The organism is Halomonas sp. 328 (genome assembly GCF_015645095.1).
GTDB lineage: Bacteria > Pseudomonadota > Gammaproteobacteria > Pseudomonadales > Halomonadaceae > Bisbaumannia.
The window spans coordinates 54,070-104,318 of sequence record NZ_JADOTW010000015.1 but is presented as its reverse complement, the minus strand read 5'-3'; the positions used below and the strand labels follow the sequence as shown (position 1 = coordinate 104,318).

Genomic DNA, 50,249 nt, shown 5'->3' with positions numbered 1-50,249 from the left:
GCACCTTTGCCTTTCCCTCGGCAGTACGACCCACGTAGCGTCTTGCCATCAATGGCCACTACCGCGCCTTCCGTCACGTCATGGCAGGCCTTCATCCATTCGGCAAACGCGCTTTGCAGTTGCTCAGCGTTCACCAGGGCCATGACCCTGGCCAAGGTGTCATGGCTGGGCACGCCAGCCTCAAAATCACCGTACTGGCGGAGAAAGTCGAGCTTCGCATGGCCAAAGTCCTCGATCTCGTCCCAACCCTCTGCACCACAGATCACCGCACAGACCGTCAGGAACAGGATATCCGACAGCTGATGCTGCACTTTCCAAGCCTGGCGGAAGTCGGGAACGATCGATAAATGGTGCATAAGGGACGGTGTCAGCATCGGGTCATCCATGAGAAAAAGGCGTTAGATGACCACATTAGATCCTACTGGTAAAGCGCTACGACGCCCGTCGTAGCGCGGTTTTTCATGCGTTTTCCCTGTCCGGGCACGCTACCGCCCCTACCCTGCGTCTTGGGATGGCGGCCGCCATCCATGCGGTAGTCCCCGAGTACCTTGTCGTTATTCTTCTGACCCTCTCAGCGGCCTTAAGTATTGAGAGTAAGCAAGGGGGGCGGGAGATGCAAAGGTGGGGTGTTGGGGGCAGTTCTTCTAGGGCGCCTGGCGGCGCCAATCGCCGAGACGTCGGACCGCGGCTAAAGCCGGCTCCTACAGCGCTGGTGGTTAATGCGAGAAACGGGGGATTGAACAGGGGCGCCTACGGCGCCGATCGCCGGCTGAAGCCGGCTCCTACAACACCAGTGGCTCCTGCGAGGCAGGCAAAGAAAAACCCCGGGCGGCGGGGGCCGTCCGGGGTAGGTGGGGCGTGGCGAGCTTGGCTTAGAAGAACAGCTCTTTGAGGGCGGCGCCGGGGCTGGGTTGGCGCATAAAGGCTTCGCCGACCAGGAAGCCGTGGACGGCCTTCTCGCGCATGCGGGTCACGTCGTCGCGGGTGTGGATGCCGGACTCGGTGATCACGGTGACCTCGTCGGGGATCTGCGCCAGCAGCTCGAAGGTGGTCTCGAGGCGGGTGTCGAAGGTGTGCAGGTCGCGGTTGTTGATGCCGACCATGGGCAGGTCGAGGCGCAGGGCGCGCTCCAGCTCCTTGGCGTCGTGCACTTCCACCAGCACGTCCATGCCGAGGGCCTGGGCCTGCTGGTAGAGGTCGGCCATGCGGGCATCGTCCAGGGCGGCGACGATCAGCAGGATGCAATCGGCGCCGATGGCGCGGGCCTCGCTCACCTGGTAGCCGTGGGTGATGAAGTCCTTGCGGATCACCGGCAGCTCGCAGGCATCCCGGGCGTCGACCAGGAAGTCTTCGTGGCCCTGGAAGAAGTCGGCGTCGGTGAGCACCGAGAGGCAGGCGGCGCCGCCGGCGGCGTAGTCGATGGCGATCTCGGCGGGGTGGAAGTCTTCACGCATCACGCCCTTGGAGGGCGAGGCCTTCTTGATCTCGGCGATCACCCCGGGCTCGCCCCGGGCGATGCGCGTCTGCAGGGCCTGTACGAAGCCCCGCGGGGCACTCTGGCGCTCGGCCAGGGCCAGCAGGTCGCGTTCGGCCACGGCGCGGCTGCGCTCCTGCACTTCCTCGTCCTTGCGGGCGAGGATACGGGCGAGGATGGTGGGCAGTTGAGTGGTCATCGGTGGGTATCCTTTAGCCCGCGAAGACGCGGGAGAAATCGGCCAGTTCCTTGAGCTTCTCCAGCGGCAGCTTGGAGTCCTGGGCATCCTGGGCCATGGCCACGCCCTCCTTGAGGGTGTCGGCCACGCCGGAGGCATAGAGGGCGGCGCCGGCATTCAGGGCGACGATATCCGCCGCCGGGCCTTCGCCCACCAGGGCCTCCTTGACCAGGCGCAGGCTGTCTTCGGCGGTCAGCACCTTGAGGGGCTCCAGGGACTGGCGCTCGATGCCGAAATCCTCGGGGGTGATGGTGTACTCGCGGATCTCGCCGTCCTTGAGCTCGGCGATGCGGGTCGGCGCGGCCAGGGAGATCTCGTCCAGGCCATCCTCGGCGTGGGCCACCAGCACATGGCGGCTGCCCAGGCGCTTGAGCACCTCGGCCATCACCGGCACCAGGGCGGGCTCGTAGACGCCCAGCACCTGGTTGGGGGCCCCGGCGGGGTTGGTCAGCGGGCCGAGGATATTGAACAGGGTGCGCACGCCCATTTCCCGGCGCGGGCCGATGGCGTGGCGCATCGCCTTGTGGTGCATGGGCGCGAACATGAAGCCCACCCCCACCTGGTCGATGCAGCGGGCCACCTGCTCGGCGTTGAGCTCGAGGGTGATGCCGGCCACGGCGAAGAGGTCGGCGCTGCCGGAGGAGGAGGAGACGCTGCGGTTGCCATGCTTGGCCACATGGGCGCCGCCGGCCGCCGCCACGAAGCTGGAGGCGGTGGAGACATTGAAGAGGTTGGCGCCATCGCCGCCGGTGCCGACGATATCGACGATATTGTCGCCATGCACCTCCACCGGGATCATCAGCTCGCGCATCACCTGGGCGGCGGCGCTGATCTCCTCCGGGGTCTCGCCCTTCATGGAGAGGCCGATCAGCAGGCCGCCGATCTGGGCGTCGGTGGCCTCGCCGGTCATGATGGTGCGCATCACCGCATAGGTCTCGTCGAAGCTCAGGTGACGGCCCCGCATCACCGCATCGATCGCTTCTCGCATCTGCATGGTTGGGTCTCCTTGCGATCCGCGGCGCTTAGCCACGCTTGAGGAAGTTGGCCAAAAGCTCGTGGCCCTGGCGGGTGAGGATCGACTCGGGGTGGAACTGCACCCCTTCCACGTCCAGGGTCTTGTGACGCAGGCCCATGATCAGCCCCGGGGTCACGTCATCGTCGTCGACCCAGGCGGTCACTTCCAGGCACTCGGGCAGGGTCTCGGCGGCCACCACCAGGGAGTGGTAGCGGGTCACCTCCAGGGGATCCGCCAGGCCCTCGAAGACGCCATGGCCATGATGGCGCACCAGGGAGGTCTTGCCATGCATCACCTGGGGGGCGCGCACCACCTCGCCGCCATAGACCTGGCCGATGGCCTGGTGGCCCAGGCAGATGCCGAGGATCGGCAGCTTGCCGGCGAAGTGCCGAATCACCTCCAGGGAGATGCCCGCCTCGTTGGGGGTGCAGGGCCCGGGGGAGATGACGATATGGCTCGGCGCCAGGGCCTCGATCTCCTCGAGGGTGATGGCGTCGTTGCGGTGGGTGATCACCTCGGCCCCCAGCTCGGCCAGGTACTGCACCACGTTGTAGGTAAAGCTATCGAAGTTGTCGATCATCAGCACGGACATGGCGTTATGTTCCTGTTTCTTCACTTGTGTCCAGTAGGCTTGGGTGAGGCGAGCCGGGGATGCCCCCGTGCGACCTCGCTATTGTTGCGCCGACCGTGCAGGAAGCCCAGACACAAAAATGCCGCCCTGCAGGCGGCATCGTCATTCAAGACACGAGGGAGCCGCCCCACCTTAGGAGCGCCACCACTGGCTGGAATGCATGTGTTCTGAAATCTTCATGCCGGTATGGTGCGGCCGGCGCGGCGAGCTGTCAAGGCACCCGGCGTTAGTGCCGCGCCCGGCTTCGTGGCAGAATTCGCCCATGACCGATTCCCCTCCCTGTTGCGGCCCCCTGGCCCACCATTGGCCCTGGCCCCTTGCCCTGCCGGGCGCCCAGCTGGTCAGCGCCCCCTTCGTGGCGGAGCGCCTCGATAACGCCGCCTTCGCCACGGCGGGCATCGCCCTGCCCGAGGGGCTCGAGGCCGCCGCCCCCAAGCGTCGGGCGGAGTTTCTCGCCGGGCGGTTGTGCGCCCGCCAGGCCCTCTGGCACCTGGATGGCCGCTGGCAGGCCCCCGCCATGGGTGAAGACAAGGCGCCCCTCTGGCCCACGGGCTGCGTAGGCAGCATCACCCATAGCCACGGCTGGGCGGCGGCCCTGGTGGGGCCGCGGGCAAGCTATCAGGGCCTGGGGCTGGACGCCGAGCGGTGGCTTGACGACGAGACGGCCGCACGCCTGGCCCGCCGGGTGCTGACCGAAGCGGAGCGCGAGCGCCTCCCCGCCGACGAGGCATCGCTCGCGGTCACCCTCACCTTCTCCCTCAAGGAGAGCCTGTTCAAGGCGCTCTACCCGCTGGTGGGCCGGCGCTTCTATTTCCCCGATGCGGAGCTGATCGACTGGCACCCCCAGGGGTCGGCGCGGCTGCGCCTGCTGAGCGACCTTAGCCCGGCCTGGCCCGCCGGCCGCGAGCTCGATGGCGGCTTCTGCCGCTGGCAGGGCCGGCTACTGAGCCTGGTGGCAATTCCCGCCGACTGAGCCCCAGCCTCTTCTGCCGGCAGGCGTTATTCCAGGTTATCGAGGCCGCGTTCGGCCATGGCCAAGCGAGCCGCCCCCTGCCCTCGGCTGGCCCGATCAAGGCTCCATCCCCCCTCCTTCGTTCGCTGCCCGCCATCCTTGCCACTCGCCACTCTTCATGCATATGATAATGCTTATCAAATGCAAAAGAAGTGAACAATCAATGCCTTCCGACACCTCGTACCGGCCACACCTCCTGGTGATCGAGGACGACCCTAGCCTCAATGACCAGATCGCTCGTCTGCTCGAGAGCAAAGGCTATCGCGTCGCGCAGAGCCTCGAGGGAGAAGGCGGCCTGATAGCGGCATTGAGCCAGGCCTTCGATCTGATCCTGCTCGATGCACGGCTCCCCAGGCTGAGCGGTTTCGAGGTGCTCGAGCGGCTACGCCACACCCACCAGACACCGGTGATGCTGACCGCCTGCGGTGCCGAGGAGGAGCGGATTCGCGGTTACCGACGCGGTGCCGACGACTGCCTTCCCAAGCCCTTCGATTTCACCGAGTTGCACTTACGCATCGAGGCCCTGTTGCGCCGAACCCTGGGATCTCCCACCCAACCTAGCCCTCCGAACGAACTCCGCCTCGGCCCCCTGAGGCTGGATCGCAGCCGCCTGGCGGCGCACTACGGCGACACCGCCATCCCCCTGACACCCATACAGTTCCGCCTGCTCTGGGTGTTGTTGCTCCACCGGGGCGAGGTACTCAGCAAGCCCTACCTCTATCAGCGAGTCCTGGAGCGGGAGTTCTGCCGCTACGACCGCAGCCTGGACATGCACCTGAGCCGGGTGCGCCGCAAGCTGGTGGACGCCGGCATGGCGGCGGATCGCCTGCAGACCGTCCACGGCAAAGGCTACGGTTTCCTGTGAATCCCCCGGGACACCCAAGGCTGGCCAGGGTTCCGCCGGCGAGGCGTAACAAATGTAAAAGCAATTCCCAACCACAGCGGGGTAAACAAGAATGCGCTCCAAATGAGAATTCATATCACACAAAGGAGCCCCGATGTCCCCCGCCCCCCGCTTTCCCCGCCACCCCTTGTGCCTGGCCATCGCCCTGCTCGGCGCCAGCCCCCTGGCCCTGGCCGAGTCGGCCCAGAGCCTCGATACCCTGGAGATCACCGCCGAGCGCCTGGCCGCCGACCAGGTGATCGACGCCGAGGCGATGGAGCGTCGCCAGGCCAGCGACCTGAGGGACATTTTCGCCGACCAGCCGAACGTCTCGGTCGGCGGCGCCGCCCCGGCCGCCCAGAAGATCTATGTGCGCGGCCTGGAGGACACCCAGCTCAATGTCTCCGTGGATGGCGCCACCCAGTCCGGCTACCTGTTTCACCACCAGGGACGCCTGCTCGTGGATCCCGAGCTGCTGCAGCGGGTCGAGGTGGTCGCCGGTGCCGGTGAAGCCACCAACGGGCCGGGGGCCCTGGGCGGGGCGATCCGCTTCGTCACCAAGGATCCGGAGGACCTGCTGCGCCCCGGCCAGGATGTCGGCGCGCGCCTGAGCGCCGGCTACTTCAGCAACACCGAGGGGTACCGCACCTCCGCCTCCCTGTATGGCCGCCTGACCGATCAATGGAGCGCCCTGGCGAGCCTGTCGCACACGGATCATGACGACTACGAGGATGCCGACGGCAACACCCAGCCCTTCACCGGCACCCGCCGGCAGAGTGGGCTCGTCAAGCTGGTCGGTCAGTTGACCGACGAACAGCGGATCGCGCTGAGCTATGATCGCAGCGAGGATCAGGCCTTTCGCCTGCATCGCCCCCACTGGCGCCCCAGCGTCCGCAACGCCCCCATCGACCAGGAAATGGTGCGCGAGACCCTGACCGGCCAGTACGGCTTCGACTCCCTCACCAACGACTGGCTGGATCTGGACCTGACGCTATACCGCACGGAAGCCTCCCTGGAGCATGTCGACGGTCCCTTCGGAGACTATATCGGCAGCATGGAGAGCCAGGGCGGGGACCTGCGCAATCGCAGCCGCCTCGGCGACCACACCCTGACCTTCGGCATCGACTACCGCCGGGACGAGGCCAGCCTGGCCAGCCCCCTCTATGGCACCAACCGGGAAGAGGGCCGCGTGGTGGGTCTCTACCTGCAGGATCGCTACCAGTTGACCGACCGCCTGCAGCTCAGCGCCGGGGCGCGTTACGACTGGTTCGAGCTGGACGAGGAACTGACCGGCAATCGCTTCGAGGAATCCGGCCTGAGCCCCAACCTCGGCGTGAGCTTCGATGCCACCGACAACCTCAACCTCTATGGCGGCTGGGCACGGGCCATCCGCGGCACCCAGGTCAAGGAGCTGTTCGTCCTCGACTACTACCGCAACGCCGAGGATCGCAGCGAGGAAACCGCCGACAACTACGAGGTGGGGGCCCGCTACCAGCACGGCAACCTCTACCTGAGCGCGGAAGCCTTCGTGACGCGCATCGACGACGTGGTGGGCATCGTCGACCGTGCCACCCTCGGCAACCTTGGCGACCTGAAGAGCCGGGGCTTCAGCACCAGCATCGGCTACGACTGGGATCGCCTGAACGCCTCGCTCTCCTTTAGCCGGGCCCGGCCCGAGATCGACGGCGAGCCGCTGAGCGACGACGACATGGCCATCGGCACCAGCGTCGGCGACACCTGGGTGGCCAACCTGAACTACCAGGCGACCGACAGCCTGGAGCTCGGTTGGACGGGCCGCTTCGCCGAGCGGCTGACCCGGGTGGCCAGCGACTCCCCGGAGAAGGCCGGCTATGGGGTCAATGACGTCTATGCCCGCTGGCGTCCGCTGGACGACGATCAGCTCACCCTGGCCCTGAGGGTCAACAACCTCTTCAACAAGCAGTACTTCGATCATGCCAGTTACGGGGATGCCGGCGATGTTGCCCACGGCCTGCCCGACCCCGGTCGCGATATCCGCCTGAGTGCCAGCTATCGATTCTGACCCTCACGGGGGCGCCTATGGCGCCCCTGCTGTTTTGGCGCCCCGGCAGCACGCACCCCTGGCTCGGCGTCCGCCGACCCCTTCGCCGCCCCATCCGAGCCACTTCCAATATCCCCCACCCAAGGAGCCCGCCATGCCCACCATGAATGCCCAGGTACCCACCGCCGAGGCCAGCCGCTTGATCCAGCGGCTATGCAAGCACTTCCGCCACAAGATCGATGCCGAGTGGGACACCCACCAGGGCCGGCTGCACTTCTCCATCGGCGAGTGCCGGCTCGACGCCGAGCCCGACGCCCTGCGCCTGCGCTGCGACGCGGCCTCGGCGGACGAGCTGGCGGAGCTCGGCGAGGTGGTGGCCTCCCACCTGGTACGCTTCGCCGGCGATGGCGTCGCCTCGGTCGAGTGGCAGACGGTGACCTAAGCCGATACCACACCCGGCCGCGAGCCACGAAAACGCCCCCCGGGCATGGCCTGGGGGGCGTTTTCGTGGCGCGTCGTCAGCCTAGGCCAGGGCAGCTAGAGCAGGCGAGGAAGCCGAGAGGCGCTGGCGCACCCGCGTCAGATCCTCGGCGAGGACCCGGTAGCCATCGGGGCCGAACCACTCCAGGGAGACGTCCATGGGCTCGCGGCGCCGCGCCAGCCAGTCGAGCACCGGGCCATAGTCGCAGGCCCCTTCCAACACCGGCACCATGCCGTCCCGGCTGCCCGCCGGCGAGTAGACATTGGCCGGGGCGAAGACCGACAGCCGCTCGTGGCGATCGATGTTCTTGAGGTGGAAGTGGCGTACCCAGGGGGCCAGCTCACGCAGCGCCGCCAGCGGTTCGACGCCCGCCTCCCAGACGTGCAGCACATCGAAGTTCAGCCCCAGGCCGGGATGATCCACATCATCGAGCAGCGCCCGGGTCGCCTCCGGGTGATCCGCCAAGGTATTGGGGTGGGTCTCCACCACCAGGGTCTGGCCCGCCTCGGCCACACACTCGGTGAGCCGGCGCAGGCGCTGCGCCAGCGCACGCCGTTCGCTCCTGTCCAGGGCGGCACTGGGACGGTGACCGGCGAAGGTGCGCAGCTTGTCGGCCCCCCAGTAGCGAGCCAGTCGACAGAGGCGACGGGTATGCGCCAGGGCCGCCGCCTCGTCGCCCTCCAGGGGCAGGTAGTCGCTGAGCATGGGAATCACCAGGCCATGGTGGCGCAGGGCCGCGGCCTCATTCCCGGGGGCATCGCCCAAGTGGCGAGCGTGGACGCCCCACAGTTCGATGCCGTCGAAGCCGGTGTCGGCCGCCCAGGCGGCGAGCTCCGGCAGGGAGACCAGGTGGTGGCGAAACGAGATGGTGCACAGATGCAGCCGGATCATGATGGGAGCTCCTCGGCGGGGGTGGGTCGGGACGCGGCAGGGTCACTGGTCTGGTCGCAGGCCTGCCACCAGGCCTCGAAGAGTCGCTGCAGCTCGGTCTTGAGGCGAAACTCCCGGGCGTCCTGTTCGTCCAGCAGCGCCTCGATGCCGGCGGCCAGCGCCGTGTCGCCGCTCATCACCAGCTTCATGGCGCGGTACTGGATGCGGGTGTAGGTCTTGACCAGGGCCTCGATCTCCTCGCACCAGGCCTCGAAGGCCTCATCGCCCTCCGCCTGGCGACCCTGTTCCTCCAGCAGCCAGGCGAAGGCGTGCTCGTAGGCGTACTTGCGGATCGCCATCACCGGGATCTCGCGGAAGGCCAGGGTCAGGTGGGCCAGCGGCTGGCTGGCCTGGGGCCCCAGGTGGGCGCGGAAGATGCCGCGCAGGGCGTCGGTGAAGGGGTTCTCGTGGCGCTTCATACACTGGCGGAAGTAGGCCGCCACCGCCTCCCGGGGGGTATGGCGCACCTCCAGGCCGTCGAAGTGGAAGCCCCCGGCGGCGGCCGGCGAGCGCACCGCCTCGAGGATCCGCGCCTTGGGCAGCTCGCCTTCCCAGCGGAAATCCGGGTCGCACATGAACCAGGTCTCGGGGTCGGCGGTGGCCTCCAGCATCACATAGTGGGGAAAGGGGTTCTGGTGGAACTTGTTGTCCCGCTCCGGCAGCCGGTACATGTCGAGCATCACCATCACCTGGCGGTCCGCCGGGCGGGTCTCCACCAGCTCCACCAGGCGGGCGACATTGGCCTCCTTGTCCCGGTCGTGGTCATACCACTCGTCGATACGGATGCCGTAGAGCAGCCGGTACCAGTCCCGGAAGCCCTCGTGGCGGGTGTGCGGCGAATGGTAGGAGAGCACCTGGTCGGCATCCACCGAGAAGTCGGCGTCCCAGACCCCGAAGTAGAAGGGGCGGTGATCCACCCCCGGGGTGCGCTTGATCAGCTCGCAGACGCAGCTGACGAAACAGTGCACCTTGATCATAAGGCCGCCTCCCGCTGCCACTGGCCGAGCCGGGCCACCAGGTCATCGACCCGGCGCAGCTCCTCGCCGATCACCGCCTCCTCGGGAATCGCCAGGCCGTGCTCCAGCTCCAAGTGCACCAGCAGCTGCAGCAGCATGATGGAGTCCAGGGCCAGGTCCTCGTTGAGCCGTGCCTCGGGCGCGAAGCGCGACAGGTCGGCCTGGGGCAGGTGGCGTGCCAGGGTGTCGGCGATGGCCTGCCGCAGCCGCGCCGCGTCGCTATCGGTAGCGGGGGTCATGCCGCGATTCATGCCACCTCCTCGGCCAGCCGGCGCCGGCTGATCTTGCCGTTGGCCAGGATTGAGGCGATGGCCTGCCGCAAGCGTGGTTCGCTAATACTCATGCCACTATTCACACAACCTCCTCGGCCAGGCGGCGCCGGCTGATCTTGCCGTTGGGCAGCTTGGCGATCTCCGTCACCTGCTCCAGCAGCATGGGCACCTGATGGGGGGCGAGCCGCTCGCGGCACCAGCGTCGCAGGGCCTCGCCGTCCAGCGGCTCGTCGGCCACGAAATGCAGGCAGACCCGCTCGCCGGCATAGGCGTCGGGGCGCTTGAAGGCCACCGCCTCGGTGATCCGCGGATGGCGCAGGAAAACATCCTCCACGTCGCCGGGGTAGACGTTGATGCCCGCCACATTGATGGTGTCGTCGAGGCGCGCCAGGAAGTGCAGCCGCCCCTGGGCATCCAGATAGCCCAGGTCGCGGGTGGCGATCGCGCCCTCCCCCGGCACGCGGACGCGGATCTCCGCCGGCGCCTCGGGGGAGAACCCCGCGCTGACCTCCAAGTGAGCCAGGGGGCGCCCCATCAGCCCCGGCGTCTCGGCCCGGGCGGCGATGGCGATGCAGCCCGCCTCGGAGCAGCCGTACTGCTGGCAGACCCGCTCGACCCGGGCGCTCAGGGTCTCGAGCAGCGGCGCCGGCAGGGCCGCCCCGGAGAGCATCAGGGTGTGCAGACGCTGCTCCGGGGGCAGCATGCGCACCAGCAGGCTGACCAGGGTGGGGGCGGCATAGAGCAGGTGCCGGGGATGCTCGCGCAGGGTGGCGAGGATGGCGCGCGGGTTGAGGTTGGTGACGAGACGCGGCACCACCTGGCGACGCAGCCCGGCCAGGACCCCGCAGATCAGCCCGTAAGAGTGGGTGACCGGGCAAGCGACGATGGGGGTCAGTCCCTCGGCCTCGGGGAAGCCGGCGACATAGCTTTCCAGCTCCCGGTCGATGGCGGCCCAGGCACGGGCGATCGGCTTGGGGCGTCCGGTGGTGCCGGAGCTGAGCTGGATCAGCTCGCCGCCCGGGGCGGGCGCGCGACGAGGCGCCACGTCGTCCAGGGCCTCCAGTACGCCCTCGCCGTGCAGCAGGTGCTGGCAGCCGGTCTCCCGGGCCAGGGCCCGGGCCGCCTCCAGCGGCGTGGCCGGGTGGATGGGCAGCACGCTGCCGCCCTCGGCCTTGAGGTACAGGCACAGGGCCAGCCACTGGCCGCTGTCCTTGAGGCAGACGGCCAGGCGCCGGCCCCGGGGCTCGGCGATGGCCGGATAGTGACGCAGGGCCGCGACGGCGCGGTCGACGTCGTCGCGGCCATAGGGGGTGGCATCCACCACGTAGAGGGGATCGGAGAGTGTCACGCTAACCTCGATGATCGGTGGGCTGATGAGGGGGGTTCGGCATCCGCCAGGGCATTGGCGATGCGGTGATGGCACTCCGGGGCCTCGGGGCCCCGCAGCTTGCGGGTGATCAGGGCCTCGGCGGCGATCCACGGGCGACGGTGACCCAGCTGGGCCAGGCGTTCCGCCAGCTCGGGGTGGCGCCGGGCATAGGCGGCGAGGCAGTCGCTCACCGCTTGCCAGAAGCGCGCCTCGGGGAAGCCGTAATGGGTCTCCAGGGCCAGGGCCAGCTCGCTGAGGTGGTAGACGAAGAGGGTGTCCATCACCAGCTCGCGCAGCGCCTCCACCGCCCCCATGCGGTAGTAGCGGTCATCGGGGGCCGCGTCGTAGTCCGCCTGGCGGTCACCGAGACGGGGCCCCCTGGCCCCATCGGGCAGGAAGGCCTCGACGTACTCCACGCTGTCGTGGAAGTCGCGCAGCAGCAGCGCCACCGGCCAGCCGTCGCGAACCACCAGCAGGGCGTTCTGGGCATGGGCCTCCACGGCGATGCCATGGGCCGCCAGCAGGTGCCAGACCGGCAGCACCAGGGCGCGAATCAGCGCCGCCAGCCAGGCCTCGAGGCCGTAACGCTCGATCCAGGGGGCGATAAAGGGCCGCCCGTCCGCCTCCACGGCGAAGAGCGCATTGCCGGGCACCGCCCGCTCCCCCGCCGCCAGGCGCGGCGCGATGCCGTCGCGCCAGATGGCCCCCAGCTCGCCGGCCAGGGCGGCCTGCTCCGCGGGGTGCTCGGGGTGGCCGGTGTAGAGCACCCCGGCGTACTCCTCCAGCAGGCGCAGGGGGTAGTCCGTGGCGAAGCGTGGGTCGCCGTCGAGGGTGTCGCGCAGCCAGCGGGAGATCGCCGGCGCCGAGGGCACCGAGTGGGGCTCCAGGTGGCGCCGGGCGGAAGTGTTGCCGATGCCCAGGGGCAGCTTGACGCAGGCCTGCCCCGGGCGACTGGCGTTGAACAGCGAGCGCAGCGACTGGCTGGGGCGATAGGCATCGCCCAGCGTGCCCAGGGAGCGCACCTCGCCCCGGGCCAGGGCCGGCCCCAGGGCGCCCTCGCGCAGCTGGCGCCACTGCCAGGGATGCACCGGCAGGACGGCGTGGCAACGCGAATCGCCGCCGCTCGCTTCCAGGGCGGCCCACAGCGCCCGGCTCGTCTCGGCGCCCAGTTCGCGATCCCAGAAGGCCGCCTCCGCTTCGGGCAATTGGCTCAGGCAGTGATCGCGGGGCACGGCGAGCCAATGCAGGGCGAAGGCGTGCCCCGACTCGGGGCCGAAACGCGCCTGATCCTCGGCATCGAAGCCGAGCCGCGCCTTGAAACAGGGGTGATAGGGGTGACCCTCGTGGAGGGCGCTGTCCAGGGCCTCGGCGGCCAGGTCGCGGCGCTCTGCCACGACCGGACAGGCGGCGGCATGGCGCAGGGTCGCCTCCAGCTCGGCGAGCAGCACGCAGCGGCACGCCAGGCTCGCCGGCAGCTGGCCGACCAGGCCCTCGAGGCTCACCGCCACCGCCCGCCCCTGTCGGCTCAGCCCGAGGCTCTTCACCGCCAACTGGACCCGCCCGAAGCCGCGAACCCGCCCCCGGCAGCGCCCTTCCCACTGCCCCAGGGAGAAACTCAGCCAGCCCCAGTCGCCTCGCGCCGAGGCCTCCTGCCGATAGGTCAGTACCCCCTCGAAGAGCAGCGCCTCCAGCAGTTGACGGATGACCCGCCAGCGCAGCGCCTCAGGCGACCGCATGGCGCACCTCCGCGGCGAGGGGCTGCCGGGTCGCCCGCAGGGGGTTGGCAATGCAGGTGTAGACCGCCATCTCCAGGTCCGCCTCCAGCTCGTCCAGGTCCTGCACCCGGGTCAGCAGGTTGCCCTTGTAGGGCAGCCGCGCCTCCTCCAGCAACCGGCTCACCAGCGGCCGCGCCGGACCGTCGAGCCGGGCCCGCCAGCGCTCGAGGGCCTCGCGCAGCAATGCCAGGGCCTCCTCCTCGGCCAGCAGGCCGTCCTCGCCGAAGCGGGCGATCACCGCGAACAGCTGGTTGACCACCAGGTAATAACAGAAGCGGTCGCGGATCATGTCATCGGCGTAGAAGAGCTCCGGGGTGCGGGCCAGCGCCGGGCAGAGCGCCGTCAGCGCCTCGCGGCGGCTCGCCGAGAGGTAGTAGCCCTGGTTGTCGCGGTAGTAGAAGGCGGTGGGATAGCCGGCCCCGAGGTCGAGCAGGCCATTCTGCTGGTGGGCCTCCAGGGCGATGCCGTGGGTATCGTAGAGGCGCAGGGCCGGGGCGATGGCGCAGCTCAGGTAGTGACGGAACCAGTCGCGGCTCACCGCGGCCAGGCCGCGCCCCTCGTTGAGGGCCAGGCCCTCGATCAGCGTCTGCAGCCGCGAGGGCCGCCCCTCCAGGGGCGCCTGGGTCAGGGCCGCCACGGCGATCGCGCCGCCATCCCGTCCCGGGAGGAAGGGGTTCTCGCGCAGGATCGTCTCGAAGCCACTCTCGCGCAGCCCCGGCAGCCGCACGCTGAGGTAGGCGGGATCCTGCAGGAAGCGGAAGCGCGGCTCGGCGTCGGCGAAACCGGTAGCCCGGATCAGTTGCGCCATCACCAGGCCGGCCTCCAGCTCATGGGCCTTGTTGACCCTCAGGGAGTTGGTCACCCGCACCGGAATCGAAAACTTGAGCATCCACGGCAACGCCTCGCAGTAGAGGGTGCGCACCGAGGAGGTGGCGGTGAAGTGCGGCCCCCGCTCGCCCAGGGAGCGGATCTCGCCGCGGACCATGGCCGCCTGTACCGCCGGCTGGGCCAGCAACCACTGGGCCTGGAGGGGATGAGCCGGCACCGGCAGGTGAGCCTCGGGCAGCGGCGGCAGGGCGTCGCCCAGCAGCTCGGCCACCAGGTCGGTGGCGGGGGCGACGCCATGGCTGCCCTGGACGACGAGGTCGCGGTGGACCGAGAAGAGGTGCAGCGGAAAACGTCCGGCCAGCTCCGGCGCATAGCGCTCGTGCTGCCAGTCCGCCAGGCCCTGGCGGCTCTTGGGGGTGGGGTGGGCCACATGGCCGAACAGCAGCGACTGCTCGGCGTCGATGAAACGCTCGGAGACCCGCCGCGGGTCCTGGCGGCGCGCCGCCACGTAGCGGGCCATGACCCGCTGGCTGTCGAGGAGCCGGTAGCGCAGCTCCAGCTCCCGGGTGCGGCGCAGCTCCGGCAGCATGCCGCCGACCCGCTCATAGAGCTCGGTGACCAGCAGGTCGATGGCCGCGGCGGGGGCCAGCCGCGCCCAGCCCTGCCCCGGGCGGCACGCCCAGGCCCGCCCCAGCCGATGCCGCCCGGCCAGGGAGCGGTAGCTCACCTCCACCGCCAGCTCGGCCTCCCGGGTGGTCAGCCGAAGGGTCGCCTCCGGTGGCCCTTCGGCGGCGTCATCGACCCAGCGGCCGCCGTCCACCTCCTGGAGGTAGCAGTGCAGGAAGGCCTGAAAACTGGCCTGTTCGGCGATAGCCCGCGCGGACGGTCCCATAGTGTTGCCCCATGACGAGAGTCTGAGAAAACACTAAATGAGAGTCATACGCACTCGTATTGGTTTTACAACTTTTACACTCCGGCGGGCTCGCCGGGCAGCAGCCGCCGGGGCCGGAAGCGCAGGAAGAGGCTCAGGGCCAGGCCGAAGGTCAGCCACTCCGCCAGGGGCAGGGCCAGCAACAGCGGCCACTCCGGGCGCAGGGTGGCGATCAGCACCAGCAGCGCCGCCGGCAGCACCAGGCTACGGGAGAGGGCCACCACCGCGGAGGGCAGCGGCCGGTGCATGGCGGTCAGGTAGACCGACAGCAGCACATTGAGGCCATTGATCAGGAACAGCGGCCAGAGGATCGCCAGAAACTGGTCGGCGAGGCGTGCCGTGGCCTGGTCGGCGCCATCCAGGAAGAGCCGCACCAGGGCCCCGCCCTGCCACCAGACCGCCACCACCAGCACCAGGCCGAGGCCCAGGATCACGCTGGCCCCGCAGCCCATAAAGGCCCGGATGCGCCGGGCATTGCCGGCCCCCAGGTTATGGCTGAGCAGCACATGCATGGCATCGGAGATGCCGTAGAAGACCATCAGGCTGAGGAAGATCAGGTAGTTGACCACGGTGAAGGCGGCCACCCCGGTGACCCCCTGGCTGCTCATCAGCAGCCAGTTGATCAGCAGCATCACCAGCCCCACCGAGGCCTCGTTGATCCACTCCGAGACGCCGTTGACGCCGGCCTTGAGCACCTCGCCCCAGTGGCGCTGGCGCGGCGAGAAGCGCAGCCGCCGACCGCGGCGCAGGAAGTAGCCCAGCAGTATGGCGAGCTGCAGGCCCTGGGCCAGGCCGGTGGCCAGGGCCGCGCCGCGCAGCCCCTGCCCCAGGTAGCCCACCAGCAGCGCATCGAGCAGGATATTGGCGCCGGCCCCGGCGACCAGGGCCGTGGTGGCCAGCCCCGGGAAGCCGTCGACCCGCACGAAGTAGTAGAGCACCAGGGTCACCAGCTGCACCACCAGCACCCAGAGCATGATCAGGAAGTACTCGGACATCAGCGGGTAGAGCTCGGGGGCGGCGCCGAGCAGCCGGTAGAGCGGCTCGTGGAAGCGCAGGCAGAGCAGCGCCGCCACCAGCGCCAGGCCCAGGGTGGCGATCAGGCACTTGCTGAAGGTCGCCGAGGCCGCCGCCGGGTCCCCCTCCCCCAGCGCCTTGCCGGCGCGCACCGTGCCGCCGATGGCCAGGGCCAGGGCCAGGCCGAAGAGCACGGCGAAGTAGGGAATCAGCAGGTTGAGGGCCGCCAGGGCCTCGGCCCCGGCGAAATTGCCGATAAAGATGCCGTCGACGATATTGGCGGTGGTCAGCGCCAGGAGCCCCGCCACCGAGGGCAGGGCATAACGCCAGAAGACCGGCCAATGGGGGCCGGTCAGGATGGGGTCGTCGTGGCGCGGGGCAGCGGCGTCCATGCGCTCTCCTTGCAGGCGAGGCCCGGCCTCGGGGCGGGAGGCGTCCCGCCCACCAGGGCCTATTCCAGGTTATCGAGGCCGCGTTCGGCCATGGCCACGGCGCGGAACAGGGCGCGGCCCTTGTTGAGGGTCTCCTGCCACTCCAGCTCGGGCACCGAGTCGGCGACGATGCCGGCGCCGGCCTGCACATGCAACTGGCCGTCCTTGATCACCGCGGTGCGGATGGCGATGGCGGTGTCCATGTTGCCGTGCCAGGAGAGGTAGCCCACGGCGCCGGAGTAGACACCGCGCTTGACCGGCTCCAGCTCGTCGATGATCTCCATGGCGCGGATCTTCGGCGCCCCGGAGAGGGTGCCCGCCGGGAAGGTGGCGCGCAGCACGTCCATGGCGGTCAACCCCGGCTTCAACTGGCCGGTGACGTTGGAGACGATATGCATCACATGGGAGTAGCGCTCCACCACCATCTGGTCGGTGACCTTGACCGTGCCGGTACGACTGATGCGCCCCACGTCGTTGCGCCCCAGGTCGATCAGCATCAGGTGCTCGGCCACCTCCTTGGGGTCGGCCAGCAGGTCCTTCTCCAGGGCCAGGTCTTCCGCCTCGGTCTTGCCGCGCACCCGGGTGCCGGCGATGGGCCGCACCGTCACCTCGCCCTCCTCCAGGCGGGTGAGGATCTCCGGGGAGGAGCCCACCACCTGGTGGTCGCCCAGGTCGAGGAAGAACATGTAGGGCGAGGGGTTGAGGCTGCGCAGGGCCCGGTAGAGGTCCAGCGGCGGCGCCTGGTAGCCGATCGACATGCGCTGGGAGGGCACGCACTGCATGACGTCGCCGGCCAGCACGTACTCCTTGATGGTCGCCACCGCGGCCTTGAAGCCGTCCTCGGTGAAGCCGGAGGTGAAGTCCCCCTCCTCCACCGCCGGCGCCCCGGTACCGGGACTCTGGGTATTGACGGTGGCGCTGCGCAGGCGGATCTCGAGGCGCTCGAGGCGCTCCCGGGCCTGCTCATAGGCATCCGCCTCGGCGGGATCGGCATGGGTCCAGAGGGTCAGGCGACCGGAGAGGTTGTCGAAGACCACCAGCTCCTCGCAGACCATCAGCAGGATATCCGGCACCCCCAGGGGGTCGGCCTTGGCGGCGGCCGCGGCGCTGCGCAGCCGCGGCTCCACGTAGCGAATGGTGTCGTAGCCGAAGTAGCCCACCAGGCCACCGTCGAAACGCGGCTGGTCGTCCAGCTGCGGCACCTTGAAGCGGGACTGGAAGGCCTCGATCCAGGCCAGCGGGTCCTCCACCTCGGCCTCCTCGATCACCTGGTCGCCATCCAGGTGGCGCACGGTGAAGCCGCGCACCTCGAGGCGCTCCCGGCACGGCAGGCCGATGATCGAGTAGCGGCCCCACTTCTCGCCCCCCTGCACCGATTCGAGCAGGAAGGTCCAGGGCGCCTGGGCCAGCTTGAGGTAGGTGGAAAGCGGGGTGTCGAGGTCGGCCAGCACCTCCCGGGTCACGGGAATGCGGTTATAGCCGGCCTGGGCCAGCTCCTGAAAGCGGTCGGGGGTCATCATGCCCGTCAGATCCTTTGGTGGTGTCTCGGAAAATGGCTAGCGGCGGCCGCCGGAGCGGCCCGAGGGCATCACCATCGCCAGCGCTTGACCTCGCGCATCAGGGTGGCGAGGCCCTGGCGATTCGAAGGGAAATGACCGGGCATGAGAGTGGTGTCCGTGCGAGAAAGTTATAGCAACTTCTTATCAAATCGGCATTTTTTATAGCACCTTAGCGAAGGAACACTAAACGAGTTCCGCCAGCGATTCAACCATGCCATCCGGGCCGCTGGCCGCTACCGGCTCGCCGTGATTGTAACCGTAGGGCACCGCCAGGGTGCGAAAGCCCGCGGCCCGCCCGGCGGCGATATCGTGGCGGGAATCCCCCACCATCAGGCAGCGCGACGGCGGCACGTCGAAATGCTCGCTCATGGCCAGTAGTGGCGCCGGGTGGGGTTTCTTCTCGGGCAGGGAGTCGCCCCCCAGGCAGCGGGCGAAGCAACCGTCGATGCCCAGCCCCTCGAGGATCGGCGCGATAAAGGCCACCGGCTTGTTGGTCACCAGCGTCAGGATCAGGCCCCGCTCGGCGAGCCCCGTCAGGGCCTCGCGCACCCCGGGGTAGAGCCGGGTGCGAACATTGGGCGCCTGGCCATAGTGATGCAGGAAACGCTGATGGGCCGCTTCCAGGTGCTCGGCCTCGGGGGCGCGGCCCAGCGCTGCCGTCAGTGCCCGCTCCACCAGGACCCGGGCGCCGTTGCCTACCCAGTCGCGCACCTTGACCTCGCCGGCGGCGGGCAGGGCCAGGTCGGCGAGGGTGAGGTCCACCGCCGCGGCCAGGTCGGGAACCGAGTCCACCAGGGTGCCGTCCAGGTCGAAGGTGACCAGGGTGATGCCGTCCAGGCTGGGGTGCATAAGGGGCTCCTTGGCGAGTGTCTGAGAGGGGACGAATCGGCCATGCCGATTATGCATGTAATATTACGAAAAAATCTTCCGCTTTTTGCCCGTCGCCCATAGGCAGACGAACGTCGTAGCGTTATGCTAGGGCCAGCCGTTGCCGACTCCAGGGCATCCCCCCCCCTACTCGGCCGGACGCCTACGACACCCCCGCCGTGACGCCCGACCGCCGTATCGAGGCCAGTGTCCTGACCCCGGGCAACTATTTCAAACCTTGCCTTTTCACACTTTGTCAGGAGTCTCCATGACACTACCACGCATCGTGGTGGTTGGCGGAGGCGCGGGCGGACTCGAGCTGGTCACCCGGCTCGGTCGCAAGCTCGGCAAGCGCCAGCGCGCCGAGATCGTCCTCGTCGATCGCAACCCCACCCATATCTGGAAACCCCTTCTACATGAAGTGGCCACCGGCGCCCTCGACTCGGGCCTCGATGAGGTCTCCTACCAGGGCCACTCCAAGAGCCATGGCTACCAGTTCCAGCGCGGCACCCTGAGCGATATCGATCGCCAGGCCCGCCGCCTGACCCTGGCGCCGATCCTCGACGACGAGGGCCACGTGATACTGCCGGCCCGGCACCTCGACTACGACTACCTGGTGCTGGCACTCGGCAGCGTCTCCAACGATTTCGGCACCCCCGGGGTCGCCGAGCACTGCCACTTCCTCGACTGCCCGCAGCAGGCCGAGGCCTTCCGCCACGACATGCTCAATACCTTCCTGCGCTACAGCGCGCCGGAGCGGCGTACCCATCCCAAACTGACGGTGGGCATCATCGGCGCCGGGGCCACCGGGGTGGAGCTGGCCGCGGAGCTCTATGACGCCTCCAAGATGCTCAAGAGCTATGGCTTCACCTCCATCGAGGCGAGCCAGGTGCAGGTCCACCTGGTGGAGGCCGCCCCCGGCGTGCTGCCCGCCCTGCCGGCGCGCATCGGCAAGGCGGTGCACAAGGAGCTGGAGAAGCTCGGCGTGCATATCCATGCGGATACCCGGGTCACCCAGGTCACCGAGAGGGGCTTTATCACCGCCGAGGGCGAGAAGATCGAGACCGACCTCAGCGTCTGGGCCGCCGGCATCAAGGCGCCGCCCTTCCTCTCCGAGCTGGGGCTTGCCACCGAGCGCAATCACCAGGTCAAGGTGCACCCCACCCTGCAGAGCCTGGACGACGAGCGCATCTTCGCCTTCGGCGACTGCGCCAGCTGCCCCCAACCGGACGGCAAGCGGGTGCCACCCCGGGCCCAGGCCGCCCACCAGCAGGCTGGGGTGCTCTACCGCAACCTGCGCGCGGCCCTGGCCGACAAGCCGCTCAAGGAGTTCACCTTCCGCGACCGCGGCTCGCTGATCTCCCTGGCCCACTTCGATGCGGTGGGCAGCCTGATGCGCGGCGCCTCGGCACGCAGCCTGTTTATCGAGGGGCGCCTGGCGAAGATGTTCTACGCCTCCCTCTACCGCATGCACCAGTTCGCCATTCATGGCGCCATCAAGACCGGCATGACGGTGGTGGTGGATGGGCTGAACCGCTTCCTGCGGCCGAAGATGAAGCTGCACTAAGCCCCGGCAACACTGGCATCAAAAAAGGCCGCCGAGCACTGCTCGGCGGCCTTTTTCGTGGTCGGGCGCTGGCCTTAGGCTTTTGTCTGAAAAATCGGCGAGCGAAGGTCAGACAAGGCAAAAATCGGCGAAAAGACGGACCGGGCTCGCGTGCGAGTTTACGCGGTGTAAATGAGTACTTTAAGCCGATTTTTAACGCCGTATGGCCGAGCGCAGCCAGTTTTCGGACATAGCCTAGTCCACCTTGGCGGGGATCGCCTCGGCCGGTGCCGCTTCGGCCCCGTGGTGGTAGAGGTGCACGTCGCGCTGGGGGAAGGGAATGCTGATGCCCTCGGCATCGAAGCGCCGCTTGATCTGCTCGGTCAGGTCCCAGTAGACGTTCCAGTAGTCCGCCGCCTTGACCCAGGGGCGCACGATCCAGTCGATGCTGGAGTCGGCCATGGCGTTCATGCGGATATTGGGGGCCGGCTCCGGCAGGATACGCTCGTCGGCGGCCAGCACTTCCTGCAGCACCCGGCGCACGGTATCCACGTCGTCCTCGTAACCCACGCTCACCACCAGGTCGACCCGGCGGGTGTCATGGCTGGAATAGTTGGTGATGGCGCCATTGAGCATCTGGCCATTGGGCACGATGATGCGGCGGTTGTCGCCGGTCTTCAGCTCGGTGGTGAAGATCTGCACGTTGTCGACGACGCCCGCCACGCCGCCGGCTTCGACGAAGTCGCCGATCTTGTAGGGTCGGAAGATGATCACCATCACCCCGGCAGCGAAGTTGGCAAGCGCCCCCTGCAGGGCCAGGCCCACCGCCAGGCCGGCGGCACCGAGTACGGCGATCAGCGAGGCGGTCTGGATGCCCACCCGGCTGATGGCCGCCAGCACCACGAAGACCAGCAGTAGCGCATAGAGGATATTGCCCAGGAACTTGACCAGCAGCGGCTCCACCTTGCCCCGCTCCATGGCCTTGGTGGCCAGCTTGTGCAGCAGCTTGGCCGCCCAGCGCCCGATCAGGAAGATGGCGAGAGCCGCCACCAGGTTCACGGCGAAGCTCGCCCCGGAAGTCTGCAGATAGGTCACTACCCCATTCGCATCCATAAGTCGTCCTTTTTCCATTCCATTCAAGTCGAGGTGGTTTGCCCGGCAAACCCTTGCAGCATAGCAAAAGCGCCGGCTAATCCCCGCCGGCGATCTCTTGCCGTGCCAGCCAGGCGCGTTTCTGGGCCGCGGAGAGGCGCTTCAGGGCGGCCTCCTGGCGCAGCGCCTCGCCGTGGCTGGCCATGGGCGCTTGATACCTGAGGGTCAGCGGCCCCTTGCCGCGCAGCGCCTTGGCGCCGCGCCCGGCGCGGTGCTGCTCCAGGCGCCGCGCCACATCGGTGGTGATACCGGTATAGAGGGCGCCGCCGGCGGTCTCCAGCAGGTAGAGGTGCCAGCGGCGCTCGGGGGCAGGCATTCAGGCCTTGGCCAGCTCGTCGCGGAAGGCCTGGATCACGCTGTCATAGCGATGGGGATCCTCGGCGCGGCCGGCATTGAAGACCGCGGACCCCGCCACGAAGGTGTCGGCCCCGGCCCGGGCGATCTCGGCGATGTTGTCCACCTTGACCCCGCCATCGATCTCCAGGCGGATATCGTAGCCGGAGGCATCGATGCGCCGACGCGCCTCGCGCAGCTTGTCCAGGGTGCCGGGCAGGAAGGACTGGCCGCCGAAGCCCGGGTTGACGCTCATCAGCAGGATCATGTCGACCTTGTCCATCACATGATCGAGGAAGGAGAGCGGCGTGGCCGGGTTGAAGACCAGGCCCGACCGGCAGCCGCCGTCGCGAATCAGCTGCAGGGAGCGGTCGATATGATCGGAGGCTTCCGGGTGGAAGGTGATATAGCTGGCCCCGGCCTCGATAAAGTCACCGATCAGGCGATCCACCGGCTTGACCATCAGGTGGGCATCGATGGGCGCGGTGACCCCATGGTTGCGCAGCGCCTTGCAGACCATGGGACCGATGGTCAGGTTGGGCACATAGTGGTTGTCCATCACGTCGAAGTGGACGATATCGGCGCCGGCGGCCAGCACGTTGTCCACTTCCTCGCCCAGGCGGGCGAAGTCGGCGGAAAGGATGGAGGGGGCAAGCTTGAAGTCGCGGTGAGACATGGAGGTCGGAGACTCCTCGGGTCAGGGTAGCCAGATCGGGCGTATTCTAGCAGCCCGACCGGCTTCCCTGCAGGCACAATCGCCTCCCGTCCCCCTGCCCACCACCACGCAAGAGGCCGGCAAAGGCCGGCCTCGGTGGGTGGTAAGCGTTGGGCTCAGCGGGCCAGGTAGCCCTCGGCGCGCAGGCCTTCGGTGACCTCGAGGATGCTCTCCTTGAGGGTCTCGGCGACGAAGTCGACGTCCTCGCGGGTCAGGATCAGGGTCGGCGAGAGGATGTTCATATGCGCCAGGGGGCGCACGATCAGGCCGCGCTTCTGGCAGGCGTCGGCGATGCGGTTGCCCACCTTGGCCTTGGGATCGATCAGCTCCTTGGTCTCTTTATTCGCCACGTTCTCCAGGCAGATCATGAACTTGCGACCACGCACGTCGCCCACCAGGTCGAGTTCGCCGAGCTCGCGGATACGTGCTTCGAAGTAGGCGCCGACCTCCTTCACATGGTCGCAGATGCCCTCGCGCTCGATGATCTCGATGTTCTTCAGTGCCGCGGCGCAGCTCACCGGGTGGCCGGAGTAGGTGAAACCGTGGGTGAAGATGGCGCCCTCCGCCTGGGGCTTGCTGATCACCTCGTAGATGCGATCGGAGAAGATCGTCGCCCCCAGCGGCAGGTAGCCGGAGGTGAGGCCCTTGGCGCAGGTGATGATATCGGGAACGATCTCGAACTCGTCCTCGGAGGCGAACATGTGCCCCAGGCGGCCGAAGGCGGTGACCACCTCGTCGGAAACATAGAGGACGTCGTACTTGCGGCACACCTCCAGGGTCGCCTTGTGGTAGCCCTTGGGCGGCACGATCACGCCGCCGGCGCCCATGATCGGCTCGGCGAAGAAGGCGGCCACGTTATCCGGGCCGATCTCGAGGATCTTGTCCTCCAGTTCCTGGACCTTCTGGCGGCAGAATGCCTCTTCGCTGAGCCCCGGGTCACGGCGATAGGGGTTGGGGCAGGAGATGTGGTGCACCAGTTGCTCGTCGATATCGAAGCCGATGTGGTCGAACTTGACCCCGGTGATCGACATGGCCATGTAGGTGCTGCCGTGGTAGCCGTCGATCCGCGAAATGATCTGCTTCTTGGTGGGCTTGCCCAGCTGGTTGAAGTAGAAGTGGATCAGGCGTACCGCGGTGTCGTTGGCCACCGAGCCGCCGCAGCCATAGAAGACGTGGTTGAGGTCCCCCGGGGCCAGCTCGGCCAGCTTGGCGGCAAGCTTGGCCGCCGGCGGCGTGGTGTGGTGACCGAAGGTGGAGAAGTAGGGAATGGCGCAGATCTGCTCCGCCACCGCCTCGGCGATCTCCTTGCGGCCATAGCCGATATTGACGCACCAGAGGCCGCCGATGCCGTCCAGGTAGCGCTTGCCGTCGGCGTCCTGGATGGAGACCCCATCGGCGCCGGTGAAGACCATGGAGCCGGTCTCCTTGAAGGTGGAGAAGTCGGTCCAGGGGTGCATGAAGTGATCGCGATCGGCTTCCCAGACTTGCTGCTTCTCGGCGGCTTCGACGGCGGTCAATTTGGGGTTGAGGCTGTTCATGGGTCACTCCTGTTCGTTCGGGGTCGTGCAGTGGTTCGTGGCGCCGGGCCGGAGCACCGGCGCCGAATGTCGAGTTCAGTCCTGGGCCTTGCGATTGGCGTCGGGCACCAGCGCCTCCAGCGGCTCGGGGCGGAACAGTGGCTTCTTCATCACGCCCTTGATCCAGACGATGGCCACCAGGCTGACGATGCCCAGCACCACCCCCGCGCTGGTGAAGATCCAGGTGGTCAGCTCGGGGGCCGGCGAGGCGTAGACGATGGCGTAGACCATGCCGGCGATGCCGATCACCTGGGGCAGCGGGTAGAAGGGGGTACGGTACGGGCGCCGGGCGTCGGGGTAGCGGCGACGCAGAGCGATCACATTGACGTGGGCGATGATGTAGGCGAGCAGCCAGGCGATGGCGGCAGCCACCAGCAGCAGGCCCACGGTGCCCGGATCATTGCCCCAGATCAGCAGCGGCAGGCCGGTGACGCCGGCGATGAAGAGCACTGCCACCCAGGGCACCCGGCTCTTCGGCGTCAGGCGACCGAGGATCGGGAAGACCTGGCCCTGCTCGGCCATGCCCTGCAGCATCCGCGGCACCGAGGCCAGGGAGGTATTGAGGGTGCTGCAGGTGGCGGTGACCGCCGCCACGGCGAGCAGGAAGGTGCCGGAGCCGCCGAAGGCCGCGGTGGCATAGGCCAGGTGGGGCAGCTCGGACTCGACCAGGGTCTCGCGGGGAATGTAGAAGAGCGCGCCCAGGCAGTAGAGCAGGAAGACGCCGAAGATCATGGTCAGGCCGATAAACATGGCGCGGGGAATATTGCGCTCGGGGTTGCGGCTCTCGCCCACCAGCGGGCAGACGAACTCCACCCCCACATAGCCCCAGATGGCCAGGGCGATCAGGGTCAGGGCGCCGTCGCCCAGGTTGAAGTCGCCGAAGATCTGCCCCGCGGGAATCTCGTGGGGCGCGAAGCCACCGCTCAGGGCGCTGACGCCGAGCAGGGTCAGGGCCACCACCATCACGAAGGCCAGCAGGTTCTGCAGCTTGGAGAAGATATCGATGCCCAGCAGGTTGAGCGCCGTGAACACCCCCAGGATGCCGAAGGCCAGCCACTGGGTACCGCCCAGGCTCGGATAGAGCACCCCGAGCAGGTAGTTGACCAGAAGCAGCTCCGCGGAGAGGGCGAACATCGCCACCACCACATAACCGGAGAAGACGGCGAGAATCGCCGGGAAGTGGCCGAGGGCCACCTCGGTGTAGGCACTCAAACTGCCGGCCCGGGGAATCATCAGCGCCAGCTCCGAGAAGGAGGCGGCGTAACAGAGCGCCAGCACCCAGGCGATGGCCAGGGGCACGATATAGGCGGCGCCGGCGATGCCCACGCCCTGGAGCATGATCACCATCACGCCCTGGGAGACCACCAGGCCCACCGCCACGGCGAGCAGCGCCTTCATGCCGAGGGCGGCACGGGGTTTGTTGGTGGCCGCGCCGGGCGCGGCGGCAACGGTTGTCTGTGTCTCTTGCATCGGGAATACCCTCATTTTGTAGTCGTTGTAATCGTTGGGGGTCGCCGCCGGGGTACGCGGCGCCCCCTTGCCTCATGGACGGTCCGCTAGAGGCGGATCCAGGTCGTCTTCAGCTGAGTAAACTTGTCCAGTGCATGCAGGGAGAGGTCGCGACCGAAGCCGGACTGCTTGTAGCCGCCGAAGGGCGTGCTGAAATCGATGGCATCCACGGTGTTGACCGAGACGGTACCGGCGCGCAGGCGCCGCGAGACCCGGTGGGCCCGGGAGAGGTTCTCGGTCCACACCGAGGCGGCCAGGCCATAGATGGAGTCGTTGGCGATGGCCACCGCCTCGTCCTCGTCGGCGAATTCGATCAGCGCCGCTACCGGGCCGAAGATCTCTTCCCGGGCGATGGTCATCTGCGGCGTCACCCCCTCGAAGAGGGTCGGCGACACGAAGGCGCCCTCGGCATCCGCCGCTGGCGCCTCGCCCAGGGCGAGGTTCGCGCCCTCCTCCACGCCCAGGCGGATGAAGCCACGCACCCGCTGGGCATGGTCGTTATCGATCAGCGAGCCGACATTGGTCTCCGGGTCGAGGGGATCGCCCACCTTGAGCTTGGCAGCCGCCGCGACGAAGTGGGCCACGAAGGCCTCCTTGATCTCGCGCTGCACCAGGATCCGCGAGTTGGCGGAGCACACCTCGCCCTGGTTGAAGTAGATGCCCTGCACCGCGGCGGCGGCGGCCGCCTCCAGGTCGCAGTCGGCGAAGACCAGGTTGGGGCTCTTGCCCCCGCACTCCAGCCACACCTGCTTCATGTTCGAGCGGGCGGCATAGTCGAGGAAGCGCTTGCCGGTGGCGGTGGAGCCGGTGAAGGTCAGGCAGTCCACGTCCGGGTGCAGGCCCAGCGCCTGGCCGGTGATATGGCCGTGGCCGGGCAGCACGTTGAAGACACCGTCGGGCAGGCCCGCCTCCTTGGCCAGTTCCGCCAGGCGCAGCCCGGTCAGCGGCGACTGCTCCGCCGGCTTGAGGATCACGCTGTTGCCGGCGGCCAGCGCCGGGGCCAGCTTCCAGGCGGTGATATCCAGCGGGAAGTTCCAGGGAATCACCGCCGCCACCACGCCGAGCGCTTCCCGGGTGATGGTGGCCAGGTTGTCGCCGTCGGTGGGCGCTACCTCGCCATACAGCTTGTCGGTGGCCTCGGCATACCAGGCGAAACAGCCGGCGGCACCGGGGATATCGATGCCGTGGGCATCGCTGATCGGCTTACCGGTGTCCAGGGTCTCGAGCAGTGCCAGCTCGTCCTGGTGCTCCATCATCAAGGCCGCCAGACGCTGCAGCACCGCCTTGCGATGGGCCGGGGCGGCCTGGGACCAGGTGCCCGCCTCGAAACTGGCCCGAGCCGCGGCCACCGCCGCCTCGACCTCCGCCTCGCCACAGGCGGCGACCTCGGTGATCGCCTCGCCGGTGGCCGGGTTCCAGGTGGTCAGGGTGGCGCCATCCGCCGCTTCCCGGCGCTGGCCATCGATAAAGGCGCCACCGGGCAGGCTCAGCCGAGTGCGCAGGTCACGCCAGTAGGAAAGATCGTGTGCCGCCATCGGAATCACTCCAGTTGTCGGATTTGTCATTGGGCCTCGAGAGGCGCGAATCACGAGTGGTGAGTTCACGATAGCCCCGGGCCTTGCTTTACTAAAATATTATTATGCTAAGCGCTGACTCAGCTTTTTTGATGCAGTGCCGGGCGAGATCCTGGCCGGGTGGGCCTGATCGTCGCCGACGCAGAGGGCGACCAACGCTGCCGGCGCCGGCCATTCCATGGCAAGAGGGCCATAAGGGCTATCGCGGTGGCGAATAACTGGCAACGCTTATGCAGCGCCAGTCATGCCAATAAGTCCTGACCTCGGAGGGGGCGGCCGTGGCCGGCTCGCCGACGCCCGGGCCCCGGGCGTCGGCGAGCCGGAGGGGCTAGTCGCGCCCCATCAGGTACTCGGCCACCGCCTGATAGGCAGGCAGTGAAGTGGGATCATTGGCGGCGTTGGCGGCCACCGGGTGGGAGGCGAAACGCACGATCACCATCTCGGCGGTGGGATCGATATAGATCGTCTGACCATGCACGCCCCGGGCGGCGAAGGCCCCATGAGCGTTGTGCAGCACCCACCACATGCCGCGATAGCTGCCCCCCGGCAAATGGGCGTAACCGGCCCGGGCGAAGGCAGCCTGGTCTCCGCCTTGGCGAATGCGCTGTACCGCCTCGGCAGGAAAGAGTCGCTGGCCCTGGACCTCGCCCTCGTCGAGGACCAGTTGACCGAAGCGGGCCAGGTCCCGCAGCCCCGCGCTCAGCCCACCCCCGGCGAAGGGGGTGCCGATGGAGTCCACCGTGAAGTAGGCGGCCTGCTCGGCGCCGAGTCGCTGCCAGATCCGTTCGGAGAGCAGGTCGCTGACCGACTGCCCCGTCGTGCGAGCAATGATCCAGCCCAGGGCATCGGTATTGATGGTGCGATAGCCGAAGGCCTCGCCATGGACTCCCTCGGGCCGCACCGTGGCCAGGAATTCGTAATAGGTGCGCGGCCCCTGGTAGTCCGCGGGTTTGGGCAAGGGGCTGGCGGCGGCATTGTAGGCCCAGATTTCCGCGTCGGGATCGGCATAATCCTCGCTGAAGGCGAGCCCCGTGGTCATCTCCATCACCTGGCGAACCGTGGCATCGCCGAAGGCGCTCTCGGCAAGCTCCGGCAGCAGCTCGCCCACCCGGGCATTCTCGTCGAGGGCCCCTTCCGCCACCAGGATCTCCGCCAGCAGCCCGGTCAGCGACTTGGTCACCGACATGGCCCCATGCACGCCCGTCTCGTCCAGGCAGCCGGCGTAGTGCTCGTAGACCAGCCGACCACGATGAAGAATCACCAGCCCATCGGTGTAATTGGCCTCCAGCGCCTGCGCCCAGGTCATCGGCTCATCGCGGTTCAGCGGCGTAAAGGTCACGGCATCGATGCCCGGGTCGAGGTCCGTCAGCAGGGGAGTCGGCGCCCCCAGGCCGCGGCTGACGCGCCGGGTAGGTAGCAGCTCGCGAAAGTGGCAGACCGTCCAGCGCAGCTTGGGAAAGCTGAAGTAGTCGGCATCCGGCTGGCCGATGATCCGCTCCGGCGGCGGGGGAAAACCCTGCATCCAGCCCAGGGCCCGCGGATCGGAGGCCGCCGCGTCGGAGAAATCGTCGGCCGCCAGGGCGCTGGCGCCCAGCAAAGTCCCGCAGGCCAAAAGACCAATGGCCATGGACCGTTGCCACGAATCGCGCGAAGACGCCATGGAGCACTTCCTCTGTGATGAACGGGGTCGCCGATCGTGCACCGCCCCTCGACTCTTTCAGCTTGGCGAGGCGAGAGCGAAATTGCTACTGCCGCGGGCGGCGGTTCAGTCGCTCCCGTCCGAGCCGATCCGGGGACCTGGGCGAGTTCCACAGGAGAGCGCCAGCGCCTTAGTCGCGCTCGTCCAAGCCGATCAACCGCTCGGGGACCTGGGCGAGATAGGGCGCGAGCTGCTCCAGGGTCGGCGACAGGGAGTCGGCGTCGCAGGCCAGCCGGTGCATCGCCTCGGCGGCGGGGCTCAGGCGCAGCCCGCGCAGGCAGGCGATGCCCATGGAGAGTGGCGGCGCCTCGTCGCTCAGGACCAGGGCCTTGAGGCGCCCGCCGTCGAAGGCGTCCAGGGTGGTCAGGGGGGTATTGAACAGCGAGAAGCCGAAGCCGTTGGCCACCAGGCCGCGAATCATGTCCATCGACTTGGCGCGGTGGGCCACCGTCGGCGAAAGCCCCTGATGGGAGAAGATCGACAGGAAGTAGTCCCGGCTCAGCGGCCAGTCGAGCATCACCATGGGGTATTCCACCAGCTCGGCGAGGCGCACGCTGTCGCGGCCGGCCAGGGGGTGGTCGGCGCTGACCACCGCATAGGGGGGAAAGCGGTAGAGGGGCGTGAAATCGACGCCTTCCGGGACCTGGAGGTCGTAGGTAAAGGCCAGCTCGTAGTCCCCCTTGCCGAGGCCGGCGACGATATCCGCCTGGTTCATCTCGTCGCACTGCAGGCTGACCGCCGGGTAGCGATCGGCGTAGCGGCGCAGCAGTTGGGGCAAGAAGACCGGGGCGAAGGTGGGAAAGGCCACCAGGCGCAGTTCGCCGCCGATCTCCTCGCCCAGGGAGACGGCGAAGCGCTCCAGCCCATCGGCGTCGCGCAGTAGCTGCTTGGCGCGCACCAGCAGTTGCTTGCCGGAGGGGGTCAGGGAGAGCCCCTGGGCGTGATGGCGCACGAAGAGCTGCAGGCCGGTGGTCTCCTCGATCTGCTGGATGGCCGCGGAGATGGAGGGCTGGGAGACGTGCAGCTGCCGGGCCGCCTGGGTGACGCTGGAGAGGTCGCCGGCGACGACGAAGTAGCGCAGCTGCTTGAGGGTAAAGTGACGCATCGACGGGGTTCCGGGCTCGGGGACTCGAGGCGGCGACGCCGCCTGCCCCGAGCATACCAAGGCTGGCCCAGGGGCGTTAGCGCCCTCTCTGATCGCGGGCCACCGCAACTAGAATGGCTAAGGGGCGCTGGGGGCAGGGCAGAGCGGGGGTCCTATGCCAGGGATGGCATCGGTAGCGCCCAGGGAGGGGTTCACAGCGCCCCGCGATGACCTGCCCCCAGGGTAGCCCCGGGCCTCAACCTTAAGGCGATCTAAACGGACGACACCTCGGCGCAGGCGCGATCCAGGCGGGCCACCGCCTCGGGGTCGGCCAGGGCCTCGGTCAGCCGTGCCAGGAAGGCCTCGCAGCGACCCAGTTGCTCGCGGGTCACGTACTCGTCGGGCTGGTGGCCCTGGGCCATGCTGCCGGGGCCGCAGACCAGGGTGGGAATCCCCAGCTCGCGCTGGAAGAGCCCCGCCTCGGTGCCAAAGCCGATACGCTCGCGGCCCGGCTCGGCCAGCAGCGACAGGATCAGTTCCACCAGCTCGCCCTCCTCCGCCATGGCCAGGCCCGGGTAGTCGCCGAGCCAGCTCAGGGTGGCGCCCGCCTCGGGATGGCGTGCCTTGAGCTCCGCATCCAGGCGGTCGATCTCCGCCAGCAGCGGTGCCAGCAGTGCCTGCGGCGCCTCGTCCGGGACGTTGCGCACCTCGAAGTCGAGGCGACACTGGGCCGGGACGATATTCAGCGCCGTGCCGCCGGCGACGGTGCCCAATTGCAAGGTGGTATAGGGGATGGCGAAGCGGGTATCGAAGGGCCCGGTCTCGGCCTTGGCGGCCGCGGTGTCGGCGAACCACTGGATCAGCGGCGCCGCCGCCTGGATGGCATTGATGCCCTCCGGGGCCATGCCGGAGTGACAGGCGCGGCCGGTCACCTCGATGCGACCGGCCAGCTTGCCCTTGTGGGCGGTGGCCAGGCGCATGGAAGTGGGCTCGCCCACCACGCAGGCGGCGGGACGCACCCGGAAGCGGCGCATCGCCTCGAGCAGGCTGCGCACTCCCACGCAGCCCACCTCCTCGTCGTGGGAGAAGGCCAGGTGGATGGGGGCGACGAGTTCGGCCCGGGCCATGGCCGGCACGGCCGCCAGCACCGCCGCCAGGAAGCCCTTCATGTCCGCGGTGCCGCGGCCGTAGAGGCGCGGCCCCTTGACGGTCAGCCGATAGGGGTCGCTGCCCCAGGCCTGGCCGGTCACCGGCACGGTATCGGTATGCCCGGAGAGCATCACCCCGGGGCGGTCCTTGGGTCCGATGGTGGCGTAGAGGTTGGCCTTCTCGCCGCAAGCCGAGGGAACCAGGGTCGCCTCGATGCCATGCTCGGCGAGCGTGTCGCGCACGAAGTGGATCAGCGCCAGGTTGCTGCGATCGCTGGTGGTATCGAAGGCGATCAGCCGCGCCAGCAGATCGACACAGGCCGTCGAGGCATCGCTCATCGGTCGTCTCCCGGCACCCCATAGCCGGGTGCCCGATGGGGATCCACGGCACGGCAGAGGTAGGCGGCCCGCTCGGGGAGGTAGGCCTGCCAGACCATGCGCAGCTCCTGGATGGGGGCGATATGCCAGTCCACCCGCAGGTCCACCGCCGGCCAGCTGGCCTGCGCATAGACCTTGAGCCCCGCGGAATGCACCGGCCCCATCTCGCCACCGGCGGCCTGGGCCGCCTCCAGCGCCGCCAGCAGCCGCTCGGCGAGCTCCCCCGGGTGGCCCTCGAAGGTCTCCACCAGGGCATCGATCACCGCGCCGTCGGCGAGCATGTTGCCGCCGGCCACGCAGTCGCGGCCGCGCCGGGTGGCATGGATCCCCAGGGTCTCGGCGCCGCTGTGCACGGCGCTGCGGCCCTCGGCGTCCAGCACCTGCAGCTGGCGCCACTCGGGGAAGCGCTCCTCCTCGACGAGGCGTGCCAGCACGGTCTCGGCGGACAGGCCCTGGGCCAGCAGTTCGGTGCCGCGCTGGCCCAGCTCCGGGTTGGTGACATTCTGGGTCAATACGACCCCGCGTCCGGGGGCGACAAAGGGACAGCGGCTGGCCACGCAGATGCTCGAGGAACTGATGGCGGTGCCGAACTGGCCAGTCTCGCGGCAGAAGCCGGCGATGGAAAAGGTCATTGGGCGCCCTCCTCGTCGTCGGGGATCACGGCGATCACATCGATCTCCATCAGCCACTCCGGCTGGGCCAGGCCCGCCACCACCAGGCCGGTGGAGATGGGGTAGACCCCCTTGAGCCACTGCCCCACCTCCCGGTAGACCGGCTCGCGGAAACGCGGGTCGGTGATATAGGTGGTGGTCTTGACGATATGGCTGAGGTCGCTGCCGGCCTCCTCGAGCAACTGCTTGACGTTCTTCATCGCCTGGTTGGCCTGGGCGGCAGGGTCCCCCAGGCCGACCAGGCGTCCCTCGAAGTCGGTCCCCACCTGGCCGCGCACATAGACGGTATTGCCGGCCCGCACCGCCTGGCAGAGGTCGTTGTCCAGGCTCTGGTTGGGGTAGGTGGCCTTGGTATTGAACATGCGAATTCGGGTATGCGTCGGCATCGACGGCTCCTTGTTGCTGCTGAGGCAATAAAGGCGGGAGGCGGTGCGCCTCCCCGCTGGCTTATTCGACGGTGGCCGCCCGGCGCGGCGTGGCGTCATCGGCGCCTCGACACTGGGCCTCGGCGTGGTAGGCCAGGTACTTGCGCTGGGTGGCGATGTGATCGGCGATATGCTTGGCGTCGTGCCACACCCCCCAGATAAAGCTGGAGCCACGCCGCGACAACCAGGGCAGGCCGACGAAGTAGACGCCGGGCTCGCGGGAGACGCCGCGCTGGTGCTGGGGCTTGCCGTTGTCGTCGAAGGCATCCACCTTCAGCCAGCGGTAGTCCACCGAGAAGCCGGTGGCCCAGACGATGGTGGTGATGCCGGCCTCGGCCAGATCGAGCTCGAGCAGCGGCTCTCGCACGCAGGCCGGGTCGGCGGGGATGCGCCGCGCCTCGGGCTCCTCCGGCAGGTCGAGGCCATTGCGACGGGCATAGTCGTCGGCGGCATCGAGCATCGACAGGTAGTTGGCGTCGCCGGCGGCCAGGTTGTCGACCAGGTCGGATTCGAAGGTGACCTTGCCGTCGGCGAAGGCGCGGGTCCGTCCGACCAGGGTCATGCCCCGGTGGGCCAGCTCGCGGAAGTCGATGGTCTTGCCGCCATCGGCGCCGCTCACCGCGATGGTGACGTGCTCGGTGCCGGGCTTCATCATCTCGGCGTCCCACTCGCCGAGCACCCCCAGCCACCAGCAGAAGTCACGGCCTCGGTAGGCCCGGGGCGGACGATCGTGTGGCCCCACCGAGAGATAGACCTGCCGGCCCGAGCGCTGCAGCTCCTCGGCGATCTGCACGCCGGAGGAGCCGGCACCCACCACCAGCACCGCCCCTGCCGGCAATTGCCCGGGGTTGCGATACTCGGCGGAATGAAGCTGGGTCAGGGAGGCATCGTCAGGGGCGATGGGCGGAATCACCGGCGTCTGGAAGGGGCCGGTGGCGGCCACCACCCGGTTGGCCTCGATCACCCCCTCGGAGGTCTCGATGGTAAAGCCGGGCCGGCTCGTATTGCGCACCACCGACTTGACCTCGACCCCGGTGCGGATGGGCGCCTGGATCTTCTCGGCATAGGCCTCGAAATAGGCGGCCACCCGCTCCTTGTCGGCGAAGGCGTCGGGGTCCAGGTCGTCGAACTCGAGCCCCGGGAAGCGGTCGTGCCAGGCCGGGCCATTGGCCACCAGGGAGTCCCAGCGGCGGGTGCGCCAGGCCTCGGCGATGCGGTGACGTTCCAGTACCAGGTGGGGCACGCCCTGGTTGCTCAGGTGTTCGCTCATGGCCACGCCGGCCTGACCGCCGCCCACCACCAGGGTATCGATCGTTTCTACTGTCATGCTGCGTCCTCCGGGTGAAGTCGTTATGCCCACACCTTAGGCGCGCCCCATGGTTAGATAAAATATAGTTATTCTGGCTTTTGCATTGAAAAAACCGATTCTAAAGAAACGCCGCGGGCGATCGAGAATAGCTATCGGGCATTATTCCCAAAATATATATAAAACAGGATTGTCATTACTTATTGACTGGTTTAGCCTGCACCGCAACATCCTTAATTTCGTGCGGAGCCCATGACCATGTTCAAGCCTTCCTGGATTCGCCGCGGCATCCTGGCCGCCGCCCTCGGCAGCAGCGTCGTCGTCGCCACCCCGGCCCTGGCCCAGGAGCGCGAGCTGCTCAACTCCTCCTACGACATCGCCCGGGAGCTATTCTCCGCCATCAACCCGGACTTTATCGCCTACTGGGAAGCCGAACACGGCGAGAGCGTCGGCGTACAGCAGTCCCATGGCGGCTCCTCCGCCCAGGCCCGGGCCATCATGCAGGGCCTGCGCGCCGACGTGGTGACCTATAACCAGGTCACCGACGTCCAGGTACTGGCCGACGCCGGCCTGGTGGCCGAGGAGTGGCAGCAGGCCCTGCCCAACAATGCCTCCCCCTACTACTCCACCACCGCCTTCCTGGTGCGCAAGGACAACCCCAAGGGCATCGAGAGCTGGGACGACCTGGTGCGCGAGGACGTGCGCATCGTCTTCCCCAACCCCAAGACCTCCGGCAACGGCCGCTACACCTACCTGGCCGCCTGGGGCTTCGCCGAGCAGGCCTTCGACGGCGACGAGGAACAGATCCACGACTTCATGCGCACCTTCCTGCGCAACGTGGCGGTCTTCGACACCGGCGGTCGCGGCGCCACCACCAGCTTTATCGAGCGCGGCCTGGGCGATGTGCTGATCAGCTTCGAGTCCGAGGTCAACAACATCCGCGGCGAGTACGGCAGCGACGACTACGAGGTGATCGTGCCGCCGGTGAGCATCCTCGCCGAGTTCCCGGTGGCGGTGGTGGAGAGCAATGCCCAGCGCAACGGCACCGAGGACCTGGCCCGGGGCTACCTGGACTACCTCTACAGCGAGGAAGGCCAGCGCACCCTGGCCGGCTTCAACTACCGGGTCCACCACGAGGCGGTGGTCGAAGAGTTCGCCGAGCAGTTCCCCGAGACCGAGCTGCTGCGCGTCGAGGAGGTCTTCGGCAGCTGGGAGCAGGCCATGGAAGCGCACTTCGCCGGCGGCGCCCTGCTCGACCAACTGCAGCGTCGCTAAGTCCCCATGAGCCTCGCCCTTCCCCGCCTCACGGGTCGTCGCCGGGTCCTGCCCGGCTTCGGCCTGTCGCTGGGCATCAGCCTGATGTTCGTCTCGCTGGTGCTGTTGCTGCCCATGACCAGCCTGGTAGGGCAGCTCTCCGGCATCAGCCTGGCCGAATACTGGGCCATCATCAGCGATGGCCGGGTCGTCGCCAGCTACACCGTGACCATCGGCGCCGCCGCCCTGGCGGCGCTGGTCAACGGCGCCTTCGGCCTGCTGCTGGCCTGGGTGCTGGTGCGCTACGAGTTTCCCGGCAAGCGCCTGCTCGACGCCCTGATGGACCTGCCCTTCGCCCTGCCCACGGCGGTGGCCGGCATCACCCTGGCCACCCTCTACGCCAGCAACGGCTGGATGGGACGGCTGCTCGAACCGCTGGGCCTGCAGGTGGCCTACACCTGGGTGGGCATCGCCCTGGCCATGGCCTTTACCAGCATCCCCTTCGTGGTGCGTACCGTGCAGCCGGTGCTGGAGGACCTGCCCCAGGAGGTGGACGAGGCGGCCCTGACCCTGGGCGCCAGTGACGCCACCGCCTTCCGCCGGGTGATCCTGCCGCACCTGTGGCCGGCGCTGGTGACCGGCACGGGCCTGGCCTTCGTCCGCTCGCTGGGCGAGTTCGGCGCCATCATCTTTATCGCCGGCAACATGCCTTTTGAAACCGAGATCACCGCCCTGATGATCTTCGTCAAGCTCCAGGAGTACGACTACGTGGGCGCCTCGGCCATCGCCTCGGTGGTGCTGATGGTGTCGCTGGCCCTGCTCCTGGCGATCAATGTCTGGCAGGGGCGCTTTATCAAGCGCCTGCATGGGGGGCGTGGCTGATGCAACGGATCGGTGATGCCCCGGCGGTGCGCCGGGGACTGATTGGCGCCGCCCTGGTTCTCTCGGCGCTCTTCCTGCTGCTGCCCCTGGTGGCCATCTTCGCCCAGGCCTTCACCCAGGGCATGGGCGTCTTCTGGGCCAATGTCAGCGACCACTACACGCTACGCGCCATCGGCCTGACGCTCTTTATCACCGTGCTGACGATTCCCGTCTGCCTGGTGTTCGGCGTGGCCCTGGCCTGGCTGGTGACCCGCTTCAGCTTCCCGGGGCGGCGCCTGCTGCAGACCCTGATCGATATCCCCTTCGCCGTGTCGCCGGTCGTGGCGGGGCTGATCTACCTGCTGCTCTACGGCCGCAACGGCTGGGTCGGTGGCTGGCTGGATGGCCACGACATCCAGCTGATGTTCGCCTGGCCGGGGATCCTGATGGTGACCATCTTCGTCACCTGCCCCTTCGTGGCCCGGGAGCTGATCCCGCTGATGCAGGCCCAGGGTTCCCGGGAAGAGGAAGCGGCGGTGACCCTGGGCGCCTCCGGCGCCACCATCTTCCGCCGGGTGACCCTGCCCAATATCCGCTGGGCGCTGCTCTACGGGGTGATCCTCACCAATGCCCGGGCGGTGGGCGAGTTCGGCGCCGTCTCGGTGGTCTCCGGGGCCATCCGCGGCCAGACCAATACCCTGCCGCTGCACCTGGAGCAGCTCTACCAGGACTACAACACCGTGGGCGCCTTCGCCAGTGCTGCGTTACTGGCCCTGATCGCCCTGTTCACGCTGGCCGCCAAGGCCGGCCTGGAATGGCGCGCCGCGCGCCGGGAGGCTTGATCATGGGCATTCGCCTGAGCCAAATCGCCAAGACCTACGGCCGTCCGGGCACGCCCCGGGCCCTGGAGCCCATCGACCTGGAGATCGCCAGCGGCGAACTGGTGGGCCTGCTGGGTCCCTCCGGCTCCGGCAAGACCACCTTGCTGCGGATCATCGCCGGCCTCGAGCAGGCCGACCGCAACCCGGCCGGCACCATCCACTTCGGCAGCCGCGACGTCACCGACGTGCATGTGCGGGACCGGCGCATCGGCTTCGTCTTCCAGCACTACGCGCTGTTCAAGCACATGACGGTGTTCGACAACGTGGCCTTCGGCCTCACCGTGCAGCCGCGCAAGAGCCGCCCCTCGAGCGGCGAGATCCGCACCCGGGTGCACCAATTGCTGGAGATGGTGCAGTTGGAACGCTTCGCCAAGCGCTACCCGGCGGAGCTCTCCGGCGGCCAGCAGCAGCGGGTCTCCCTGGCCCGGGCCCTGGCCCTGCGCCCCGAGGTACTGCTGCTCGACGAACCCTTCGGTGCCCTGGACGCCAAGGTACGCCAGGACCTGCGCCGCTGGCTGCGCCACCTGCATGACGAGCTGAACTTCACCAGCGTCTTCGTCACCCACGACCAGGAGGAGGCCCTGGAGCTCTCCGACCGGGTGGTGGTGATGAGCGATGGCCGCATCGAGCAGATCGATGCCCCCGCGGACCTCTATCGGGCCCCGGCCAACCGCTTCGTCTTCGAGTTCCTGGGCGACGTCAATCGCCTGGAGGGCGAGGTGCGCGACGGCGTGCTGACCTGCGGCGAGGCCCGCCTGGCGGTCGACCTGCCCGAGGGGCCCCAGGAGCTGCTGCTGCGTCCCCATGAGCTGAGCCTGGACGCCGCCCCCAGTGCCACCGCCCACCTGCCGGTGACGGTCACCGCCGTGGTGCCGGTGGGCGCCGAGGTGCGCGTCGAGCTGGCCGCCGACTGGCTCGCCGAGCCCTGGCTCGCCACCATCGGCCATGGCGATTTCGAGCGCCTCGACGTCAGGCGCGGCCAGCGCCTCCATGCCCGGCCCCAGCGCTGGCACCGCTTCGGCGCCGAGGACCGGCCGGCGGCCAAGCCCAGCCTGGCCTGAGTCGATAACAGCCGGCAGTTGAAGAGGCCCGGGGCTAACCTGGGGGCAGGCCTTCGCGGGGCGCGGTAAACCCCTCCCTGGGCGCTACTTTTGCCCTGCTTCGCTCTCGCATCCTGCTCCGCTCACAGGGCCGGGGCTGGCCATCCATGGCAAGCCCGTTCGGAGCAGTGCTCCTCACCCATGGCAAAAAACCCCCGCTCCGCCCTGCCCCCAGCGCCCCTTAGCCATGCCAGCTACGAAGTCTTATTCGGGGCATCCATCGCTTTCCAGGCGCGGCACCCGCCCCCTATACTCGCCTCGGCATCCCGCCGAGGCGTTGTTATTGGAGACCCGTCCTATGCCCAGCCCTAAGCCCAGCCCGAAGTCCAGTCCTAAGCCCAGCCCCATGCTCCGACTCCAGGCCCTGGCCCTCGGGCTCTTCGCCTTGTTGCTGGCGGGCTGCACCAGCCCCCACTACCTGCAGGTGGACCCCCGGGTCAGCGCCGAGCTGCCGCGCAGCGGCCAGGGCCAGGCGGTGGCGGTGCATGTGGTGGACGGCCGCGACAGCGAGGTGCTGGGTACCCGCAGCGGCGCCGAGATGTCCGCCGCCACCATTACCGTGCATGCCCACGAGCTGGTGCCCAAGCTCCAGGCCCAGGCCGAGGAGGCGGTGCGCCAGATGGGCTTCAGCCCCACGCGCCAGGTCGATGGCACCCCGCGGCTGACCCTCACCCTGATGCGCCTGGACTATGCCCGTGGCGACGGCGTGCCGGTCCTCGGCGAGGCGGTACTGGAGGCGGTCTTCCAGGCCGAGGCGGTCAACGCCGGCACCACCTATACCGGCACCTATACCTCGCGACGTACCCAGAGCTATGCCCTGCGCCCCAGCCGCGAGGCCAATACCCAGATGGTCAACGAACTGCTCAGCGACGGCCTCAACCGCAGCTTCCGGGACCCGGAGCTGGGTGCCCTGCTGGCCCGCTGATCACCTGCGCTAACACCACCATAAAAACGCCAAGGGGCGCCTATGAAGGCGCCCCTTGGCGTTGGTGCATTGAGCAAGGCTCAAGCCTGGCGAAGGGCCTGGAGCTCCTGACGCAGGGCCTCGGCCTCCTCGGTCAGGCGCGCATTGGCGCGCATATCGCCATTTCGGGAAGCCTCCATGGCCTCGGTCAGCTTGCGCTCATAGGCCCGGAGCAAGCGCTTACTGGGGTCTCGCTTGAAGAGTCCGAACATGGTGGTATCTCCCGAGTCATCGATTCTTGTACAAGATAAGGCAAAATCCTGTACAAGAAAAGTCGACTCGGGGATATTTGTACAAGGCTTGTCTCACCAGGGCGGTCAATAAGGCCCTCTGCGCTTCAGCGACCAGACGCTCTCGCGGAAGCCATTGGCCTCCGGCTCGGCATCGTCCAGGTGCCGCAGCTCGAAGTTGGCGCCGAACAGGCGCTCCACCTCCTCGGCCTCGACGCTGAAGGGCGGCCCAGCCCGGTCCGGGCGAGTCAGGCTGACCAGCAGTCCCCGGCTACCCGGCGACATCAGTTGGGCAAGATGGAAGGCATAGCGCTGGCGGGTCGCCTCCGGCAGGGCGATCAGGGCGGCGCGATCATAGAAGGCGCCCACCTCCGCGGCCTGGGGCAGATGAAAGTGGAAGAAGTCGCCACACCAGAGCTCCACGCTGCCCTGGCGAGTGACCTCGAAATCACCCTGGCGATAGCGGGACGCCGGCCCCTCGCCCTCGGCCACGAACTGGCCGATTGCCTCGCTGGCCAGCTCGATGCCCAGCACCGGATGCCCCTGCTCGGCCAGCCAGCGCATGTCCAGGCTCTTGCCACACAGCGGCACCAGCACCTTGGTGGCCGCGGGTACGCCGAGCCTCGGCCAGTAACGCACCAGCGCCGGATGCGCCGCCTCGCGGTGAAAGCCGATCCGACCTTCCCGCCAGCGCGCCAACCATTCGTTTTCCTGAACGCTATCCATTGGTCCTCAACCTCTTTGAATCTCTGGTCAAACTAGCGAAACCAGAGTCACGGAGGGGCGCTGGGAGCAGGCCTTAGCGAAGCGTCTTTTTCCAGGGGTGAGGAGGATTCCTCCGAACGGGTAGGCCATGGATGGCCTACCCCGGCCCTGCAAGCGAAGCAGGATTGCGTAGCTTCGCAGGAAAAAGTCGAGCGCCCAGGGAGGGGTTCACAGCGTCTTCGCGTGGGTCCGGCCTTCCGGGCCTGTCCCAGGGTAGCCCCGGTTCTCTAGTAGCCCAGTACCTGACACTTAGAACCAGCGATCGCGCTTCTTGCGACGCCGCGGCAGATGGGGAACGATCAGCCCCACCAGCAGGCCGGCACCGGCCACCCCACCCCCGTAAAGGAAATAGCGCAGCAGCAGATCCTCCTCCTGGGTATCCAGGCGCGCCTGCAGTTCGCGCACCCGGCGCTGGGCCTCGGTCACCTGGCCATCCAACTGGTGGTTGCGCCCTTCCAGCTCGGCGATCCGCGCCTCGCGCACCTCCAGGGTCTCGGTCATCCCGGAGACTCGCCGCTCCCACTGCTCGTTGATGCCATCGAGCTCCGCGGTCAGCTCGTCCACGCGGCTCTCCAGCGCCGGCAGGCGAACCCGGTCGCTGGGCGACTCCTGCAGCTCGCTGGTCAACACCCAGACCGCATTGCCATTGGCGTTGATCACCCGGGTGTAATTGCCGCTGCTCTCCAGGGCACGCACCGGTTCACCGGCGGTGAGGGTGCCGACGATGCGGTAGCCATCGGTGGGCCCGCTGCGCACGAAGGTGCTGAGTTCATCGGTGACCCAGTGGGTCGGATCTTCTACGGCCTGCACCTGACTGGAGAGGCTCAGGCCTCCCAGCACCAGGCCCATGATCAAGGGGTTGAATTGTTTCATAGCTCTGCCGTCGTGATGGGCTCGGGTAGCACAGCGGCCCCGCCCCAGGCGATCTTCGACAGGCTCGGCGACTCCCTCGCCGAGCCTGTCCCACTCGGATTGCCATCCACAGCTTCTGTGGATAAGTCTTGGGAAAACCCTTCGCGAAGAGTTCGTATCCGGCATCGGCGCTGCGATCCCTACAAATCGATCACTTTTTGACCGAAGGCGGGGCCTTACTCCTCACCGCGGGGTGGCCAGCTCATGGGGCGCGGAAACTCCGCCACCTTGCCTTCGGCCTTGACCGCCTTGGCCACGCCCCCGCGCTCCACTTCATCGATACGTACGATGGAATTCAAGGGGATATAGCTACGATTGACTCCCTCGAAGGTGCGCCGCAGCTTGTCGCTGGAGGGATCCACCACCAGCTTGGAGGCATCCTCGAAGACCAGCTCCTCCACCTCGATAAAGCCCCACAGCTCGCTCTGGAAGATCTCCCGTGCGTAGAGCTCCCAGACCTCACCCTGATTATGGAATACCACGCGATAGATCGGCTTTGACGCCATAGTGACTCTGTTCGACCTCAGTTGACCGCCTCGCCGGTGGACAGACACGCCCGCCGGACCGTGACCGGCAAGAATATCATAGCCACGCCCGCATCGAACCCGGCACGAACGGGGCTGACCTCGTCGCCATGCCGAGGGGCGCTGGCTCCTGCCCGAACGGGTGCGTATAATCGGCGCCCAGACAATCACGCTAGGCCGCAAGGCCCCTCCTGTTATAGACCCCAAACCGGTGACGGAAACGTCGGGCCACGTGCCGCGACCCTGATTCTTATGGCGAAGAAACTCTTCATCAAGACCCACGGCTGCCAGATGAACGAGTATGACTCCGCGCGCATGGCGGATCTGCTCGGCGAGTCGCACGACCTGGAACTGACCGACGACGAGACCCAGGCAGACGTGATCCTGCTCAACACCTGCTCGATCCGCGAAAAGGCCCAGGAGAAGGTCTTCCATCAACTGGGGCGCTGGAAGAAGCTCAAGGAGAGCAACCCGGAGCTGGTGATCGGCGTCGGTGGCTGTGTGGCCAGCCAGGAGGGCGAGGCGCTGCGCAAGCGGGCCCCCCATGTGGACATGGTCTTCGGCCCCCAGACCCTGCACCGGGTCCCGGCGATGCTCGACTCCCGCCGACAGAACCAGATCTCGGTGGTGGACGTCACCTTCCCGGAGATCGAGAAATTCGATCACCTGCCCAAGCCCAGCTCCGACGGCGCCACCGCCTTCGTCTCGGTGATGGAAGGCTGCTCCAAGTACTGCACCTTCTGCGTGGTGCCCTACACCCGTGGCGAGGAGGTCTCGCGCCCCTTCGAGGCGGTGATGGACGAGGTGATCCACCTGGCCGACCAGGGCGTGCGCGAGATCAACCTGCTGGGCCAGAACGTCAACGCCTACCGGGGCGAGAACCAGCTCGGCGACGAGATCGACCTGGCCGAGCTGATCGCCTGCGTGGCGGCGGTGGAAGGCATCGACCGCATCCGCTTCACCACCTCCCACCCGGTGGAATTCTCCGACAGCCTGATCGAGGCCTACGGCGAGATCCCCGAGCTGGTCAGCCACCTGCACCTGCCGGTGCAGTCCGGCTCCGACCGCATCCTGGCGGCCATGAAGCGCGGCCACGGCGTGGAGGAGTACGTGGAGAAGATGGAGCGGATCCGCGACCTGCGCCCGGACATCAGCTTCTCCTCGGACTTCATCATCGGCTTCCCCGGCGAGAGCGACGACGACTTCGAGGCCACCATGGACCTGATCCATCGCATCGGCTTCGATCACTCCTTCAGCTTCGTCTACTCGGCGCGCCCCGGCACCCCGGCGGCCAGCCTCGACGACGACACGCCGGAGAGCGTCAAGAAGCAGCGCCTGGCGATCCTCCAGGAGCGCATCAACCAGCAGGCGATGCAGATCAGCCGGCGCATGGTGGGCAGCACCCAGCGCATCCTGGTCACCGGTTTCTCGCCCAAGGACCCGGGCCAGCTCTCCGGGCGCACCGAGAACAACCGGGTGGTCAACTTCCGCGCCGCCAACCCCATGGAACTGATCGGCTACTTCGTCGACGTGGAGATCACCGAGGCACTGCCCAACTCCCTGCGTGGCGAGCTGGCCTCCCCGGCGCGCTACTGACCGCCCCGGCGGCGTCTTGCGGCCCCACTGCGGAGCCCGACTCCAGGGCCGCACCCAGGCATTGCCCCGGCACCGTCCGGGGCTTTAAGCTCATCGCATTCCCCCTGCCAAGGACCCTCTGCTCTTGAGCCAACACAGTTCCCAGGCCAATCGCATCATCACCCTCAACCTCGAGCCCAACGACCCGCTGCGCCTGGCCAATCTCTGCGGCCAGCGCGACGAGCACCTCAAGCTGGTGGAATCCCGCCTCGGGGTGACCCTGCGCAACCGCGGCAACACCTTCCAGCTGGCCGGCCCCGGCGCCCGGGTCAAGGCCGCCGCCAATGTGCTCGAGCACCTCTACCGGGAGGCCGAGGTCGACGAGCTGTCGCCGGACACCGTGCACCTCTTCCTGCAGGAGTCGGGCCTCGAGGCCCTGGAAGAGGACGAAGGGAGCCTGGACGACCAGGAGGTGCTGCTGCGCACCCCCAAGGTGGTGATCAAGCCCCGCGGCCAGAACCAGCAGGGCTATGTGTCGAGCATCCGCAACCACGATATCAACTTCGGTATCGGCCCGGCCGGGACCGGCAAGACCTACCTGGCGGTGGCCGCGGCGGTGGAGGCCCTCAACCAGCAGCAGGTGCGGCGCATCCTGCTGGTACGCCCGGCGGTAGAGGCCGGCGAAAAGCTCGGCTTCCTGCCCGGCGACCTGGCCCAGAAGATCGACCCCTACCTGCGCCCGCTCTATGACGCCCTCTACGAGATGCTCGGCTTCGAGCAGGTAGGCAAGCTGATCGAGCGCCAGATCATCGAGATCGCGCCACTCGCCTACATGCGCGGCCGTACCCTCAACAATTCCTTCATCATCCTCGACGAGAGCCAGAACACCACCCGCGAGCAGATGAAGATGTTCCTGACCCGGATCGGCTTCGGCTCCACCGCGGTGATCACCGGCGACGTGACCCAGGTGGACCTGCCCCGGGGCCAGAGCTCGGGGCTGATCCAGGTCCTCGAGGTGCTCAAGGGCACCGCCGGTATCGGCGTGACCCACTTCGCCGCCAAGGACGTGGTGCGCCACCCCATGGTGCAGCGGATCATCGAGGCCTATGACCGCTTCGAGGCGGAGCAGGAGGCCGAGGAGCGCGCCCGCAAGGAGGCCCGCCGCGAGGCCCGGGAGCGCCAGCAGGCCGGCCAGGCCAGTGACAAGGCCGGGGATGCCGACCAATGAGCGAGATCGACCGCCAGGTGGCCGTGACCGACGCCGACGCCCGGGCCAGCCTGCCCGATGAGGGTCAATTGGCCGCCTGGGTCGGCGCCGTGCTGGCCCATTTCCCCGAGGCCGCCGATCACGAACTGACGGTGCGCTTCGTCGATGGCGAGGAGAGCCAGGCCCTCAACCGCGACTACCGCGGCAAGGACACGCCGACCAATGTGCTCTCCTTCCCCTTCGAGAGCCCGCCGGGGGTCAGCCTGCCGCTGCTCGGCGACCTGGTGATCTGCCATGCGGTGGTGGCCCGCGAGGCCGACGAGCAGGACAAGCCGCTGGTGGCTCACTACGCTCATATGGTGGTGCACGGCACCTTGCATCTGCTGGGCCATGACCACATAGAGGATGACGAGGCCGAACGCATGGAAGCCCTGGAGGTGACCCTCCTCGCCGAGCTGGGCTTCCCGGACCCCTACACGGCATCCGACCCGGCGCCCGGCGCGCCTTCTATCGAGGACACGAGACCCGACGCATGAGCGAAGACCGATCGAGTAGCCAGGGCAACAAGTCCTGGCTCGATAAGTTGTTCAGCGCCTTTTCCCCCGATAACGACGAGCCCAGTTCCCGGGACGAGCTGCTGCTCTTCCTGCGCGAAGCCGGCTCCCGCCTGCGCCTGGAGCAGGATGCCCTGACCATCATCGAGGGCGCCCTGCAGATCAATGACCAGCAGGTCCGCGAGGTCCTGATCCCCCGCTCCCAGGTCACCGCCATCGCCATCGACCAGCCCCTGGAGGATTACCTGCCGGTGATCCTCGAAACCGGTCACTCCCGCTATCCGGTGGTGGGCGAGAACCTCGACGAGGTGCTCGGTATCCTGCTGGTCAAGGACCTGCTGCCGCTGCTGTGCCGCACCTCGGAGGAGCGCGACGGCCTCGACCTGCGCCAGGTGCTGCGCCCGGCGATGTTCGTGCCGGAGTCCAAGCGACTCAACAGCCTGCTCAAGGAGTTCCGCGACACCCACAACCATATGGCGGTGGTGGTGGACGAATACGGCGGCACCGCAGGCATCGTGACCATCGAGGACATCCTCGAGCAGATCGTCGGCGATATCGAGGACGAGCACGATATCGACGAGGAGGAGGATATTCGCGAGCTGGGCGAGGGGCGCTTCGCCATCCGCGCCCTGACCCCCATCGAGGACTTCAACGAGCGCTTCGAGACCCGCTTCCCCGACGAGGAATTCGATACCCTGGGGGGCCTGGTGATGCAGCGCTTCGGCCACCTGCCCCGGCGCGGCGAGTTCACCGACCTGGGCGGCTGGCGCTTCACCGTGCTCAACGCGGACAATCGCCGCATCCGCCTGCTTCAGGCGGAACCCTGCGAGGCCGAGGACGACTGACCCGGCGCCACCAAGGAATCATCTTCGACAAGGAACGCATCGATGAGCGAGTTGCGCCTGCTCCCCTGGCACGCCTATCTGCTGGCCCTGCTGGCCGGGGGCCTGACCACCCTCACCGCCTCCCCCTTCGAGCTCTGGTGGCTGGGCCCGGTGGCCGCCGGCCTGATGTACCTGGGCATCCATGCCCTGACCCCGGGCCAGGCGGCCATGAAGGGCTGGTGCTATGGCCTCGGCCTGTTCGGCAGCGGCGCCTCCTGGGTCTATGTGTCGATCCACGACTACGGCTACACCGGGGTGCCCCTGGCGCTCTTCCTGACCGGCCTCTTCGTCACCGGCCTGGCGCTCTTCCACGCCGTCACCTTCTGGCTCTACCGGCGCCTGACCGGGCCACGGCTCGCCGCCTTCGGCTTCGCCGGCGCCTGGGTGCTGGGCGAGGTGCTGCGCACCTACGCCTTCACCGGCTTCCCCTGGCTGTTGCTGGGAAGTGCCCAGGTCGACTCGCCCCTGGCCCCCTGGGCCCCCATCGGCGGGGTCTACCTGCTGTCGCTGATCACCGCCCTCACCGGCAGCCTGGGGGTCGAACTGCTGCGCCGGCGCTGGGCCGCCGGGGCCATCGTCGCCGTGCTCTGGCTGGCCGTGCTGGTACTGCCCCGCCAGTGGAGCGAACCGACCGGCGAGCCCCGCCGGGTCGCCCTGCTGCAGGGCAACCTGGATCAGTTGATCAAATGGACCCCGGAGGGCCAGCGGGTGGCGGCCAACACCTATAGCCGCCTGACCCTGGAGCAGGACGACGACATCGACTTGATCGTCTGGCCCGAGGCGGCGTTGCCGATGTTCGAGGATCAGGCCCGGCCGATCTTCGAACGGGTGCAGTCCAACCTGGCCCCGAACACCGCCCTGCTCAGCGGCATCCTGCAGCGCGACGCCGACAACCGCTATTACAACGCCGTGGTGGGCCTGGGCGAGGTGGAGGGCGAATACCGCAAGGCGCACCTGGTGCCCTTCGGCGAGTACCTGCCCCTGGAGGGCCTGCTGCGCGGCGCCATCGCCTTCTTCGACCTGCCCATGCCGGCGCTGCACCCGGGCCCCGACCGCCAGGCCCCCATGCGCGCCGCCGGCCTCACCCTGGGCAACGCCATCTGCTACGAGATCATCTACCCCGACCTGGTGGCCAGCCGCGCCCGCGATGCGGACATCCTGCTCACCGTCTCCAATGACACCTGGTTCGGCGCCTCCATCGGCCCCCAGCAGCACCTGCAGATGGCCCGCCTGCGGGCCCTGGAGAACGGCCGCTACGTGATGCGCGCCACCAGCAATGGCATCACCGCCCTGATCGATCCCCAGGGCCGGTTGGTGGATCGGGCCCCCCAGTTCGAGGTGGCCAGCCTGGTGGGCGAGGTGCAGGGCATGCAGGGCCTGACGCCCTTCACCCGCACCGGCAGCTGGCCTGCCTGGCTGCTGGCCGCCCTGCTGGTGCTGCCCGGGCTGCGCCTGGCCCGCCGCGCTTAACCCCACTGCGAAAGATAGATACCGCCACACTCCCGTATCATGTTAGCGTGGTTCTTCCCCTGTGATACGGGTTTGTCGGCGCCAAACTATTGGAATCGTTAAACTCTATACCAACTCCAATAAAGACCAGAATGTCATGATGTCAGCTACCGAGTGTGTCGCCTCTTTGATCGAGAGTTTCCAGAACCGGCGCCCGCTGCGCTCCGGCTCGCTGATTGTCACCCTCTACGGCGACGCCATCGTGCCCCGCGGCGGCACCGTCTGGCTGGGCAGCATCTCCCAGCTGCTGGAGCCCATCGGCATCAACGAGCGCCTGGTGCGCACCTCGGTCTACCGCCTGACCCGGGAGACCTGGCTGCAGGGCGAGAAGACCGGCCGACGCAGCTACTACAGCCTCAGCGGCCCCGGTCGGCGCCGCTTCGAGCAGGCCTTCAAGCGGGTCTACTACGGCAATGGCGAAGCCTGGGACGGCGGCTGGACCCTGGTCTTCCTCAGCCAGCTGGCGACCGCGGAACGCACCAAGGCCAAGGAGGAGCTGGAATGGCTCGGCTTCGGCGCCTTCGCCAATGGCGTGCTCGCCCACCCGCGCATGCACCGCAGCGAGGCCCTGGGCGTGCTCCAGGAGCTGGGCGTGGCGGAAGAGACCATCGTCCTGCATAGCGAGGCCAGCGAACCCCTGGCTCCCAAGGCGCTACGCCTGCAGGTGCGCGAGAGCTGGAACCTGGACCAGCTGGCCGAGAGCTACAGCCGTTTCCTGGCCCAGTTCCGCCCGCTCTGGAAGGCGCTCAGCGAGGGCCACACCCTCGGCGACCAGGACGCCTTTATCGCCCGCACCCTGCTGATCCACGAGTACCGCAAGGTGCAGCTGCGCGACCCCCAGCTCCCCGAGGAGCTGCTGCCCACCGCCTGGGAGGGCCGCAACGCCCGCCAGCTGTGCCGCAACATCTATCGGGAGATCTACCGGGGCGCCGAGCGCTGGCTCGACCGTCACCTGGAGACCGCCGAAGGGCCCCTGCCCGCCCCCGCCGCCAGCTTCTACCAGCGCTTCGGCGGCCTGGACTGACCCTCAAGTCGGATCGAGCCTCCATAAAAAACGCCCGCCGGCATCATCGCCGGCGGGCGTTTTTCGTGCGGGGCCCGGCTTATTTGTGCCGGAAGCTGGGCTTGCGCTTCTCGGCGAAGGCGGTCATGCCCTCCCGGCGATCCTCGAAGGCGAAGGTGCTCTGGAAGGCGCGGCGCTCGAAGGTCAGCCCCGCCTGCAGCGGGCTCTCGAAGGCCTGGTTCACCGACTCGCGAATCAGCCGCACCACCGGCGCCGAGTGTCCGGCGATGGTGGTGGCCAGGGCCAGGGCCTCGGCCTCGAGCTCGCCGGCGGGCACCACCCGGCACACCAGGCCGGCGCGCTCGGCCTCCTCGGCGTCCATCATGCGCCCGGTCAGGCACAATTCCATGGCCTTGGCCTTGCCGATGGCGCGCACCAGGCGCTGGGTGCCGCCGGCGCCGGGCATGGTGCCGATCTTCACCTCGGGCTGGCCGAACTTGGCGCTATCGGCGGCCAGGATCAGGTCGCAGGCCATGGCCATCTCGCAGCCACCGCCCAGGGCGTAACCGGCCACCGCCGCCACCACCGGGGTACGGCAGCGCTCCAGGGCCGCCCAGCCGCCATCCGCGGCGAAGGGGAAGTCCTCGGCCTGCAGGCCGGCCATGTCCCGGTCGAGCATCTCGCCGATATCGGCCCCGGCGGCGAACACCTTGTCGCCCCCGGTCAGCACGATGGCGCCGATCTCGGCATCCGCATCGAAGGCATCCAGGGCCCGACCCAGCTCGGCCACCAGGCCGTTGCACAGGGCGTTATAGGCCTGGGGACGATCCAGGCGGATCACCCCGACCCGCCCCTGGCGGGTCACCTGGAGATAGTCGTAACTCATGCGCTTTCCTCGCTATTTTGACGCTGGCTCTTGGGGGCATGGGTCGTGCCCTTGGGCGCGGTGCTGCCGGCATCGAGACTCGGGCGGTCGGCATCGAGCTCGCTGAGCGGCTCGCAGGCCTCCATCTGCTCCCGGCAGCGCCCCACCAGGCGCTGATACTCCCGGGTGCCCTGCTGCTTCCAGGCCACTTCCTGGTCGCTGAGCTCACGCTTGACCTGGGCCGGGGAGCCCAGCACCAGGGACTGGGGCGGGCATTCGAAGCCGGCCTTGACGAAGGCGGCGGCGGCGACGATGGAGCGCTCGCCGATCACGGCGCCATCCATCACCACGGCGTTCATGCCGACCATGGCGTCACGCTTGATCACGCAGCCATGCAGCACGGCGCCATGGCCGATATGACCGTCCTGCTCCACCTTGGTGACGCAGCCGGGGAAGCCGTGCATCACGCAGGTGTCCTGCAGGTTGGCCCCCTCCTCCAGCACCAGTTGGCCAAAGTCGCCGCGCATCACGGCACCGGGTCCCACATAGCAGTTGGGGCCGACGATGACGTCGCCGATCAGCACCGCGGTGGGGTGAACATAGGCGCTGGGATGCACCACCGGGGTGACTCCCTCGAGGCGATAGCAGGGCATGGTGGGAACTCCTTAGGCTAAAAGCGGGGCTATCGCAGTTTGCAACCTTCCGCTTTGAGGCTCGGGGCTTTCCTGGGGGCAAGGCCCCTCAAGCCAGTCCAACTGCGATAGCCCTGAGGCTAACAGGTCACGTTAGCCCGTCTCGGGACGGGCTAACGCAGGCATCGGTTACCCTCAGGCCTCGGCCGGGGCGTGGCGACGGCTCTGCACCACCACGAAACGCCGGGTCACGAAGGCCTGGTCGCACAGGGAGGCGTTGGCCGCCGGGTTGCCGCCGGTGGCGTGGAAGTCGCTGAAGGCCGCGGACTGGTTGACGAAGACGCCACCGTCCAGGTTCAGCGACAGGGGCGCGGCCACGTCCATGGCCAGCTGCTCGAACTGCTCCGCCACGGTCTCATCGGTGGTGTAGGCGCCGAGGGTGATGGCGCCCTTCTCGGTGATCACTTCCCGGGCCAGCTCGATGCTGTGGGCGGTGCTGTCGGTGGCGATCACGAAGCTGATCGGGCCGAAGCGCTCCTCGCTGAAGGCGTCGCGCTGGCTGGCGTCCACCTTGAGCAGCAGCGGGGTGCGGATGCGCGCCTTGGGGAACTGCGGATGCTCGCGGGCCTCGCTGTCCAGCAGCACCTCGCCCAGCTCGCGGCAGGC

48 protein-coding genes (1 of these 48 running past the window's edge) are annotated in these 50,249 nt (G+C 68.1%); 16 read left to right on the top strand and 32 right to left on the bottom strand.

The features are described from left to right. The 4 genes from IHD13_RS09515 to IHD13_RS09500 form a co-directional block, all read right to left on the bottom strand. Window positions 1-374: ISAs1 family transposase (locus IHD13_RS09515; protein ID WP_195860807.1), on the bottom strand; the 374-nt coding region annotated here is incomplete at its 3' end. 498 nt (window positions 375-872) lie between these two features. Beyond that, window positions 873-1,673 carry an indole-3-glycerol phosphate synthase TrpC gene (gene trpC, locus IHD13_RS09510; RefSeq protein WP_195860806.1) on the bottom strand — a complete coding sequence of 267 codons (801 nt, stop codon included), beginning with the start codon at window positions 1,671-1,673 and terminating at the stop codon, window positions 873-875. 13 nt (window positions 1,674-1,686) lie between these two features. Then, window positions 1,687-2,706 carry an anthranilate phosphoribosyltransferase gene (gene trpD, locus IHD13_RS09505; protein ID WP_195860805.1) on the bottom strand — a complete coding sequence of 340 codons (1,020 nt, stop codon included), beginning with the start codon at window positions 2,704-2,706 and terminating at the stop codon, window positions 1,687-1,689. 28 nt (window positions 2,707-2,734) lie between these two features. After that, window positions 2,735-3,319: an anthranilate synthase component II gene (locus tag IHD13_RS09500; protein WP_195860804.1), complete on the bottom strand. Its 585-nt coding sequence runs from the start codon at window positions 3,317-3,319 to the stop codon at window positions 2,735-2,737. Between the two features lie 301 nt (window positions 3,320-3,620). Between IHD13_RS09500 and IHD13_RS09495 the strand changes: the two genes are divergently transcribed. From IHD13_RS09495 to IHD13_RS09480, 4 genes are all read left to right on the top strand, one after another. Beyond that, on the top strand, window positions 3,621-4,331 hold the full coding sequence (locus tag IHD13_RS09495; RefSeq protein ID WP_195860803.1) for a 4'-phosphopantetheinyl transferase family protein: 711 nt from the start codon (window positions 3,621-3,623) through the stop codon (window positions 4,329-4,331). Window positions 4,332-4,533: 202 nt separating this feature from the next. After that, on the top strand, window positions 4,534-5,235 hold the full coding sequence (locus tag IHD13_RS09490) for a response regulator transcription factor (RefSeq protein WP_195860802.1): 702 nt from the start codon (window positions 4,534-4,536) through the stop codon (window positions 5,233-5,235). A gap of 133 nt (window positions 5,236-5,368) precedes the next feature. Next, the gene (locus IHD13_RS09485; protein ID WP_195860801.1) at window positions 5,369-7,294 is read left to right on the top strand and encodes a TonB-dependent receptor domain-containing protein; all 1,926 of its coding nucleotides are present in this window, start codon (window positions 5,369-5,371) and stop codon (window positions 7,292-7,294) included. Window positions 7,295-7,427: 133 nt separating this feature from the next. Next, entirely contained in the window at window positions 7,428-7,715 is a 288-nt protein-coding gene (locus tag IHD13_RS09480) for a DUF2218 domain-containing protein (RefSeq protein ID WP_195860800.1), read from the top strand. 81 nt (window positions 7,716-7,796) lie between these two features. Here the strand turns inward: IHD13_RS09480 and IHD13_RS09475 are convergent, their stop codons facing one another. The 9 genes from IHD13_RS09475 to IHD13_RS09435 all read right to left on the bottom strand — a co-directional run bounded on the left by IHD13_RS09475 (window position 7,797) and on the right by IHD13_RS09435 (window position 18,728). Next, on the bottom strand, window positions 7,797-8,645 hold the full coding sequence (locus IHD13_RS09475) for a sugar phosphate isomerase/epimerase family protein (protein WP_195860799.1): 849 nt from the start codon (window positions 8,643-8,645) through the stop codon (window positions 7,797-7,799). Then, window positions 8,642-9,661 (bottom strand): DUF6005 family protein, encoded by a 1,020-nt coding sequence (locus IHD13_RS09470; RefSeq protein WP_230086231.1) that lies wholly within the window; start codon window positions 9,659-9,661, stop codon window positions 8,642-8,644. Before IHD13_RS09470 ends, IHD13_RS09475 begins: the two co-directional genes overlap by 4 nt. Beyond that, a complete protein-coding gene (locus IHD13_RS09465; RefSeq protein ID WP_230086230.1) occupies window positions 9,658-9,951 on the bottom strand; it encodes a phosphopantetheine-binding protein in 294 nt (97 codons plus the stop codon). The genes IHD13_RS09470 and IHD13_RS09465 overlap by 4 nt, the downstream gene beginning before the upstream one ends. A gap of 100 nt (window positions 9,952-10,051) precedes the next feature. Then, entirely contained in the window at window positions 10,052-11,320 is a 1,269-nt protein-coding gene (locus IHD13_RS09460; RefSeq protein WP_195860798.1) for an AMP-binding protein, read from the bottom strand. Then, entirely contained in the window at window positions 11,317-13,077 is a 1,761-nt protein-coding gene (locus IHD13_RS09455; RefSeq protein WP_195860797.1) for an IucA/IucC family protein, read from the bottom strand. Before IHD13_RS09455 ends, IHD13_RS09460 begins: the two co-directional genes overlap by 4 nt. Continuing rightward, on the bottom strand, window positions 13,064-14,836 hold the full coding sequence (locus IHD13_RS09450) for an IucA/IucC family protein (protein ID WP_195860796.1): 1,773 nt from the start codon (window positions 14,834-14,836) through the stop codon (window positions 13,064-13,066). The genes IHD13_RS09455 and IHD13_RS09450 overlap by 14 nt, the downstream gene beginning before the upstream one ends. Window positions 14,837-14,910: 74 nt before the next feature. Continuing rightward, a complete protein-coding gene (locus IHD13_RS09445; RefSeq protein ID WP_195860795.1) occupies window positions 14,911-16,281 on the bottom strand; it encodes an MATE family efflux transporter in 1,371 nt (456 codons plus the stop codon). A gap of 59 nt (window positions 16,282-16,340) precedes the next feature. After that, window positions 16,341-17,837, bottom strand: a complete 1,497-nt coding sequence (gene trpE / locus IHD13_RS09440; protein ID WP_195860810.1) for an anthranilate synthase component I — start codon at window positions 17,835-17,837, stop codon at window positions 16,341-16,343. Between the two features lie 225 nt (window positions 17,838-18,062). After that, complete coding sequence (locus IHD13_RS09435; RefSeq protein WP_195860794.1) at window positions 18,063-18,728, bottom strand: phosphoglycolate phosphatase; 666 nt, start codon at window positions 18,726-18,728, stop codon at window positions 18,063-18,065. A 286-nt stretch (window positions 18,729-19,014) separates the two neighbouring features. On the opposite strand from IHD13_RS09435, the gene IHD13_RS09430 reads away from it, so the two are divergent. After that, the gene (locus IHD13_RS09430) at window positions 19,015-20,313 is read left to right on the top strand and encodes an NAD(P)/FAD-dependent oxidoreductase (RefSeq protein WP_195860793.1); all 1,299 of its coding nucleotides are present in this window, start codon (window positions 19,015-19,017) and stop codon (window positions 20,311-20,313) included. A 234-nt stretch (window positions 20,314-20,547) separates the two neighbouring features. On the opposite strand, the gene IHD13_RS09425 is transcribed toward IHD13_RS09430, so the two are convergent. The 12 genes from IHD13_RS09425 to IHD13_RS09370 all read right to left on the bottom strand — a co-directional run bounded on the left by IHD13_RS09425 (window position 20,548) and on the right by IHD13_RS09370 (window position 33,884). Then, window positions 20,548-21,405 carry a mechanosensitive ion channel family protein gene (locus tag IHD13_RS09425; protein WP_195860792.1) on the bottom strand — a complete coding sequence of 286 codons (858 nt, stop codon included), beginning with the start codon at window positions 21,403-21,405 and terminating at the stop codon, window positions 20,548-20,550. A gap of 76 nt (window positions 21,406-21,481) precedes the next feature. Further along, entirely contained in the window at window positions 21,482-21,760 is a 279-nt protein-coding gene (locus IHD13_RS09420; protein WP_195860791.1) for a GIY-YIG nuclease family protein, read from the bottom strand. Then, window positions 21,761-22,453 carry a ribulose-phosphate 3-epimerase gene (gene rpe / locus IHD13_RS09415; protein WP_195860790.1) on the bottom strand — a complete coding sequence of 231 codons (693 nt, stop codon included), beginning with the start codon at window positions 22,451-22,453 and terminating at the stop codon, window positions 21,761-21,763. It lies immediately after the preceding gene. 155 nt (window positions 22,454-22,608) lie between these two features. Next, window positions 22,609-24,030, bottom strand: coding sequence for an aminotransferase (locus IHD13_RS09410; RefSeq protein WP_195860789.1), 1,422 nt, complete (start codon window positions 24,028-24,030; stop codon window positions 22,609-22,611). Between the two features lie 75 nt (window positions 24,031-24,105). After that, window positions 24,106-25,539 carry an APC family permease gene (locus IHD13_RS09405; RefSeq protein WP_195860788.1) on the bottom strand — a complete coding sequence of 478 codons (1,434 nt, stop codon included), beginning with the start codon at window positions 25,537-25,539 and terminating at the stop codon, window positions 24,106-24,108. Between the two features lie 86 nt (window positions 25,540-25,625). Continuing rightward, window positions 25,626-27,113, bottom strand: a complete 1,488-nt coding sequence (locus IHD13_RS09400; RefSeq protein WP_195860787.1) for an aldehyde dehydrogenase — start codon at window positions 27,111-27,113, stop codon at window positions 25,626-25,628. 367 nt (window positions 27,114-27,480) lie between these two features. Then, complete coding sequence (locus IHD13_RS09395; RefSeq protein WP_230086229.1) at window positions 27,481-28,779, bottom strand: serine hydrolase domain-containing protein; 1,299 nt, start codon at window positions 28,777-28,779, stop codon at window positions 27,481-27,483. A 202-nt stretch (window positions 28,780-28,981) separates the two neighbouring features. Further along, window positions 28,982-29,956, bottom strand: a complete 975-nt coding sequence (locus IHD13_RS09390; RefSeq protein WP_195860785.1) for a LysR family transcriptional regulator — start codon at window positions 29,954-29,956, stop codon at window positions 28,982-28,984. A 251-nt stretch (window positions 29,957-30,207) separates the two neighbouring features. Then, window positions 30,208-31,422, bottom strand: coding sequence for an acetylornithine deacetylase (gene argE, locus IHD13_RS09385; RefSeq protein ID WP_195860784.1), 1,215 nt, complete (start codon window positions 31,420-31,422; stop codon window positions 30,208-30,210). Beyond that, complete coding sequence (locus IHD13_RS09380; RefSeq protein ID WP_195860783.1) at window positions 31,419-32,093, bottom strand: DUF1028 domain-containing protein; 675 nt, start codon at window positions 32,091-32,093, stop codon at window positions 31,419-31,421. The genes argE and IHD13_RS09380 overlap by 4 nt, the downstream gene beginning before the upstream one ends. After that, window positions 32,090-32,518 (bottom strand): RidA family protein, encoded by a 429-nt coding sequence (locus IHD13_RS09375; protein WP_195860782.1) that lies wholly within the window; start codon window positions 32,516-32,518, stop codon window positions 32,090-32,092. Before IHD13_RS09375 ends, IHD13_RS09380 begins: the two co-directional genes overlap by 4 nt. A gap of 61 nt (window positions 32,519-32,579) precedes the next feature. Next, window positions 32,580-33,884 carry a flavin-containing monooxygenase gene (locus IHD13_RS09370; RefSeq protein ID WP_195860781.1) on the bottom strand — a complete coding sequence of 435 codons (1,305 nt, stop codon included), beginning with the start codon at window positions 33,882-33,884 and terminating at the stop codon, window positions 32,580-32,582. Window positions 33,885-34,121: 237 nt separating this feature from the next. Here IHD13_RS09370 and cysP point away from each other — a divergent pair, with 237 nt between their 5' ends. From cysP to IHD13_RS09345, 5 genes are all read left to right on the top strand, one after another. Next, on the top strand, window positions 34,122-35,138 hold the full coding sequence (gene cysP, locus IHD13_RS09365) for a thiosulfate ABC transporter substrate-binding protein CysP (RefSeq protein ID WP_195860780.1): 1,017 nt from the start codon (window positions 34,122-34,124) through the stop codon (window positions 35,136-35,138). Window positions 35,139-35,144: 6 nt separating this feature from the next. Continuing rightward, complete coding sequence (cysT, locus tag IHD13_RS09360) at window positions 35,145-35,999, top strand: sulfate ABC transporter permease subunit CysT (protein ID WP_195860779.1); 855 nt, start codon at window positions 35,145-35,147, stop codon at window positions 35,997-35,999. Next, the gene (cysW, locus tag IHD13_RS09355) at window positions 35,999-36,820 is read left to right on the top strand and encodes a sulfate ABC transporter permease subunit CysW (protein WP_195860778.1); all 822 of its coding nucleotides are present in this window, start codon (window positions 35,999-36,001) and stop codon (window positions 36,818-36,820) included. Before cysT ends, cysW begins: the two co-directional genes overlap by 1 nt. Before the next feature lie 2 nt (window positions 36,821-36,822). Next, window positions 36,823-37,920, top strand: a complete 1,098-nt coding sequence (locus tag IHD13_RS09350; protein WP_195860777.1) for a sulfate/molybdate ABC transporter ATP-binding protein — start codon at window positions 36,823-36,825, stop codon at window positions 37,918-37,920. Window positions 37,921-38,305: 385 nt separating this feature from the next. Then, window positions 38,306-38,884, top strand: coding sequence for a YajG family lipoprotein (locus tag IHD13_RS09345; RefSeq protein WP_195860776.1), 579 nt, complete (start codon window positions 38,306-38,308; stop codon window positions 38,882-38,884). Between the two features lie 80 nt (window positions 38,885-38,964). On the opposite strand, the gene IHD13_RS09340 is transcribed toward IHD13_RS09345, so the two are convergent. The 4 genes from IHD13_RS09340 to IHD13_RS09325 form a co-directional block, all read right to left on the bottom strand. Next, the gene (locus IHD13_RS09340) at window positions 38,965-39,135 is read right to left on the bottom strand and encodes a DUF6435 family protein (protein ID WP_195860775.1); all 171 of its coding nucleotides are present in this window, start codon (window positions 39,133-39,135) and stop codon (window positions 38,965-38,967) included. A gap of 105 nt (window positions 39,136-39,240) precedes the next feature. After that, window positions 39,241-39,879 carry a thiopurine S-methyltransferase gene (locus IHD13_RS09335; protein ID WP_195860774.1) on the bottom strand — a complete coding sequence of 213 codons (639 nt, stop codon included), beginning with the start codon at window positions 39,877-39,879 and terminating at the stop codon, window positions 39,241-39,243. Between the two features lie 288 nt (window positions 39,880-40,167). Then, window positions 40,168-40,791 (bottom strand): TIGR04211 family SH3 domain-containing protein, encoded by a 624-nt coding sequence (locus IHD13_RS09330; protein ID WP_195860773.1) that lies wholly within the window; start codon window positions 40,789-40,791, stop codon window positions 40,168-40,170. Window positions 40,792-41,006: 215 nt separating this feature from the next. After that, complete coding sequence (locus IHD13_RS09325; RefSeq protein WP_195860772.1) at window positions 41,007-41,336, bottom strand: DUF1820 family protein; 330 nt, start codon at window positions 41,334-41,336, stop codon at window positions 41,007-41,009. Window positions 41,337-41,606: 270 nt separating this feature from the next. Between IHD13_RS09325 and miaB the strand changes: the two genes are divergently transcribed. From miaB to paaX, 6 genes are all read left to right on the top strand, one after another. Beyond that, window positions 41,607-42,950: a tRNA (N6-isopentenyl adenosine(37)-C2)-methylthiotransferase MiaB gene (gene miaB / locus IHD13_RS09320; RefSeq protein ID WP_195860771.1), complete on the top strand. Its 1,344-nt coding sequence runs from the start codon at window positions 41,607-41,609 to the stop codon at window positions 42,948-42,950. Between the two features lie 124 nt (window positions 42,951-43,074). Further along, window positions 43,075-44,157, top strand: coding sequence for a PhoH family protein (locus tag IHD13_RS09315; RefSeq protein WP_195860770.1), 1,083 nt, complete (start codon window positions 43,075-43,077; stop codon window positions 44,155-44,157). After that, window positions 44,154-44,672, top strand: coding sequence for an rRNA maturation RNase YbeY (ybeY, locus tag IHD13_RS09310; protein ID WP_195860769.1), 519 nt, complete (start codon window positions 44,154-44,156; stop codon window positions 44,670-44,672). Before IHD13_RS09315 ends, ybeY begins: the two co-directional genes overlap by 4 nt. Next, window positions 44,669-45,535: an HlyC/CorC family transporter gene (locus IHD13_RS09305; RefSeq protein ID WP_195860768.1), complete on the top strand. Its 867-nt coding sequence runs from the start codon at window positions 44,669-44,671 to the stop codon at window positions 45,533-45,535. Before ybeY ends, IHD13_RS09305 begins: the two co-directional genes overlap by 4 nt. Before the next feature lie 42 nt (window positions 45,536-45,577). After that, window positions 45,578-47,044: an apolipoprotein N-acyltransferase gene (lnt, locus tag IHD13_RS09300; RefSeq protein WP_195860767.1), complete on the top strand. Its 1,467-nt coding sequence runs from the start codon at window positions 45,578-45,580 to the stop codon at window positions 47,042-47,044. Window positions 47,045-47,180: 136 nt separating this feature from the next. Then, complete coding sequence (gene paaX / locus IHD13_RS09295) at window positions 47,181-48,107, top strand: phenylacetic acid degradation operon negative regulatory protein PaaX (protein ID WP_195860766.1); 927 nt, start codon at window positions 47,181-47,183, stop codon at window positions 48,105-48,107. 79 nt (window positions 48,108-48,186) lie between these two features. Here the strand turns inward: paaX and IHD13_RS09290 are convergent, their stop codons facing one another. The 3 genes from IHD13_RS09290 to paaN all read right to left on the bottom strand — a co-directional run. Then, window positions 48,187-48,972 (bottom strand): enoyl-CoA hydratase-related protein, encoded by a 786-nt coding sequence (locus tag IHD13_RS09290; RefSeq protein ID WP_195860765.1) that lies wholly within the window; start codon window positions 48,970-48,972, stop codon window positions 48,187-48,189. Then, window positions 48,969-49,604: a phenylacetic acid degradation protein PaaY gene (gene paaY / locus IHD13_RS09285; RefSeq protein ID WP_195860764.1), complete on the bottom strand. Its 636-nt coding sequence runs from the start codon at window positions 49,602-49,604 to the stop codon at window positions 48,969-48,971. Before paaY ends, IHD13_RS09290 begins: the two co-directional genes overlap by 4 nt. 174 nt (window positions 49,605-49,778) lie before the next feature. Continuing rightward, window positions 49,779-50,249, bottom strand: the final stretch of a protein-coding gene (gene paaN / locus IHD13_RS09280) for a phenylacetic acid degradation protein PaaN (RefSeq protein WP_195860763.1). It continues 1,209 nt past the right edge of the window; only the last 471 of its 1,680 coding nucleotides appear in the window; its start codon lies off the right edge, out of view — the gene reads right to left on this strand; the stop codon is at window positions 49,779-49,781.

Bases quoted from the DNA above. Each gene is read 5' to 3' on its own strand.
- trpC (WP_195860806.1), bottom strand. From the start codon at position 1,673: ATGACCACTCAACTGCCCACCATCCTCGCCCGTATCCTCGCCCGCAAG.
- trpD (WP_195860805.1), bottom strand. From the start codon at position 2,706: ATGCAGATGCGAGAAGCGATCGATGCGGTGATGCGGGGCCGTCACCTG.
- IHD13_RS09500 (WP_195860804.1), bottom strand. From the start codon at position 3,319: ATGTCCGTGCTGATGATCGACAACTTCGATAGCTTTACCTACAACGTG.
- IHD13_RS09495 (WP_195860803.1), top strand. From the start codon at position 3,621: ATGACCGATTCCCCTCCCTGTTGCGGCCCCCTGGCCCACCATTGGCCC.
- IHD13_RS09490 (WP_195860802.1), top strand. From the start codon at position 4,534: ATGCCTTCCGACACCTCGTACCGGCCACACCTCCTGGTGATCGAGGAC.
- IHD13_RS09485 (WP_195860801.1), top strand. From the start codon at position 5,369: ATGTCCCCCGCCCCCCGCTTTCCCCGCCACCCCTTGTGCCTGGCCATC.
- IHD13_RS09480 (WP_195860800.1), top strand. From the start codon at position 7,428: ATGCCCACCATGAATGCCCAGGTACCCACCGCCGAGGCCAGCCGCTTG.
- IHD13_RS09475 (WP_195860799.1), bottom strand. From the start codon at position 8,645: ATGATCCGGCTGCATCTGTGCACCATCTCGTTTCGCCACCACCTGGTC.
- IHD13_RS09470 (WP_230086231.1), bottom strand. From the start codon at position 9,661: ATGATCAAGGTGCACTGTTTCGTCAGCTGCGTCTGCGAGCTGATCAAG.
- IHD13_RS09465 (WP_230086230.1), bottom strand. From the start codon at position 9,951: ATGAATCGCGGCATGACCCCCGCTACCGATAGCGACGCGGCGCGGCTG.
- IHD13_RS09455 (WP_195860797.1), bottom strand. From the start codon at position 13,077: ATGCGGTCGCCTGAGGCGCTGCGCTGGCGGGTCATCCGTCAACTGCTG.
- IHD13_RS09450 (WP_195860796.1), bottom strand. From the start codon at position 14,836: ATGGGACCGTCCGCGCGGGCTATCGCCGAACAGGCCAGTTTTCAGGCC.
- IHD13_RS09445 (WP_195860795.1), bottom strand. From the start codon at position 16,281: ATGGACGCCGCTGCCCCGCGCCACGACGACCCCATCCTGACCGGCCCC.
- trpE (WP_195860810.1), bottom strand. From the start codon at position 17,837: ATGACCCCCGACCGCTTTCAGGAGCTGGCCCAGGCCGGCTATAACCGC.
- IHD13_RS09435 (WP_195860794.1), bottom strand. From the start codon at position 18,728: ATGCACCCCAGCCTGGACGGCATCACCCTGGTCACCTTCGACCTGGAC.
- IHD13_RS09430 (WP_195860793.1), top strand. From the start codon at position 19,015: ATGACACTACCACGCATCGTGGTGGTTGGCGGAGGCGCGGGCGGACTC.
- IHD13_RS09425 (WP_195860792.1), bottom strand. From the start codon at position 21,405: ATGGATGCGAATGGGGTAGTGACCTATCTGCAGACTTCCGGGGCGAGC.
- IHD13_RS09420 (WP_195860791.1), bottom strand. From the start codon at position 21,760: ATGCCTGCCCCCGAGCGCCGCTGGCACCTCTACCTGCTGGAGACCGCC.
- rpe (WP_195860790.1), bottom strand. From the start codon at position 22,453: ATGTCTCACCGCGACTTCAAGCTTGCCCCCTCCATCCTTTCCGCCGAC.
- IHD13_RS09410 (WP_195860789.1), bottom strand. From the start codon at position 24,030: ATGAACAGCCTCAACCCCAAATTGACCGCCGTCGAAGCCGCCGAGAAG.
- IHD13_RS09405 (WP_195860788.1), bottom strand. From the start codon at position 25,539: ATGCAAGAGACACAGACAACCGTTGCCGCCGCGCCCGGCGCGGCCACC.
- IHD13_RS09400 (WP_195860787.1), bottom strand. From the start codon at position 27,113: ATGGCGGCACACGATCTTTCCTACTGGCGTGACCTGCGCACTCGGCTG.
- IHD13_RS09395 (WP_230086229.1), bottom strand. From the start codon at position 28,779: ATGGCCATTGGTCTTTTGGCCTGCGGGACTTTGCTGGGCGCCAGCGCC.
- IHD13_RS09390 (WP_195860785.1), bottom strand. From the start codon at position 29,956: ATGCGTCACTTTACCCTCAAGCAGCTGCGCTACTTCGTCGTCGCCGGC.
- argE (WP_195860784.1), bottom strand. From the start codon at position 31,422: ATGAGCGATGCCTCGACGGCCTGTGTCGATCTGCTGGCGCGGCTGATC.
- IHD13_RS09380 (WP_195860783.1), bottom strand. From the start codon at position 32,093: ATGACCTTTTCCATCGCCGGCTTCTGCCGCGAGACTGGCCAGTTCGGC.
- IHD13_RS09375 (WP_195860782.1), bottom strand. From the start codon at position 32,518: ATGCCGACGCATACCCGAATTCGCATGTTCAATACCAAGGCCACCTAC.
- IHD13_RS09370 (WP_195860781.1), bottom strand. From the start codon at position 33,884: ATGACAGTAGAAACGATCGATACCCTGGTGGTGGGCGGCGGTCAGGCC.
- cysP (WP_195860780.1), top strand. From the start codon at position 34,122: ATGTTCAAGCCTTCCTGGATTCGCCGCGGCATCCTGGCCGCCGCCCTC.
- cysT (WP_195860779.1), top strand. From the start codon at position 35,145: ATGAGCCTCGCCCTTCCCCGCCTCACGGGTCGTCGCCGGGTCCTGCCC.
- cysW (WP_195860778.1), top strand. From the start codon at position 35,999: ATGCAACGGATCGGTGATGCCCCGGCGGTGCGCCGGGGACTGATTGGC.
- IHD13_RS09350 (WP_195860777.1), top strand. From the start codon at position 36,823: ATGGGCATTCGCCTGAGCCAAATCGCCAAGACCTACGGCCGTCCGGGC.
- IHD13_RS09345 (WP_195860776.1), top strand. From the start codon at position 38,306: ATGCTCCGACTCCAGGCCCTGGCCCTCGGGCTCTTCGCCTTGTTGCTG.
- IHD13_RS09340 (WP_195860775.1), bottom strand. From the start codon at position 39,135: ATGTTCGGACTCTTCAAGCGAGACCCCAGTAAGCGCTTGCTCCGGGCC.
- IHD13_RS09335 (WP_195860774.1), bottom strand. From the start codon at position 39,879: ATGGATAGCGTTCAGGAAAACGAATGGTTGGCGCGCTGGCGGGAAGGT.
- IHD13_RS09330 (WP_195860773.1), bottom strand. From the start codon at position 40,791: ATGAAACAATTCAACCCCTTGATCATGGGCCTGGTGCTGGGAGGCCTG.
- IHD13_RS09325 (WP_195860772.1), bottom strand. From the start codon at position 41,336: ATGGCGTCAAAGCCGATCTATCGCGTGGTATTCCATAATCAGGGTGAG.
- miaB (WP_195860771.1), top strand. From the start codon at position 41,607: ATGGCGAAGAAACTCTTCATCAAGACCCACGGCTGCCAGATGAACGAG.
- ybeY (WP_195860769.1), top strand. From the start codon at position 44,154: ATGAGCGAGATCGACCGCCAGGTGGCCGTGACCGACGCCGACGCCCGG.
- IHD13_RS09305 (WP_195860768.1), top strand. From the start codon at position 44,669: ATGAGCGAAGACCGATCGAGTAGCCAGGGCAACAAGTCCTGGCTCGAT.
- lnt (WP_195860767.1), top strand. From the start codon at position 45,578: ATGAGCGAGTTGCGCCTGCTCCCCTGGCACGCCTATCTGCTGGCCCTG.
- paaX (WP_195860766.1), top strand. From the start codon at position 47,181: ATGATGTCAGCTACCGAGTGTGTCGCCTCTTTGATCGAGAGTTTCCAG.
- IHD13_RS09290 (WP_195860765.1), bottom strand. From the start codon at position 48,972: ATGAGTTACGACTATCTCCAGGTGACCCGCCAGGGGCGGGTCGGGGTG.
- paaY (WP_195860764.1), bottom strand. From the start codon at position 49,604: ATGCCCTGCTATCGCCTCGAGGGAGTCACCCCGGTGGTGCATCCCAGC.